Here is a 57,671-nt window from a genome sequence, read left to right as displayed (position 1 = left end):
ACGCGGCGCTGGCCGCGCTGCCGCCCACCCGCCGCGCCGGCAGCAAGCCCTTCGCCATCGAGGGCTTCAACGAAGCCGCGCAGCAGTGGGAAACGCCGGTCGCGGGCCAGCGCTACACCCACTTCCAGGCCGGCGTGCAGCTGGCCAACCGGCTGGGCGCGCTCAACGAGATCGAGTTCTCAGAATTCGTCGTCAAGGCCCAGGGCTTCGCGGACGCGATCAACGCGGCGCCGGACTTCCCCGACATGCTGCACGAGGTGGCCCGGGCCCGCGAGCTCGACCAGTTCGCCAGCGACCACGACGCGCAGCTCACCTTCGCCCTGCGGGCCCGCCAGGCGGCGTGGAGCCCCGGCTACGTGCAGCAGAACGCGCTGCGCCAGGGCTTCACGCCCGGCGTCATTCCGGGCCGGCTGGTGCTGCCCGCCAGCAGCGGACCGGGCCTGCCGCCCGCGCTGACGCTGGCCTACGACACCCAGGCCGCGCTGTCGGACGACCCCGAGCAGTCCGCCATCCGCGAGATCACCCTGAGCCTGGACGTGGCGCAGGTGCACCGCGCCGAGCAGCCCTTCCAGCGGCTGCGCGACGTGGCCGCGGCGCTGGGGCAGGCCATGGATGGCGTGCTCTGCGACCAGAACGGCACGCCGCTGCCCGCCATGACCATGGACCCCATCGCCGCCGACCTAGAGTTGCTCTACGACAAGCTCGACAGCCGCGAGCTCTCCGCCGGCTCGGTGCTGGCGCGGCGCCTCTTCAGCTGATCGCCGTCGATGGCCTGGTACGACGTGGTCCTGCCGCCGCTGGTGGAGCAGCCGGGTGGCCTCTACCGGCCGGGGCAGCGGCGGGTGAACGTGGCCAAGGCGGCGGTGCTGGCCTTGGCGGGCGTGGGCGTCATCGTCTTCGGGCAGCTCTACGGCATGGGCTGCGTGTATCTCGCGCTGGCCGGCTGGCTGGGCTGGCGCGAATGGTCGGATTGGCGCCAGTTCGGCGCCGCCGGCCGGCCGCTGGTGCGCATCGACGAAGCCACCGCGTTTTTCGCGCTGCCCTCGCGCCTGGTGCACAAGTGCGTCGAGGTCCCGTTGCGGGAGGCGAAGGCGCTCAAGGTGCTGGGCGACGGGCTGCGCCGCACGCTGGTCTTCGAGCGCCGCCATGGCGAGCCGGTGCGCTTCGAGGCCAGCTGGGGCCGGCACGATGCGCGGGTGATCGATTTCCTGCAGCGGAATCTGCCGGCGCGCGTGCCGGTCACCATCCAGACCGTGCCGGCGGACCGCTAGGCTGCCGGGCGAGCAGCCGGCCACCACGCCCCGTATCCGTTTTTCCTGCTGGCGCCCATCGACCCATGGGGCGCCGCGCAGCACTCAGGAGTGCCAGCCGATGGCCCAGAACCAAGACCTTTTTTCCGCTTCAGCGCCCGACGAATCGACGCAGTCTGCTATCAAAAAGATAGAAAAGCTGCGCCAGCAGCTGACCACCTGGGCGCACCAGTACTACGTGCTGGACGAACCTACGGTGCCCGACGCCGAATACGACCTCGCCTTCCAGGCCCTCGAGGCGCTGGAGGCAGCGCACCCTGACCTCGTCACGCCCGACTCGCCCACGCAGCGGGTGATCGGCGCGGTGATGGAGGGCCTGACGCCGGTGCGCCACCGCGTGCCCATGCTCAGCATCCGCACCGAGACCGATACCGAGGCGAGCGGCGCCGCCACCTTCGACGCGCGCGTGCGCCGCGAGCTGAAGCTGCCGGCCGATGCGCCGCCCATCGAATACGTGGCCGAACCCAAGTTCGACGGCCTGGCCATGAGCCTGCGCTACGAGAACGGCCGGCTGGTGCAGGCCGCCACGCGGGGCGACGGCGAGGTGGGCGAGGACGTCACCCACAACATCCGCACCATCCGGCAGATCCCGAAGACGCTGCCCAGCGATGCGGCCACGCCCGTGCCGCCGGTGCTGGAGGTGCGCGGCGAGGTCTACATGCGCCGGGCCGACTTCGACCAGCTCAACGAACGCCAGCGCGAGGCCGGCGGCAAGACCTTCGTCAACCCGCGCAACGCGGCCGCCGGGGCCGTGCGGCAGCTCGACTCGGGCATCACGCTGCAGCGGCCGCTGTCGTTCTTCGCCTATGGCCTGGGCGACGTCACGCCGGCCGCCGAGGGCGGGCCGGACTTCGCCACGCATTTCGACATGCTGCAGACGCTGAAATTATGGCGTTTTCCGGTCGCGGCGCAGGTGCGTACTGCGCAGGGCGCTACGGAATTGGTAGCATTCCACGAGGAGATAGGCGCCAGCCGCGACCAGCTGCCCTACGACATCGACGGCGTGGTCTACAAGGTCAACAGCCTGGCGCTGCAGCGGCAGCTGGGCTTCGTCACCCGCGAGCCGCGCTGGGCGGTGGCGCACAAGTATCCGGCGCAGGAGATGGTCACCCGCGTGGAGGGCATCGACGTGCAGGTGGGCCGCACCGGCAAGCTCACGCCGGTGGCGCGGCTGGCGCCGGTCTTCGTGGGCGGGGTCACCGTCACCAACGCCACGCTGCACAACCTGTTCGAGATCCGCAAGAAGGGCGTGCGCGTGGGCGACCAGGTCATCGTGCGGCGGGCGGGCGACGTGATTCCGGAGGTGGTCGGCACGGTGCCGGCCGCGCTGGCGCCGGTAGCCGGCGCGCTGCAGGGTTCCGACGCGCTGGCCGATGCCGCATCGAACGCGGATGGCACGGCGCCCGATGCGGCACGTGCTGCGCCGCGGAGCCCTTATGTTCCCAACTTCCGCATGCCGCGCCAGTGCCCGATTTGCGGCAGCGCCGTGGTGCGCGAAAAGGGCGAGGCGAATCACCGCTGCACCGGCGGCCTGTTCTGCCCGGCGCAGCGCAAGGAGGCCATCCTGCATTTCGCCGCGCGCCGCGCCATGGACATCGAGGGCCTGGGCGACAAGCTGGTCGACCAGTTGGTCGAGGGCAACGTCATCCGCACGCTGCCCGACCTGTACCGCCTGGGCCTTACGGCGCTGGCGGCGCTGGACCGCATGGCCGAGAAGTCGGCGCAGAACGTGGTCGCCGCGCTGGAGAAGTCCAAGCAGACCACGCTGCCGCGCTTTTTGTTCGGGCTGGGCATCCGCCATGTGGGCGAGGCCACGGCCAAGGACCTGGCGCGGCATTTCGGCAGCCTGGACGCCATCATGGCCGCGAGCGTGGAGCAGCTGCTCGAGGTGAACGACGTGGGCCCCGTCGTGGCCGAGGCGATCCACACCTTCTTCGCGCAGCCGCACAACCGCGAGGTGGTGGAGCAGCTGCGGGCCTGCGGCGTGACCTGGGAAGAGGGCGCGCCCGCCGAGCGCGCCACCCTGCCGCTGGCGGGCCTGACGGTCGTCATCACCGGCACGCTGCCCACCCTGAGCCGGGACGAGGCCAAGGACCTGCTGGAGGCCGCCGGCGCCAAGGTCGCCGGCTCGGTCAGCAAGAAGACGCACTACGTGGTGGCTGGCGCCGAGGCCGGCAGCAAGCTGGCGAAGGCGCAGGAGCTGGGCGTTCCGGTGCTGGACGAAGATGGGCTGCAGGCGCTGCTCACGCACGGCCCGGCGGGCGTGGGCGGCTGACACGCCCCGTCCACGCCACCGGCGTGGGCCGCCGCTGACAGCCGCCCCCGGCTTCGTCCGCCGTGATCGGGTGATCCGGGCAGGGCGGCGGTGCGTAGGATGGCGAGTCCAGCCAACGCCACTGCCACCTGCTTGCCTGCCGCCCGCATGCGTCCCACCGACTGCCCCGCCACCCCCTGCCGCACCGCGCCGTTCGGCGGCTGCCGCTGCCGCCGTGATCGCCCCCACCGCCGCATCCGGGGCGCCGCATGAGCGAGGCGGCGCACCGGCCCCGCGCCCACACGCTGCGCCTGCTGCTGGGCGACCAGCTCAACCCCGCGCATTCGTGGTTCGACGCGCAGGATGCGGGCATCGTCTACGTGCTGATGGAGGTGCGGCAGGAAACCGATTACGTGCTCCACCATGCGCAGAAGATCCTGGCCATTTTCGCCGCCATGCGCGATTTGGCCACGCAGCTCAAGGGCGCCGGCCACCGCGTGCGCTACATCGCCATCGACGACGCCAGCAACCGCCAGTCGCTGCCGGGCAACCTGGCCGCGCTCATGGCGCACTACGGCGCGGACCGGCTGGAATACCAACAGCCCGATGAGTGGCGGCTCGATGAGCAGCTGCGCACCTGGGGGGAGGCGCAGGCGTTCGACGTGCAGGTGGTGGACAGCGAGCACTTCTACACCTCCCGTACCGAGGTGGCGGGCACCTTCCAGGGCCGCAGGCAGTGGCTGATGGAGCATTTCTACCGCCGCATGCGCCAGCGCCACCAGGTGCTGCTGGACGAGGCGGGCGAGCCCGAGGGCGGGGCGTGGAACTACGACCACGACAACCGCAAGCCCTGGCACGGCACGCCCGAGGTGCCGCCCGACGGCCGGCCCACGCACGACCACCGCGCGCTCTGGGCCACCATCGAGGCGGCGGGCGTGAAGAGCTTCGGCAACCCCCAGGCGGGCGCGTTCCGCTGGCCCCTGAACCGGGCCGAGGCGCTGGCCTGCCTGAACCACTTCATCGCCACCACGCTGCCCGACTTCGGCGCGTATGAAGACGCCATGAGCACGCAGAGCACGCGGCTCTTCCATTCGCTGCTGTCGTTCGCGCTCAACACCAAGATGCTGCGCCCGCACGAGCTGGTGCTGCATGCCGAGGCCGCGTACCGGTCCGGCCGGGCGCCCCTGCCAGCGGTGGAAGGGTTCATCCGGCAGATCCTGGGCTGGCGCGAATATGTGCGCGGGGTGTACTGGGCGCACATGCCCGGCTACGAGGAGCGCAATGCGCTGGGGCATACCGCGCCGCTGCCCGAGTGGTTCTGGTCGGGCGAGACGCGCATGCGCTGCCTGCGGCATTCCATTGGCCAGTCGCTGGAGCATGCGCATGCCCACCACATCCAGCGGCTGATGGTGATCGGCAACTTCTCGCTGCTGGCGGGGCTGGACCCTGCCGCCCTGCACCAGTGGTATCTGGGCATCTACATCGACGCCTTCGAGTGGGTGGAGGTGCCCAACACGGTCGGCATGAGCCAGTTCGCCGACGGCGGACTGCTGGGCACCAAGCCCTATGTGAGCAGCGCGGCCTACATCGACCGCATGAGCGATTACTGCGGCGGCTGCCACTACGACAAGAACCTGAAGGTGGGCGAGCGCGCCTGCCCGTACAACGCGCTCTACTGGGACTTCTTCGCGCGCCACGAAGCCACGCTGGGATGCAACACGCGCCTGACCATGGTCTACCGCCAGCTGCAGAAGATGCCCGCGGCGCAACGCAAGGCGCTGCGCGAGCGCGCCGAGGCGGTGCGCTCGGATCTCGACGCGCTCTGAAAGGATCCGCCCATGGATGCGCCATCCCTGCAGTCACTCCCCGCCGGCTACCGCGCCATCGTCATCGGCGCGAGCGGTGCCATCGGCGCTGCCCTGCTGGCCCAACTGCGGGCCGATGCGCGCTGCGCCCTGGCCGTGGGCCTGGGCCGGCGCACCGAGCCGGCGCTGGACCTGCACGACGAAGCCTCCATCGCCCCCGCCGCCCGGCAACTGGCGGAGCAGGGGCCCTGGCATTGCATCGTGCACGCGGCCGGCGTGCTGCACGGCCCGGGCATGGCCCCGGAAAAGCGGCTCGGCCAGCTCAACTACGCCCAGCTCGAGGCCACCTTCCGCGTCAACACCTTCGGCCCGGCGCTGGTGCTGGCGCATTTCGCGCCGCTCCTGCCGCGCAAGGAGCGCGGCCTGCTGGCCGTGCTGTCCGCCAAGGTGGGCAGCATCGGCGACAACCGGCTGGGCGGCTGGTACGGCTACCGGGCGTCCAAGGCCGCGCTGAACATGCTGCTGAAGACCGCCGCCATCGAGATCGCCCGCACGCACCCGCACGCGGTGCTGGCCGCGCTGCACCCGGGCACGGTGGATTCCGCGCTGTCCCGGCCCTTCGGCGGCGAGGGCATCGGCCGCCCGCCGGCCGACGCGGCGGCCGACCTGCTGCGCGTGCTGGACTCGCTCGGGCCCGAGCAGTCGGGCGGCTTCCATTCGTACCGGGGCGAGCCGTTGCCGTGGTGAAGCAGGGCGGGGCCGCCTCATCTGGACTTAAGCCAATGGCGGTATAACTGCGCCCTTTGGCCTTGGGCCCGCGTTCCGGCGGCCCTCTGAGCCGCACGAGCCGACCGCGTGCCCATTTCGACGCATCTGATACAGATTGCTCCTGATTCGATAGCTACCGGCGCTGGTACAACGAGCGCTGCAACCCGATTTCCCTACTGATCCATGTCGATGACCGATGTTTTGCGTGCCCGCGCCGGCGCGCTGCGGACCGCGCTGGCGCGCCTGGCGCGCCGCCCCGAGCGCCTCTGGTCGCTGCACAGCCTGGTGTGGCTGCTGGCCGGGCTGGTGCTGGCGTTCTGGCTCTATGTGCTGGCCCTGGTGCCCTTCACCCCGGGCATTCGCGACATCCGCAAGGCCAAGGCCGACCAGCCGGCGCAGCTGGTGTCGGCCGATGGCCGGCTGCTGGCCGAATACAAGTGGGTCAACCGGGAATGGGTGCCGCTCGCGGGCATCGCCAAGCCGGTGACGGACGCGCTCATCGCCACCGAAGACCACCGCTTCTACGACCACTTCGGCATCGACTGGCGGCGGCTGCTGTCGGCCGTGGTGCTGACGCTGGGCGGAGACAAGCAGGGCGGCTCCACCATCACCCAGCAGCTGGCGCGCAATCTCTACCCGGAAGACATCGGCCGCGCGCCCACGCTCACCCGCAAGCTGAAGGAAGCCATCACGGCGCTGAAGATCGAGGCGCTCTACTCCAAGGAAGAGATCCTGGAGACGTATCTCAACACCGTGCCCTTCCTCTACAACGCCTATGGCATCGAGATGGCGGCGCGCACCTATTTCGACAAATCGGCCGACAAGCTCAGCGTGCTTGAAAGCGCCACCCTGATCGGCATGCTCAAGGGCACGGCCTACTACAACCCGGTGCTGAACCCGCAGCGTGCGCAGGCCCGCCGCAACACCGTGCTGGGGCAGATGCTCAAGCACGGCAAGCTCACCCAGGCCGAATTCGACACGCTCTCGCGCCGGCCGCTGCGCATCCGCTTCGAGCGCCAGCCCGAGGTCGATGGCCTGGCGCCGCACCTGGCCCAGCAGCTGCGCAAGCAGCTCATCGACTGGGCCGACCGCAACGGCTACAGCCTGTATGCCGACGGGCTGGTGGTGCGCACCACCATCGACGGGCGGCTGCAGACCCTGGCCAACGCCGCCGTGCAGCGGCAGGGCAAGGCCTTGCAGGGCGTGGCCGATTCCGCCTGGTCGCCCCGGGTATGGAATGCCAGGAACCCGCTCGTGCGCGACCTGGCGCGGGAGTCTGCCCAGTACCAGGCGGCCATCGCCAAGGGCACGGCGCCGGCCGATGCGGAAAAGGCGCTGCTGGACGATGCCGACTTCCTGCGCTCGCTGCGCCAGCAGAAGACCCGCGTGCAGGCCGGCTTCCTGGCGCTGGACCCGCGAACCGGTGAAGTGCGCGCCTGGGTGGGCAGCCGCGACTTCGCGCAGGACCCGTTCGACCACGTGCAGGCCGCGCGGCGCCAGCCCGGCTCCACCTTCAAGCCCTTCGTCTACGGCGCGGCGTTCGCGGCCGGCGTGTCACCCGAGACCACGCTGATGGACCAGGCGGTGGAAATCCCCCTGGGCGGCGGCAGGTTCTGGCGACCCACCGACGGCGGCCCGCCGAGCGATCTGCCCATGACGCTGGCCGACGGCCTGGCGTTCTCCAAGAACACCATCACCGCGCAGGTGATGCAGCAGGTCGGCCCGGCCCGCGTGGCGCAGCTGGCGCGCGACATGGGCGTGCGCGAATCGAAGCTCGACGAAGTGCCGGCCCTGGCGCTGGGAACCAGCCCGGTCACGCTCAAGGAAATGGTGGCCGCCTACGGCACCATCGCGGCCGGCGGGCGCTACCGCGCGCCCATCGTCATCACCCGCATCGAAGACAAGAACGGCAAGGTGCTGGAAGACTTCACGCCGGCAGCGCCCGAGAAGGTCATCGCCCTGGCCCCCGTCCAGGCGCTGCGCAACGCCATGCGCGGTGTGATCGACAAGGGCACGGGCGTCGCCATCCGCAGCCGCTGGGGCATCACCGCCGACGTGGCGGGCAAGACCGGCACCACGCAGGACAACACCGACGGCTGGTTCATCCTGATGCACCCGCAACTGGTGGCGGGCGCCTGGGCCGGCTTCAACGACGGGCGCATCACCCTTCGCAGCGACTACTGGGGCCAGGGGGCGCACAGCGCGCTGCCCATGGTGGGCGAGGTCTTCCAGCAGGCCCTGCGCGCCAAGGTGATCGATGCCCGCGAACGCTTCGTGGACGAGCAGGAGACCAGCTGGACACAAAGCGCGATGAGCGGCGTGCGCGACTGGGTGTACGACCTGTTCGGCCGCCGCACCGGCGAATCGGCCACGCCGCGCAACGAGGCCGGCGCGGTCGCCACGCCCATGCCGGGCGCGCCCGCGCTGCCCAACCCGCCGGCCCCGTCCGACGTCGAGGCGCCGGAAATCACCGAGGCGCCGCTGACGCCGCTGCAGAACGTCACGCCCTCGGCCGTGCCGCAGCCGGGCGTGGTCGTGCCGTCCGACCCGATGCCGGTGCAGCCCGGCGGCGTACCGCCGCAGGGTGCCGGCGCCGTGCAGCAGGGCGAGGTCGTGCCGTCCTGGGCCACCGCCCCGGCCCGCGACCCCGCCGGCGCGGCGCCGACGTTCGGCGGCAGCAGCGGCGCCAACGGCAACGGGACTTCGGGCCAGCCCGTGCCGGGCGTGGTGGTGACCACCCCGGTGCAGCGCGGCGTGGTCGTGCCCAGCGACAACCGCGGCGCGCCGACGTTCGGCGAGCCGACCGCCCGCTGAGCGGGCAAAGCGCCGCCGCCGCGGCCGGCTTCCTGGGTGCTGGCCCCCGCACCCGCCGCGGGCTATGCTGCCGCACCTGCCGGCATCGCCGCTCGAAGATGCGCAGGCTCGCACTCGACGCTTTTCCATCCACCCCTTTCCTCGCCGGACCGCTCCCATGATGTCTTCACGCCGCTTCCATCTCGCCTCCCTCTGCGCCGCCGCCGTGCTGGCCTGCGCCACGCTGGTGCCCGCCGCCGCCCATGCCGGCCCGCGCCTGGACCGCATCATGGACACCAAGGTGCTGCGCGTCGGCACCCCTGGCGACTACCGGCCCTTCGCCATCAAGACCGACACCGGCTATGCGGGCCACGACATCGACCTGATCGAGCAGATGGCCAAGGAACTCGGCGTGAAGGTCGAGTACGTGGCGACCAGCTGGCCGAACCTGATGAAGGACCTGCAGGGCGACAGGTTCGACGTGGCCGTGGGCGGCATCACCCGCAACGTCACGCGCATTCGCCAGGTCGAGATGCTCCCGGGCTATGCGCCCTTCGGCAAGGTGGCCCTGGTGCGCACGGCCGACAAGGCCCGCTACAACACCCTGGCCGACCTCAACCAGCCCGGCGTGCGCGTCATCAAGAACCCCGGCGGCACCAACGAAACCTTCGTGCTGCAGAACCTGACGACCGCGCAGGTCAGCACGCATGAAAAGAACGCCGAGATCCCCGCGCTGATCGCCGAAGGCAAGGGCGACGTGATGATCACCGAAACGTATGAAGCGCTGCACTACGCGAAGGCCGACCCGCGCCTGACGGCGGCCTTCATCGCCCAGCCCCTGACGCCCACCAACACCCTGGGCTTCATGCTGCCCAAGGACGACGCGGACTATTCCCGCGTGATGGAGTTCGTCTGGGGCCTGATGGACAGCCGTGGCGGCGTGAAGCAGGCGGCCGACAAGTGGCTCAAGTGAACTGAGCTGCGGCTCCCGTGCCGCCGCGCCGCGAACGCGCTCAGCCGGTGGCCAGAGCCGGCTCGGCCCAGGCCTGCGTGCGCGCCGCCAGGGCCTGGCCGTCGGGACGGTCCGTGATGCGGGCCTGCATGCAGGCCTGGGCGAGGGCGGTGGCCTGGTCGATGAACCGGCCGCCCGCGCCTTGCTCGCAGCGTTCGGCCAGCTCGCCCAGCAGAATGCCGTAGGCGCGAACGTCCATGCGCCGCAGCGCGTCGCCCAGCGCCCCTGCCGGCGCGAAGGCTGCCGCGCCGAAGTCGCCCAGCAGCGCGCTCGCCTCGCCGGGGGGCGCGTGCGGCCGCCACAGCACGTTGTGCGCATAGAGGTCGCCATGCACGATGCCCCGGCCGTGCAGATGGGCCAGCGCGCTCGCCACGTCGGCCGCGATGCGCAGGGCGGTGGCGGCGGGCAGGCGCAGGCCCGGGGCGTACACGTCCCGCGTGCAGGTCTCGAAGCTGGGCGGGCCGGCCAGCGGGCGCCAGTCCGGGCCGACGCGCTCCATCACCAGGCCCTGCTGGCCGTCCGGGTGACCGGCGAGCCGGCCGAGCACGGAGATGGTGCGGGCATGCCGCCCGGCCGCCAGGCTGGCGGCCATTTCGGTCATCGGCCAGCCGTCGCTGGTGACCGCTCCCTTGAAGAGTTTCACGGCGACGTCATGCGGTCCGCTGGACCCGTGCAGAACGGCTGCGTGGATGTGGCCCGAAGCGCCTTCGCCCAGCCGCTCGCCGCAGCGCAGGGCGTGCCAGTCGATGGCCTGCGCCTGCTCGCTGTCCCGCGCCCTGGCTTCCACGGTCTCGTTGAAGGCGTTGCCGCCCTGGGCGAGCCAGGCCAGGCGCGGCATGGCGGCCAGCCATTGGGGCAGGGCGTCCAGCCGGTTGGCCGCGATGCGCAGCAGCTCGAGCCGCTCGCACTGCCGCAGGCGGTCGGGCAGGGCGCGCAGGCGGTTGCCGGCCAGCATCAGCTTTTGCAGCCGGGGGCGGTCGCCCAGGGCCTCGGGCAGCTCGGCGATGGCGTTGTCCGTCAGGATCAGCCAGCGCAGCCGCGGCGGCAGCGCGGCCGCCGGCACGTGCGCGATGCGGTTGGCCTTGAAGCCCACCATCTCCAGCCGCGGGCAGGCGCCGAGGGCGGCCGGCAGTTCGGTGAAGTCGTTGTCCGAGGCGAAGAACACCTTCAGCCGGTGCAGCCGGTGCAGATCGGCGGGCAGGGCAGAGAGGCGGTTGCCGGAGAGGTCCAGCACCTCCAGGGTGTCCGCCAGGTCGAAGATCTCGGGCGGGAAGTCGGCCAGGCTCGCGGCGATGCGCAGCGTGCGCGCGCCGGCCAATGCGCCGGCACGCAGGCGTTGCAGTTCAGCGGTCATGCCGCCAGTGTACGAACCCGCCGCAAGGCGGCGCGGCACGCCCACCGGCGGCGCGGTCAGGCGGCGACCTGCATGGGCGGCTGCGGTTCCCGGCCGGCGCGCAGGCGGCGCACCAGTTGCGGCAGGTTCAGGCACTGGATCAGCGTGCGGCCTCCGTTGGCCTTGATGAGTTCGCTCACCACCGCGCCCGGCAGCCCGGGGGCGGGGAAGATGCTGGCCTCGGCGAAGTGCAGCACGCTGTGCAGCTCGCCCACCAGCAGGCCGACCACCGCCTGGCCGTCCTGCGCCACCACCACCTGGCCCTGGGCCGAGGGCGGCATGCGCCGGCCGGTCAGCACTTCGTGCAGGTCGAACACCCAGACGTATTCCAGCACCTTGCCGTGCGAGCGCAACGGCACCGTGCCCACGCAGCCCGCCAGCCCGGCGGCGGACACGGCGGCGATGCTGTGCGCGGGCAGCGCCTCGACCACCTGCGCCGTGGGCAGCGCGAAGAGGCCTTCGCCCACGAAGAAGGTGGCCATCTCGCGCCCGCCGCTGGCGCCCGCCTCGCTCAGCAGGGTGATGCGGCGCCGGCGGGCGGCCTCCTGCGCCCCGGCTACCTGGGCGCCGAACGAATGCACCGAGACCGCCAGCACGTCTTCGCTGTAGCCGTCGCACACCTTGAATTCACGGTAGCCGTGCGACGCCGCGCACGAGACGATGCAGTAGGCGTCGCCATACACCATGGCCCGCGACAGGCTCTGCCCGTTGGCGACGGCGAGCATCTCTTGCGGCACCTCCAGCGTCGAGCCCACCGGCACCGAAGGGTCGGCGCTGGAGAGCACCGTGCCGGCGCGACTGACGAAGAAGCCCTGGGTGCGGGACTTCTTTTCCAGCGCGCCCCGCAGCATGGCTTCGAATTCCTCGGCGGCGTTGAACACGATGCCGATGCCGCCCACCACCTCGCCCACCTCGCCCGGCGCCTGGATCGCCGCGTGGTAGACGTAGGTGGCGCGCCCGCCGTAGAAGCCGCTCGCCCGCCAGGGCGTGACGTGGTAGGACTGCGTGCCGCGCATCGCCAGCACCGCCGCCAGGGTGTCGGGCTCGATGGCCATGCCCACCGCCGACCGGCCGTCTTCCAGCAGGGGCCGGCTGGAGGCCAGCACCCGGCCCTCGCGGTCGTACACCAGGAGCCGGGCGTACACCGTGTAGAGGCTGTTGATGTGCTCGAGGATGCGCTGCGCCTCGGCCAGGCGGTCGGGCGCGCGGGCGCCGGGATCGCGCGGGTCCAGCAGGGCGCGCAGCTCGGGCGTCAGCGCCCACCAGCGGCAGTCGTTGGCGCGCTCGTAGAGGTTGCGGTCGAGCAGGTCCACCAGCAGCTGGGTCAGCAGTTCGCCGTCGCGCATGCTCGACATGAGCACCGTGCCGTAGAGGTCGCGGATGGACTGGCTGAACACCTCGTTGGTGAGCGCGCCGGTGTCGCCGATCTGCTCGAGCACCGCCTTCAGGCGGGCGACGTCCTGGTGCTGGCGGCCGGTCATGACCTGGCCGTTCCACACCACGCGGCGGATGGTGTCGGCCGCATCGACGATCGCGTGCAGCGGCGGGCAGAAGTCCTGCGCATGGCTCAGCAGGCCATGCGCCACGCCGGGTTCCAGCGCGTCCAGCACCTGGCTGGATTCACCGGAGAAGGCCAGGTCCACCGGCGCCATGACCTGCCCGCGCCAGCCCGAGGGGCCCGGGTAGCCCTGGTAGCCCGCCGTGGCCACGGTCTGCACCAGGTAGGCGCGACCGGCATGCACCTGCAGGGAGAGTTCGCCGGCTTCGTTGACCGGCACGTGCGCGCCCACCGGCACCCAGAGGGGATCGCCGCTGGCGATGACTTGGTGGCTGCTGTCCAGCAGCAGCGGGATGTGGCGCTGCTGGCCGTGCTGGTTGCGCGCCCGGAAGATGCCCTCCATCTCGTCCGCGAAGGCGAAGCTCAGGCAGAGCACGCCCACGGCCTCGCCCGTCTGCGGGTGCAGCATGCGCTGCGAATAGAGCAGCGCGTGGCGCTTGCCAGGCCGCAGGTCGGTGGGGCCGAAGGTTTCCACGTAGCCGGCGCTCTGGAGCGTGCGGGCCAGCAGCGGGTCCTGCGTGCCTTCGACCGGACTGGTTTCGTCGATCTGCGCCACCACCGCGCCCTGGCAGTCCAGCAGCAGGATCTCGTCGTACACGGTGTACTTGTTGCGGTATTCGCGCAGGCGCATCAGCACCGCGCCCTGGTCGCTCTCCAGGCCGGCGACGAAGCGGCACAGGTCCTGGTCGGTGGCGAGAAAGCCCACGTCCGCCGTGCGTTCGTAGAGATTGCGCACCACGATGTCGATCACCTGGCGGGCGCTGGTCGCCAGCTCGTCCATGACCTGGCCGATGGATTCGCCCACCAGCGAGCGCACCAGCTCCGTCTCCAGCTGCTGGAAGCCCTCGCGCGTGGCCCGCATCATGGGCAGCAGGCTGTGCGCTTCCTCCGGGCAATTCATCTTGGCCGACGACTCGATGAGCCGCCACATGAGGTTCAACTCGCGCAGCGCGCTCTCGCAGCGCGTGACCTCGCGCATGAACGGGATGAACTTTTCCGTCTGGAATGGCGCCTGGGTGGGCATGGAGTCCTCCGATTCGCCCCGCCGTGGGGCGCACGCGGACACCAAGCAACCGCCATGCCTGAATTACATCGGGTTACATACCGGCCGGGCTGGCGGGGTGGCGCGCAGGGCCGGGGCCGCTCAGACCACGTCGAGGCTGTGGACCCGGCCCGACCCTAGCGCCCCACTGCGCCGGTCGGCGAAGTAATGTTCCAGCGTGACTTTCACCGTGCGAAAGGCGATCTCGTCCCAGGGAATCTCGTCCTCGGCGAAGAGCCGCGCCTCGATGGTCTCGAAGCCTGGCGCGAAGACGTCGCTCTGCAGCGTGGCTAGATAGAAGAAGTGGACCTGCCCGACACGCGGCACGTTCACCACGGAAAAGAGCGGCCCCATCTCGATCTGCGCGCCGGCCTCCTCGTCGGTCTCGCGGGCGGCGCCTTGCGCACTGGTCTCGTTCAGCTCCATGAAGCCGGCGGGCAGCGTCCACTTGCCGCGGCGCGGCTCGATGTTGCGCAGGCACAGCAGCACCCGGTCGCCCAGTACCGGCACCGTGCCCACCACGTTGAGCGGGTTCTCGTAGTGCACCGTGCCGCAGGCCGGGCACACCGCCCGCAGCTTGGTGTCGCCGTCGTCGGGCACGCGGTAGACCACGGCGGTACCGCATTCACGGCAATGCTTGATGGGGCTGCGGAAAGTCATGCGGGGGCGAAATATGAATGAAATACGGCGCCGGCGCTTGATGCGTCGGCGCGTGCAGCTATTTTTTTTATAGCAATCGGTTCGGCCGGGCTTCAGGCCACCGTCAGGCGCAGCGTGCCCAGCCCGTCGATGCCGCCATCCAGCACATCGCCCCGCACCACCGCGGCCACGCCTTCGGGCGTGCCGGTGAAGATCAGGTCGCCGGGCTGCAACTCCCACGCGGCGGACAGGTGTTCAATGGTCTCGGCGATGTTCCAGATCAGCTGCGTGACGGTGCTGCGCTGGCGATCGGTGCCGTTCACCTGCAGCCAGATGGCGGCGTTGGCCACGTCGCCCGCCTGCGCGGCGGGGGTGATCGGGCCGATGGGGGCGCTGGCGTCGAAGCCCTTGCCGATCGACCAGGGACGGCCCTGCTTCTTCATCTCGCCCTGCAGGTCGCGGCGCGTCATGTCCAGGCCCACGGCATAGCCCCAGATGTGCTGGAGCGCGTCGGCGGCGCGGATATTCTTGCCACCCTGGCCGATGGCCACCACCAGCTCGATCTCGTGATGCAGGTTGGAGGTCAGGCTCGGGTAGGGCAGGGTGCCCGTCTCGCCGGCCGCCACGGGCAGCACGGCATCGGCCGGCTTCATGAAGAAAAAGGGCGGCTCGCGGCCGGTGAAGCCCATTTCCTTGGCGTGCTCTTCGTAGTTGCGGCCCACGCAGTAGATGCGGTGCACGGGAAAGCGGTCTGCGGTGCCCACGACGGGCACGCTGGCCTGGGGCGCTGGAGGGATCACATAGCTCATGTCTGCCTTTCTGGGGTCGGATGCGGTGGGCCGTGCGGCGCTCTGCGCGGCGGGGGGCCAGCCAGCGCCGCAGTGTGCCACGGGCCGGCACGTGGCGTGGGCAGGCCCCCGTTATGCTTGCCGCACCATGAAACTCTTCAACTATTTCCGGTCCTCGGCCTCGTACCGCGTGCGCATCGCGCTGGAGCTCAAGGGCCTGGCCTACGACTACGTGCCGGTGCACCTGGTGCGTGCCGAGCACCGCAGCCCCGAGCACGCGGCACGCAGCGGCGACGCCCTGGTGCCGGCGCTGGAGACGGAGGATGGGCAGGTGCTGGTGCAGTCGATGGCCATCATCGAATACCTGGACGAGACGCACCCCGAGCCCCCGCTGCTGCCCGCCGACGCGCTGGGCCGTGCGCGGGTGCGCGCGTTGGCGCAGATGATCGCCTGCGAGATCCACCCGGTGAACAACCTGCGCGTGCTGCGCCACCTCACCCAGACCCTGGGGCTGAGCGAAGACGCCAAGACCGGCTGGTACCACCACTGGACGCGCAGCGGCCTCGAAGCCTTCGAGCGCCAGCTCGCGCTGCTGGCGGCGAGCCGTGCCGACGCCGGCCTGCCGCCATCGCAGTTCTGCTGGGGCGACACGCCCACCCTGGCCGACTGCTGCCTGGTCCCGCAGATCTTCAATGCCCGGCGCTTCGCCGTGCCGCTGGACGGCCTGCCGCTGACGCTGGCCGCCTGCGAGGCGGCGAGCGCGCTGCCCGCCTTCCAGCGCGCCCATCCCGGCGCCTGCCCGGACCACGAGGCATGACCGCGGCGCCCCCCCACGACTGGCTGGTGCCCGACTGGCCGGCGCCGGCCCGGGTGCGCGCCGTGTGCACCACCCGCGCGGGCGGCGTCAGCGCCGCGCCGTTCGATACGCTGAACCTGGGCGACCACGTCGGCGACCGGCCGGCCGACGTGGCGCACAACCGCGCACGCCTGCAGGCGGCCCTCGGGGCGCGGCCGGTGTTCTTGAAGCAGGTGCACGGCGCCGACGTGGTGGGCCTGTCGCCCGGATCGCCGGACGGCACCGTGGCCGATGCCTGCAGCACCACCGCGCCCGGCGTGGCCTGCACCATCATGGTGGCGGACTGCCTGCCGGTGCTGTTCACCGAACACCAGGGCACCTGGGTGGCGGCCGCCCATGCCGGCTGGCGGGGGCTGGCGGGCGAGGGCGGGCGGGGCGTGCTCGAAGCGGTTGTCGAGTCTTTTCGGGCCCCTGCGCCCGATCATCAAGCGCCGGAAGCTATCAAAAAAATAGCAAATGATCGGAAGCCCCAGGACCTCGTTGCTTGGCTGGGCCCCTGCATCGGGCCGGCCGCTTTCGAGGTCGGCCCGGAGGTGCGCGAGGCGTTCTGCGACGCCGACCCGCAGGCCGCACGGCATTTCACGCCGCAGCCCGCGGCAGGCAAATACCTGGCCGACCTGGCGGGCCTGGCCCGCCAGCGGCTGCACCGCCTTGGCGTGGCGAGCGTCTTCGGCAACGACGGCACGGCAGCGTGGTGCACCGTGACCCAGGCGTCACGGTTCTTTTCGCACCGGCAGGGCACCGCCGTCCGGGGCGGCAGCGGGCGGTTCGCCGCCTGCGTGTGGATCGACGGCCGCGCCGGCGGGTGAGCCGGCCGGCGCGGGCCCTGCCGCCTGCGTTGCGCGGGCCTGCTCGGCGGCCTGCGCCTGGCGCGCGCGCAGCGCCCGCTTGCGCCCGGGCGTGCCCAGGATGTAGCCCAGGATGCCCATGGGCAGCAGGCCGTAGAACACGAAGGTGACGATGGCGCCGAGCACCGTGCCGTTGGGCGCCTGCGCTTCCGCGACGGCCATCAGCACCGTGACATACAGCCAGCCGATGATGACCAGATACATGGTGGGGTGGGCGCGGCATGCGCCACGCGGATGATTTGGTAAAAAAAGCTGACTTCGATTGCCGGGAGCCCCGGGCGTCGTCAACAATGGCCGGACAATACACGCAAGGCCGCAAGAGCCTGCGGCTATTCAAGGAGGCAAGACGATGGAGACCAACTCGCAATGGGTTGAGGGTGCCCGGCAATTCCAGCGCATGTTCGGCGAGGGTTGGGCCCAGATGCTGAATGGCTTGCAGCCCGGCGCTGCCGGCCCGTCGCCCGCCGCTGCCACTGCGGTGCCGCCCGCCCCCGTGCGCTTTGCCCCCGACAAGCTCGCGGCACTGCAACAGCAGTACCTGGAAGAAGCCAAGGCGCTCTGGAGCGAGGGCCTGCAGAACCCGCCCGCGGTGGCCGATCGGCGCTTCACCAGCGAGGCCTGGTCCAAGAGCCCGATGGCGCGCTTCGCCGCCGCCCAGTACCTGCTGAACGCCCGCACGCTGATGGGGCTGGCCGACGCCGTGGAAGGCGACGAGAAAGCCAGGGCGCGCATCCGCTTCGCCGTGGAGCAGTGGATGGCCGCCATGTCGCCCAGCAACTTCCTCGCCTTCAATGCCGAGGCGCAGCTAAAGGCCATCGAGACCCAGGGCGAGAGCATCGCCAAGGGCGTGGCCAACCTGCTGCACGACCTGCGCCAGGGCCACGTCTCCATGACCGACGAGAGCCTTTTCGAGGTGGGCCGCAACGTGGCGACCACCGAGGGCGCGGTCGTGTTCGAGAACGACTACTTCCAGCTCATCGAATACAAGCCGCTCACGGCCAAGGTGTACGAGCGCCCGTTCCTGATGGTGCCGCCCTGCATCAACAAGTACTACATCCTCGACCTGCAGCCCGAGAACTCGCTCATCCGCCATGCCGTCGCCGAGGGCCACCGCACCTTCGTCGTGAGCTGGCGCAACCCCGACGCTTCCCTCGCGCAGTCCACCTGGGACGACTACATCGAGCAGGCCGTCATCACGGCCATCCACACGGTGCAGGACATCAGCGGCGCCAAGCAGATCAACGCGCTGGGCTTCTGCGTCGGCGGCACCATGCTGTCGAACGCGCTGGCGGTGCTGGCGGCGCGGGGCGAGGACGCGGTGGCCAGCGCCACCTTCCTGACCACCCTCATCGACTTCACCGACACCGGCATCCTCGACGTGTTCATCGACGAGGCGTTCGTGGCCTTCCGCGAGCTGCAGATGGGGCAGGGCGGGCTGATGAAGGGGCAGGACCTCGCCTCCACCTTCAGCTTCCTGCGGCCGAACGACCTGGTCTGGAACTACGTGGTGGGCAACTACCTGAAGGGTGAGACCCCGCCGCCCTTCGACCTGCTCTACTGGAACAGCGACGCCACCAACCTGCCCGGCCCCTATTACGCCTGGTACCTGCGCAACTTCTACCTGGAAAACAACCTGGTGGAGCCGGGCAGGCTCACCGTGTGCGGCGAATCCATCGACCTGAACCGGGTCGATGTGCCCGTCTACATCTACGGCTCGCGCGAGGACCACATCGTGCCGATCAACGCCGCGTATGCCTCCACCCAGCTGCTGCCCGGCCCCAAGCGCTTCGTCATGGGGGCGTCGGGCCACATCGCGGGCGTCATCAACCCGCCCGCCAAGAAAAAGCGCAGCCACTGGACGCGGGATGACGGCGCGCTGCCGGCCACCCTCGACGCCTGGCTGGCCGGCGCCACCGAACACCCCGGCAGCTGGTGGACCGACTGGTCCCGCTGGCTGGCAGGCCACGCCGGCCGGCAGGTGGCGGCCCCCAAGGCCTACGGGCGGGGCACGCGTTTCAAGGCGATCGAACCCGCGCCGGGCCGCTACGTGCGGCAAAAGGCGTAAACCGTGCGGCCGGCGCACCACCCCCGCGCCCGGCCGCCCGCAGCGCACGGCGGCGACCCGCATCCGTGACACCCCTCCTTCATTTCTTGCACTTCAGACTCTCTCAGAAAGACTCGCCATGGAAGACATCGTCATCGTTTCCGCCGTCCGCACGCCCGTGGGCAAGTTCGGCGGCTCGCTCGCCAAAACCCCCGCCACCGAGCTGGGCGCCATCGTCATCAAGGAGGCGCTCGCCCGCGCCAAGGTGCCGCTGGACCAGGTCAGCGAAGTCATCATGGGCCAGGTGCTGACGGCCGGCGTGGGCCAGAACCCCGCCCGCCAGGCCATGATGAAGGCCGGAGTGGCCAAGGAAACGCCTGCGCTCACCATCAACGCCGTGTGCGGCTCCGGCCTGAAGGCCGTGATGCTGGGCGCGCAGGCCATCGCCACGGGCGATGCCGAGATCGTGGTGGCGGGCGGCCAGGAAAACATGAGCCTTTCGCCCCACGTGCTGAACGGCTCCCGCGACGGCCAGCGCATGGGCGACTGGAAGATGGTGGACACGATGATCGTGGACGGCCTGTGGGACGTCTACAACCAGTACCACATGGGCATCACGGCCGAGAACGTGGCCAAGGCCCACGGCATCACCCGCGAGCAGCAGGACGCCCTGGCCCTGGCCAGCCAGCAGAAGGCCGCCGCCGCGCAGGACGCCGGCCGCTTCCAGGACGAGATCGTGCCCGTCACGCTGCCGCAGAAGAAGGGCGACCCCACCGTCTTCGCGGCCGACGAGTACCTGAACCGCAAGACCAACGCCGACGCGCTCGCCGGCCTGCGCCCGGCCTTCGACAAGGCCGGTTCGGTCACGGCGGGCAACGCCTCGGGCCTGAACGACGGCGCCGCCGCCGTGGTGCTGATGAGCGCCAAGAAGGCGGCGGAGCTGGGCCTGAAGCCGCTGGCGCGCATCGCCGCCTTCGGCACCAGCGGCCTGGACCCGGCCACCATGGGCATGGGCCCGGTGCCCGCGTCGCGCAAGGCGCTGCAGCGCGCCGGCTGGGACGCCAAGGACGTGGACCTGTTCGAGCTGAACGAAGCCTTCGCCGCCCAGGCCTGCGCCGTCAACAAGGAACTGGGCGTGGACGCGGCCAAGGTGAACGTGAACGGCGGCGCCATCGCCATCGGCCACCCGATCGGTGCGTCCGGCTGCCGCGTGCTGGTCACCCTGCTGCACGAGCTGCAGCGCCGCGACGCCAAGAAGGGCGTGGCGGCCCTGTGCATCGGCGGCGGCATGGGCGTGTCGATGGCGGTGGAACGCTGAAAAAGCGCGCCGGGCGGACGCGATGGCCGCTGCGTGGCCTGCCTCAAAGCAGGTGGCGTGGGGGGCCGCCGAAATCGCGCCGCTCGGTGTTTTCCTGGGCGAAAGGCCGCTTTCTCCCGGGTTAGAGTGGGAGCGGAATCAATGAATCGAAGGGATATCGAATGAGCCAGAAAATCGCATACGTGACCGGGGGCATGGGGGGCATCGGCACCGCCATCTGCCAGCGGCTGCACAAGGAGGGCTTCAAGGTCATCGCCGGCTGCGGCCCCACGCGCGACCACGCCAAGTGGCTGGGCGAGCAGAAGGCGCTGGGCTACACGTTCTACGCGTCGGTGGGCAACGTGGGCGACTGGGATTCCACCGTGGAAGCCTTCACCCAGACCAAGTCCGAGCACGGCACGATCGACGTGCTGGTCAACAACGCCGGCATCACGCGGGACCGCATGTTCCTCAAGATGTCGCGCGAAGACTGGGATGCCGTGATCGAGACCAACCTCAACAGCATGTTCAACGTGACCAAGCAGGTCGTGGGCGACATGGTGGAAAAGGGCTGGGGCCGCATCATCAACATCAGCAGCGTGAACGGCGCCAAGGGCCAGGCCGGCCAGACCAACTATTCGGCCGCCAAGGCCGGCATGCATGGCTTTTCGATGGCGCTGGCGCAGGAGCTGGCCACCAAGGGCGTGACGGTGAACACCGTGAGCCCGGGCTACATCGGCACCGACATGGTGAAGGCCATCCGCCCCGACGTGCTGGAGAAGATCGTCGGCACCGTACCCGTGAAGCGCCTGGGCGAGCCGAGCGAGATCGCCTCGATCATTGCCTGGCTGGCATCGGAAGAAGGCGGCTACGCCACCGGCGCCGACTTCTCGGTCAACGGCGGCCTGCACATGGGCTGACGCGCTGGCGCCCATCGCCCCCTGCCGTGGGGAGGGCATCTACCCGCAAACCCCGCTTCGGCGGGGTTTTTTCTTGGCGGACCACGTCGGTGGGTGGAAGGCATTGCCCCTTGAGACTGAAGCAGGCAGCAAAAAGCCCCGCGGGGCGGGGCTCTTCGTCGGGGGGTGGGCGGGTGCCGCTGGGAAGGTAACGCGCAGGGACGGTGCGGGGCAGGAGGGGAAGGGTCGGGTCCGGACCGGGTCGCCGGGACGGGACGGTTCCGCTGCCGGGACCGCCGTTCAGAGGCGGGCCGGGGCGCGCTTGCGATCGCGTTCGTCTTCAGGCCAGGCGGACAGGATGGTGGTGTTCATGCTTGAAAAGCTCCTTGGATGGATGAACAACGCACCTCCCTGGGGCTGCGTTGACAGTTTCGTGCAAGAATTTGCACAGCGCTCCATCCAACTTGGTGCGGTCTTTTTTCACTATTATAACGATAGCATAAGACCCTTGATGCACCTGCGCCCAGGGCCTGAAACACCATCGAGCCCGATCAGGCCTGGGCGGCCTCGCTCTGCAGCGATTCCAGCTCGCTGGACACATCCAGCCACGTTTCTTCGAGTTCGGCCGTCTCGTCTGCACCAGCCTTGAGCTTGCGCCCGCACTCGGCGATGTCGGCCGGCGCGAGCGGTTCGGTGAGCCGGTCTTCGAGCGCCTGGCGCTCCCGGGCCAGCGCCGCCAGCCGTGCGTCGATGCGCTCCAGCTCCCGCTTCAGCGGCCGGGTCTTCTCGGCCAGTTGCTGGCGCGCCTGGGCGCCGAGCTTGCGCTGCTCGCGCCCGTCCGCCTGCGCCGTGGCGGCTGCGGCCGGCGGGGCCGCGGCGGGGGACGGGGCCGCTGCCACCACAGGCGGGGCCGAGGCGGCAGGGGTGGGGGCCGATACGGCGGCGCGGGCGGTCTCGGCCTCGGCGGTCTTGGCCACTTCGCGCAGGCGCTTGGCCTCGTCCAGCAGATAGCGCTGGTAGTCGTCCAGGTCGCCGTCGAACGGGCCGACCACGCCCCGGCCGACCAGCCAGAACTCGTCGCACACCGAGCGCAGCAGCGCCCGGTCGTGGCTCACCAGCATCAGCGTGCCTTCGAATTCGTTCAGCGCCATGGCCAGGGCCTCGCGGGTCGCCAGGTCCAGGTGGTTGGTGGGCTCGTCCAGCAGCAACAGGTTGGGGCGTTGCCAGACCATCATGGCCAGCACCAGCCGGGCCTTCTCGCCGCCGCTCATGGTGCCCACGGCCTGCTTGACCATGTCGCCGGTGAAGTTGAAGGTGCCCAGGTAGCTGCGCAGGTCCTGCTCGCGGGAGGGCTGCTTGGCGTCGGCGCCCATTTCCTTGGCCAGGCGGATCATGTGCTCCAGCGGCGTGTCCTGCGGGCGCAGCACGTCCAGCTCCTGCTGGGCGAAGTAGCCGATGCGCAGGCCCTTGCCTTCGATGATCTGGCCCGCCAGGGGCTTCATGTCGTGCGCGACCGTCTTCACGAAGGTGGACTTGCCCTGGCCGTTGGCGCCCAGGATGCCGATGCGCTGGCCAGCCATCACCGACTTGCTGACGCCGGCCAGGATGACCTTGGGCGGCGCGGCGTCGTCCTCTTCGGCCACGTAGCCGAAGGAGGCGTTGTCGATGGACATCATGGGGTTCGGGATGTGGCCGGGCTCCTTGAATTTGAAGGTGAATTCGGCCTCGGCCAGCAGCGGCGCCACCTTTTCCATGCGCTCCAGCGCCTTGACGCGGCTCTGCGCCTGCTTGGCCTTGCTGGCCTTGGCCTTGAAGCGGTCGATGAACTTCTGCAGGTGGGCGATCTTGTCCTGCTGCTTGGAGAAGGCGGCCTGCTGCTGCTCCATCTGCAGGGCGCGCATTTCCTCGAACTTGCTGTAGTTGGCGCCGTAGCGCACCAGCTTCGCGTGTTCGATGTGCAGCGTGACGTTGGTCACAGCGTCGAGGAATTCGCGGTCGTGGCTGATGACGATCATGGTGCCGGCATAGCCTTTGAGCCACGACTCCAGCCAGACCAGCGCGTCCAGATCCAAGTGGTTGGTGGGCTCGTCCAGCAGCAGCAGGTCGCTCGGGCACATCAGCGCCCGCGCCAGCTGCAGGCGCATGCGCCAGCCGCCGGAAAAGCTGTCCACCGGGCTGTCGAGCTCGCCCGACTTGAAGCCCAGGCCCAGGATCAGCGCCTGCGCGCGGGCCACGGCGTCATAGTCACCGGCGTCGGCCAAGTCGGTGTAGGCGTGGGCGATGGCCATGCCGTCGTCGGCCGCCTCGGCGGCGGCCAGTTGGGCGCGCAGCTCGGTCAGGCGCGTGTCGCCGGCCAGCACGAATTCGGTGGCCGATTCCGACGTCTCGGGCATGTTCTGCGCGACCTGGGCCATGCGCCACTGGGCGGGGATGAAGAAATCGCCGCCGTCTTCATGCAGCGTGCGGTTGAAGAGCGCGAACAGCGTGGACTTGCCCGCGCCGTTGCGGCCCACGAGGCCGACCTTCTCGCCCGGGTTGATGGTGGCGGTGACGTTGTCGAGCAGGACCTTGGCGCTGCGGCGCAAGGTGACGTTTTTGAGAGTGATCATGGCAGTACCGATAAGAAGCGTGGCGCCCTGGTTCCAGGGCGCCGAATGGGGAAGGCGCGTGCCGCGAGGCAGGCACGGGCGACAAAGACTGGGCCGTTGCCGGCCCGGCAAGGCGCGGCGGCGGGCAGCAGGCGTGGGGCGGCAGCCGGGCCGCTACGCCATGGCGAGCAGCCGGCACCACTCGTCGCGCGGCTGGGGCGTGCCACGCGGAGGGTGCCGTTGCTGCATCGACGGTTGCCCGCTCATGCCACCACGCTCACATTGGCGGCGCGACCAGCGCCTCGCGGGTGACCAGCAGCACCTGGTCATCGCCCGCGCTGGTGTCCAGCCAGAACACCGGCAGCTGCGGGAAGGCGGCCTCGAAGTGGGCGCGCTCGTTGCCGATTTCCAGCACCAGCACCGCCTGCTCGCTCATGCGGGCGGGCGCGTCGGCCAGCAGGCGGCGGATGAAATCCATGCCGTCGGCGCCGCCGGCCAGCGCCAGTTCGGGCTCGGCGCGGTACTCGGCCGGCAGGGCGGCCATGCTCCGGGCGTTGACGTAGGGCGGGTTGCAGAGGATCAGGTCCCATGGGCCGGACAGGGCCGCCAGGCCGTCGGACAGTTGCAGCGCGATGTGGTCCTGCAGGCCGTGCCTGTCCACATTGATGCGGGCGACTTCGAGCGCCTCGGGCGACAGGTCGGCGCCGGTGACCGCCACGTCCGGGTAGGCCATCGCGGCCAGCACGGCCAGGCTGCCGTTGCCGGTGCACAGGTCGAGCACCTGGCGGGTGTGTTCGCCCAGGAAGTCGTCGAAGCCGCCGTCGGCCAGCAACTCGGCGATGAAGCTGCGCGGCACGATGGCGCGCTCGTCCACGTAGAAGGGCACGCCCTGCAGCCAGGCTTCGCGCGTCAGGTAGGCGGCGGGCTTGCGGCTGGCGATGCGCTCTTCAAAAAGCATAGCAACCTGCGCTTGATCCGCGGGCGCTATCGGCCGATTCGCCTCGGAATCGTCGCCGCCGTCCAGCGAGGTGTCCAGCGGCAGGCCCAGGCGCCAGAGCACCAGCCAGGCCGCCTCGTCGCGGGCGTTGGTGGTGCCGTGGCCGAAGGCGACGCCGGCCGCCTGCAGCCGCTGCGTGCCCCAGTCCACCAGCTCGCCCAGGGTCGAACCCATGGCCATGCCGTTCATGCCGCCCCCTGCGCGTTGCCGGCCTGCAGCGCGTTCAGGTTCTCGAGCGTGCGGCGGTAGATGTTCTTGAGCGGCTCGATGTCGGCGACCACGATGTGCTCGTCGATCTTGTGGATGGTGGCGTTCGGCGGGCCGACCTCGATGACCTGCGGGCACAGTTGCGCGATGAAGCGGCCGTCGCTGGTGCCGCCGGTGGTGGAAAGCTCGGTCGCCAGGCCGGTCTCGTCCGAGATGGCCTGCTGCACGGCGTCCATCAGCGTGCCCGGCGTGGTCAGGAATGGCTGGCCGCCCAGTGTCCAGACCAGGTCGTATTCGAGGTCGTGCCGGTCGAGCAGCGAATGCACCCGCTGCTTCAGGCCGTCGGCGGTGCTTTCGGTGCTGAACCGGAAGTTGAAGTCGATGACCACGGCGCCCGGGATGACGTTGGTCGCGCCCGTGCCGCCATGGATGTTGCTCATCTGCCAGCTGGTGGGCGGAAAGAAGGCGTTGCCCTGGTCCCACACGGTGGCGGCGAGCTCTGCCAGCGCCGGCACGGCCTGATGGATCGGGTTGCGGGCCAGTTGCGGGTAGGCGATGTGGCCCTGGATGCCGCGCACGGTGAGCCGGCCGCTCAGCGTGCCGCGCCGGCCGTTCTTGACCATGTCGCCGGTGCGCTGCACCGAGGTGGGCTCGCCGACGATGCACCAGTCCACCGCCTCGCCCCGCGCCTTGAGCCGATCCACGACCACTTTGGTGCCGTCGACCGAGGGACCTTCTTCGTCGCTCGTCAGCAGCAGGGCGATGGCGATGCGCGGGTCGGGCTGGGCCGCGAGGAATTCCTCCACCGCGACGACGAAGGCGGCGATGGAGGTCTTCATGTCGCTGGCGCCGCGGCCGTAGAGCCGGCCGTTGCGGTGCGTGGGGGTGAAGGGCGCGCTGCTCCACTGCTCCAGCGGCCCGGTGGGCACCACGTCGGTATGGCCGGCGAATGCTATTGTTTTGATAGCTTCAGGCGCCGATGGATCAAGCGCTGCGGGCCGTTTTGCCCACAAATTGCTGACCCGGAAGCCGTCCGGTCCGCTGTCCAGCCGCTCGCAGTGGAACCCCAGGGGCTCGAGCCGGGCCACGAGCATGTCGAGGCAGCCGGCATCTTCTGGGGTGACGGAGGGGCGGGAGATGAGCTGTTCGGCCAGGGTCAGGGTACGGGACATCGGAGGGGCAACAAGGAGCGGGGCGCGTGGCGGGGTCGAAGGGAGGGCGCGGGCAGGCAGGCGGGAGGTCAGTGGCCCTTGACGTCGAGCACGATCTCGGTGAATGAGGGTTGGTCGTCTTCGGGCGGCGGCTCCTGCCGCGCCTGGGCGGCCTTGGCGGCCTGGGTGAAATCGTTTTGCAGCCGCCACATCAGGTTGGTGGGCGAATCGGCATGCGACATGCCTTCCTTGCGGTCGATGCGCTGCTTGAGGATGAGATCGGCCAGCGCCGCCTCGAAAGTCTGCGAGCCCTCGGCCATGGACTTCTCCATGGCGTCGCGCACACCGGAGAAGTCGCCTGCCTCGATCATCTCCGACACCAGCTTGGTGTTGAGCAGCACTTCGGTGGCGGGCACCCGGTCGCCCTGGAACGTGCGCACCAGCCGCTGCGAGATGATGGCCTTCAGCGCGGAGGCCAGGTCGCCGAGCATGGTGGGCCGCACCTCGACCGGGTAGAACGACAGGATGCGGTTGAGCGCGTGGTAGCTGTTGTTGCCGTGTAGCGTGGCCAGGCACAGGTGGCCGGACTGCGCGTAGGCGATCGCCGCGGACATGGTCTCGCGGTCGCGGATCTCGCCGATCAGGATCACGTCCGGCGCCTGGCGCAGCGCGTTCTTGAGCGCGGTCTGCAGCGATTGGGTGTCGCCGCCGATCTCGCGCTGGTTGACGATCGACTTCTTGTTCCTGAACTGGTATTCGACCGGGTCTTCCACGGTCAGGATGTGCCCGGACTGCTGGGCGTTGCGGCTGTCGATCATCGCGGCGAGCGTGGTGCTCTTGCCCGAGCCCGTCGCGCCCACCACCAGAATGAGCCCGCGCCGCTCCAGGATGAGGTCGCCCAGCACTGGCGGCAGGCCCAGCGACGAGAGCTCGGGAATCTGCTGCGCGATGAAGCGGATCACCACCGCGTAGCTGCCACGCTGGCGCATGGCGCTGACCCGGAAGCGCCCGACGCCGGTGAGCGGCACGCCCATGTTCAGCTCGCCGGTCTCTTCCAGTTCCTCGATGCGCTGCGGCGGAACGATCTCGGCCAGCAGGCTGCGCGGCGCGTCGGGCGGCAGCACCTGGCTGTTGATCGGCACGCATTCGCCGTTGATGCGGATCAGCACCGGCGCGTTGGCGGCCAAGTAGACGTCGGAGGCCCGCTTTTCGGCCATCAGCCGCAGAATCCGTTCCATCGTGCTCATGGTGATTGCCTTTGTGGCTGGTTGCTTCGGCACAGCGGGCCCGCTGCCGCCCGCGCTTGCTGCGCAGGATGGCAGGCGAGGCGGCAGGTCTCAGTCGCGCAGCAGGTCGTTCAGGCTGGTCTTGGAGCGCGTCTGCGCGTCCACCGTCTTGACGATCACGGCTGCGTAGGTGGAATAGTCCTGGCCGGACTTGGTCTTCTTGGGCAGGTTGCCGCTGATGACCACGCTGCCCGACGGCACGCGGCCGAAGCTGATCTCGCCGGTGTCGCGGTTGAAGATCGGCGTGCTCTGGCCGATGTATACGCCCATGCCCAGCACCGAGTTCTCTTCGACGATCACGCCTTCCACCACTTCGGAGCGTGCGCCGATGAAGCAGTTGTCCTCGATGATGGTGGGGTTGGCCTGCAGCGGCTCCAGCACGCCGCCCAGGCCCACGCCGCCGGAGAGGTGCACGTTCTTGCCGACCTGCGCGCAGGAGCCCACGGTGGCCCAGGTGTCGACCATGGTGCCTTCATCCACATAGGCGCCGATGTTCACGTAGCTGGGCATGAGGATCGCGCCGCGCGCGATGTAGCTGCCGCGGCGGGCCACGGCCGGGGGCACCACGCGCACTCCGGTGGCGGCCATCTCGTCGGCCGAGAGGTGGGCGAACTTGGTGGGCACCTTGTCGAAGAAGCCCAGGTCGCCGGACTTCATCAGCTCGTTGTCTTTCAGGCGGAAGGACAGCAGCACGGCCTTCTTGATCCACTGGTGCACGGTCCACTGGCCCACGCCTTCGCGGGTGGCCACGCGCAGCTTGCCGTTGTTGAGCTCGGCGATCACGTGCTCCACGGCATCGACGACTTCCTTGGGCGCCGAAGCGGGCGAAAGGCTGGTGCGGTTGTCCCAGGCGTTGTCGATGAGGGTCTGCAGTTGTTGGGTCATGGCTCGGTCGGGTCAGGTACGGGATTGGATGAATTGCACGATGCGCAGCGCGGCTTCCACGCATTCTTCGGTGTCGGCCACCAGGGCCATGCGCACGCGCTGGGCGCCGGGGTTGATGCCACCGGCCTCGCGGGCCAGGTAGCTGCCCGGCAGCACGGTGACATTGTATTGAGCCAGCAGGGCGCGGGCGAACTCGGCGTCGGTCATGCCCAGGGCCTCGGGCACCCGCGCCCAGAGGTAGAAGCCCGCATCGGGCAGCTTGACGTCCATCACGCCCGCCAGCAGGGGCGTGACCTGCGCGAACTTCTTGCGGTAGAGCGCCCGGTTCTCGGTCACGTGCTGCTCGTCGTTCCATGCGGCGATGCTGGCGCCCTGCACGGCCGGGCCCATCGCCCCGCCATGATAGGTGCGGTAGAGCAGGAAGGCCTTGATGAGCGCCGCGTCGCCGGCGACGAAGCCGCTGCGCAGGCCCGGCACGTTGCTGCGCTTGGACAGGCTGGTGAACGACACCAGGTTGCGAAAATCGGTACGGCCCAGTTGCGCCGCGGCTTCGAGCCCGCCCAGCGGCGGCTCGCCCTGGAAATAGATTTCGCTGTAGCACTCGTCGGACGCGATGACGAAGCCGTAGCGGTCGCTCAGCGCGAACAGCTTCTTCCACTCGGCCAGCGGCATGACGGCGCCGGTCGGATTGCCGGGCGAGCAGACGAAGAGCAGCTGCGTCTTGCGCCAGACGTCCTCGGGCACGCTGTCCCAGTCCACCGCGAAGTTGCGCGCCGGATCGCTGGGGGCGTAGTAGGGCGTGGCTCCGGCCAGCAGCGTGGCGCCCTCGTAGATTTGATAGAACGGGTTGGGGCACACCGCCACCGCGTCGCCGCCCGAGGGGTCGAGCACTGTCTGGGCGAAGGCGAACAGGGCCTCGCGCGAGCCGTTCACCGGCAGCACGTGCGCGGTCGGCTCCACGGTCACGCCATAGCGGCGCTGCAGCCAGGCCGCGCAGGCCTCGCGCAGGCGGGGTTCGCCGGCCGTGGCCGGGTAGCTCGCCAGCCCGCCCAGGCTGGCGACGAGCGCTTCCTTGATGAAGGCGGGCGTCGCGTGGCGCGGCTCGCCCATGCCTAGGCTGATCGGGCTGTAGTCGGCGGGCAAGGCGACGCCCGCGAACAGTTGGCGCAGGCGTTCGAACGGATAGGGCTGCAGACGGGAGAGCAGGGGATTCATGGGGCGCGATTATGGTGGATGGGCCCGGGCCCACGGTTCCGCGCAGCGGGCGGGCGCGGGAGCGCGTGAACCGTGCGGCCCGCGCCGGGCCGGTGCTTTCCCTCTGGCTTGCCATGCGGGTTGCTGTTACATAAGGATGCATATCAGCCGCCCATCCGGGCGGCCGCTTCAGGGAGGGCCGATCGCATGTCCGATTCCATTTTCCTGCGTCCGGGTGTGCGGCTGCTGCGCCGTTTCGGGCTGGGCGCGAAGATCGGCACGCTCGTGCTGGCGTCGGTGGTGGCGCTGGCGGCCGTGGCGGCCTGCCAGCCGCAGGGCCTGGCGGCCGCCGCAGCGATGGCGGTGCTGGGCGGCGCACTGGTCGGCTATTTCGCCTGGTGCCTGCAATCGCTGTGGTCGGCCGATCTGAAGCGGCTCCTGCAGGTGACGGAACGCGCCGCGGCCGGCGATCTGCGGGTGGCGGCGGGTCTTGCGGGCCATGACGAGCTGGCGCAGCTCAGCGTGCAGCTCGACCGCATGGTGCTGGCGCTTTCGTCGATGGTGGCGGACATCCGCAGCAACGCGGCGCTGGTGGCCCATGCGGGCGAGAGCCTGGCTGCGGACAACCGTGCGCTGGCCGAGCGCACCGAGCAGCAGGCGGCCAACCTGGAGGAAACCGCCGCCAGCGTCGAGCAGCTGGCCGCGGCCGTCAACAGCAATGCGCAGACGGCGGTGGTGGCGGACGGCCGGGCGAGCCAGGTGCGCGATGCGGCCGACGGGGGCGCCGCGGCGATGGCCCAGGCGGTCGAGTCGGTGCAGGCCATCCAGCAGGGGGCGCGGCGCATGAACGAGATCATCGGGGTGATCGACGGCATCGCCTTCCAGACAAACATCCTCGCGCTGAATGCGGCCGTCGAGGCCGCACGCGCGGGCGACCAGGGGCGCGGCTTCGCCGTGGTGGCGTCGGAAGTGCGCAGCTTGGCCGGGCGGTCGGCCGAGGCGGCCCGGGAGATCCGGGCACTCATCGGCGAGTCGGTGCGGCAGGTGGAGGCCAGCGCAGGGCTGATCCGGCATGCGGGGGAAAGCATCGCCGGGGTGACCGGCGGCATCCGCGACGTGGCTTCCAGCGTGACGGAAATCTCCCACTCCGGCGCGGAGCAGAGCGTGGGGCTCAAGGAAATCAGCGCGGCGGTGCAGCAGCTCGACCAGATCACCCAGCGCAACGCGCAGATGGTCGGCCTGTCGGTGCGCCAGGCCGAGGCGCTGGAGGCGCGGGCGGCCACGCTGTCCCGCGCGGTGCTGAGCTTCCAGCTGCAGCAGGGCACGGCGCAGGAGGCCATGGCGCTGGTCGCCCGTGCCTGCGCGCTGCGCCGGGGCACCTCGCTGGACGGGCTGCTGAGAGCCATTACCGACCCGTCCCAGCCGTTCCACGACCGGGACATGTATGTCTTCGCCCTGGACGCGCAGGGCACCTACCGTGCCTTCGGCGGCAACCCGGCCAAGGTGGGCACGCGGGTGCAGGACATCCCAGGCATCGCCGGCGGCCGGCTCGTGCGCGACATCGTCGAGCAGGCCGAGCGCGGGCCGGGTTGGGTGGAATACGACATCACTCACCCGGCGACGGGGCAGGTGCAGACCAAGATGTCGTTCGTGCAGCGGGTGGACGACCTGTACCTGGGCTGCGGCGTGTACAAGTCGCTGGCGGCGCGCTAGCAGGCACCCCGCCCAGCCGCAGCCACGGCGCTGTCAGTCCGGGCCGAGGGCTGCGCGTTTTTGCCGGGCCCGCGCCAGTGCGGCGGCGATGACCGCCTGGCGGGCTTGCTGCGGGTCGGGCGCGTCTTTTGCGGTTTGCGCTGGCAGCGCCACGTCGCCCACTGGTTGTGCCGGTCCGGGCGCGGACTCCTCCAAGCGGCGCTCGTCACGCCGGCGCCGGGCCTGCCTCGCGGCGTAGCGCAGGCGGGCGTGATGCGCCTGCGACGCGGACCATGCCGCCCAGCCGGTGCGGTGGCCGCTGTCATTGACCAGCTCGATGCAGTCCACCGGGCAGGCCGGAATGCACAGTTCGCACCCCGTGCAGTGGGCCGGGATCACGGTGTGCATGCGCTTGTTGGCGCCGATGATGGCGTCGGTCGGGCAGGCGTCCAGGCACAGGGTGCAGCCGATGCACCAGGCCTCGTCGATCACCGCCAGGGCCCTGGGGCCTTCGTGGCCATGCTCCGCGCTCAGAGGCTGTACGGGCTGGCCGGTGAGCGCGGCCAGTCGGGCCACGCCCTCGGCGCCGCCGGGAGGGCACTGATTGATGGCGGCGCGGCCCGAGGCGACCGCCAGCGCGTAGGCCGAGCAGTCCGGCTCGCCGCAACGGGTGCACTGGGTCTGGGGCAGGGCCGCATCGATCCGGGCCACCAGCCGCGCCACGGCGGCGCCGACGCCCGTTGCCGTGCGGTCCATCAGGCCTTGCGGGTGCTGCGCCGCCGCTGGCGTGGGGCGGGCGCGGCGGTGGCGGCCGGCTGCGCCGCGTCTTCGGACACCGCCATCACCGCCGATGCGGCGCCGCTGTGCGCCGGGGCCGGCTTGGCCGCCGGTGCCGGCTGGTGCGCGAGGAAGAACTTGCGCACCTGCGGGTAGACCAGGTCGCGCCAGCGGCGGCCGCTGAAGATGCCGTAATGCCCTGCGCCCTTGACCTCGTAGTGCATACGATCGGTGTCCGCGATGCCGGAGCACAGCTCGTGCGCCGCCTGGGTCTGGCCCGAGCCGGAGATATCGTCCAGCTCGCCCTCCACGGTCATGAGGGCCGTGCCGGTGATGTCCTGGGGGCGCACGCGCTCGGGCGTGCCTTCCGGGGAACGCACGTCCCAGGTGCCGTGCACCAGGCTGTAGTCCTGGAACACGGTCTTGATGGTTTCGAGGTAGTAGTCCGCGTCCATGTCGAGCACGGCGTTGTACTCGTCGTAGAACTTGCGGTGCACCTCGGCGCTGGCGTCGTCGCCCTTGACCAGGTCCTTGAAGTAATCCCAGTGGCTCTTGGCATGGCGGTCGGGGTTCATCGCCACGAAGCCGGTGTGCTGCAGGAACCCGGGGTACACCCGGCGGCCGGCGCCGGGGAAGTTGTCCGGCACGCGGTAGATCACGTTGTTCTCGAACCACTCGAAGCTGCGCTGGGTGGCGAGGTTGTTCACGGCGGTGGGCGACTTGCGGGCGTCGATCGGGCCGCCCATCATCACCATCGACAGCGGCGTCTGCTCGCCCCGGCTGGCCATCAGCGAAACCGCCGCCAGCACGGGCACGGTGGGCTGGCACACGCTCATCACGTGGCAGTTGCCATGCAACTCGTTCAGGTGCCGGATGAAGTCCTGCACATAGTTGACGTAGTCGTCCAGATGGAAGGCGCCGTCCGCCAGCGGCACGAGCCGGGCGTTCTTCCAGTCGGTGACGTAGACCTTGTGGCCCTGCAGCAGCGTGCGCACGGTGTCGCGCAGCAGCGTGGCGTAGTGCCCCGAGAGCGGTGCCACGACCAGCACCACAGGCTGGTCCTTGGTCTTGGTGAGCGTCGCCAGGTCGTCCGAGAAGCGCTTGAAGCGGCGCAACTCGCAAAATGGCTTATCCAGCACCACGCGTTCGTCGATGGCGACCGGCACGCCGTCCACGTCGACCGAGCGGATGTTGAATTCGGGCTTCTCGTAGTCCTTGCCCAGGCGGTAGAGCAGGTCATACCCGGCCGAAAGCCGCTGCGCGTAGACGGTCTGGCTGAAAGGGGACGCCGGATTGGTCAGGAATTTGGCCGCCGTCTGCGCCATCTCGGCGAAGGGCTCCATCAGGGAGCGCTGGGTTTCGTAAAGGTTGTACAGCATGGGGACGCCCGTTCACTTTTGTTGCAGTGCAATATAGCAGCAGAGCTCTCCAGGCGCATGACGTGGAACTACCGATGGAGAGTCGCGCGGGCGACATATTCGGCCGTCTCGGCACGCCGCAGGGCGGGTCGGAATTTGAACAATCGTGTCAGTTGGGCTGCACCGGGTCCGCGGCCGCGGGGGCTGCGGGCGGCAGCGCGACCGCTGCGGGGTTGGCCTGCAGCCAGGCTTCGAAGGCCTCTCGCGAACTGTTGCGCAGCGCCCGGCGGAAAGTGACGCGGTCACCCAGGTAGAGACAGTGCCGGATCACCGTGTAGGGGTTGAAACTGCCCTCCGGATGCAGGTCTTCGTAGTGCTGCTTGTAGCGTTTGACCGTGCCGATGGTGGCGCGTAGAAGTGTGTTCAGGCGCGAGCGATTGAGCTCCGGCGACCAGGCCCGCATGTCTTCGACGAACAGATCGACCTTGTGGGGCTCGAATTCCGTTCCCTTGAAGAAGTGGTTGGCGATCTTGAGAAAGGTGAACGCATTGAGCTCGCTGCCCTGGCCAGGAGCCTTTCCGGCGCGGGCCGGGCCGCCTTCGGACACGCTCTCGGCCTCTTCCGGCTCGTCGGGGGTGCGGCGCAGTTCGGCCTCGGTGGCGTCGCGGATCTGGCGGAACTCGCGGTCGGCCAGCTCGAACAGGGCCGACAGTACGTTGATGCGGCGCTTCAAGTCGCCAGGAATCGACTTCTTGTACTTGATCTGGTGGTCCAGCACGCTCCAGGAGTCCTGGATGATGGTGCGCACCTGCAATTCGAAGGTCTGGTGGGCATAGGCGGCCAGCTCGGGCAAGGCGGCCTGCGCGGCGTTCAGCCGCAGGTCCAGGTGCAGGCCCTTGTAGCCGAAGGAGGCCTCGGTGCTTTCCACGGCGGTGACCTTGTCGGTCACGTCGATCACGTCGAAGTGGGACCGCACGATGTGGGCCACCTTCTCCAGCTCGTCTTCGTAGAGGCACACCACCCGCACGCCGACGATGTCAGTCAGGTAGTGCTGGATCTCGAACGGCTCATTGGCCTCCTCGAGGGCCGCACGGTACTTGCGGGAAAACTTGCGAATGCACTCGTCGCGGTCCTTCACCCGGCCCTCGACCTTAGAGATGTCGATGCTCGGGTCCTTCGAGAGGATCGATTGCAGCAGCGCCACGTAGAACGCGCAGGCATGCTCCAGCACCGGGCGCTCACGGGCGTAGTACTGGTGAAAAGCGGCTTCTTCGCGGGTCAGGTGGGGCAACGGCATGGAACGCGGCGGAGGGTCGGTGATGGGTGGCGAGGCTAGGCGCCCGCACCGCCCGGGATGTTAGATCAAAGCCTTGGACCTCTGCCGTCGGCGGGCCGTAGGAGCCTGCTCGCGCTGCTGTAGGAACCTGCCTTCAGGGCCCCTGTCGCCACCCGTGCGAGGCTTGTCGGCACATGAATTCAGTTTCCAGTCCACCCGCCCGCTTTCTGCAGCGTGGGCGGTGGCATGCACGCCTGTTCATCGCCCCGGTGCTGGTGGTGGTGCTGCTCGGCTTCAACTACGTCTATTGGCGGCAGGAGCAGCGTGCCCTGGACATCCGCCGCACGCAGTCGTTCGAGCGCGTGGTGGACCGCACCCTGACGACCCTGTCGGACCGCATGGATGCCTACGAGATGGTGCTGCGGGGGGTGAAAGGGTTTTTCGACGCTTCGGACCGCATCAGCCATGCGGAGTTCCGGGCGTATGTCGAGGCGCTCCAGTTGCGCGACACCCGGCCCGGCCTGCAGGGCCTGGCGCTGTTGGAGCGACCCCACGCGCCCGGGGCCGACGCAGCGATGCCCCCGCACGAATCGCCGTGGGGACCGGAGCGTGACAGCGGCGTCGTGCCCGCCGACGCTGCAGATGGCTTGCCGGCGTCCTGGGTCGACACCCAGGTCCCGGTGACGCACCACCAGCCGCTGACGGCGGGCAACCTGGAGCTGCTGGGCCTGGACGCCGCGACCCGGCCGGCCACGCGCGAGGCGATGCTCCGCGCCCGCGACACTGGCCAGCTGGCGCTGACGGGCCCCATCCCCGACCCGGCGGACGGCTCGGCGAGCCTGGCGATGTACCTGCCGCTTTACCAGCCGGGCGCCGACGCCGACCCCGCCAGCGTGGCCGACCGGCGCTCGCAGATCCACGGCTGGGTGGCGGCGCCATTCCGGGCCGCCGACATCGTGGGCGGCTTGAGGGATCAGCTGGACCCGGACGTGGCCATCGTCATCATGGACGGCCCTTCGCTGGTCGGCGGCACGCTGGTGTACCGCAGCGATAGCGCCGACCCAGGGCGCGCCGCGGCGGGGCCTGCCGCGCTCTCCACCGCCATCCGTGCCCTGAACGTGGGCGGGCGCCGCTGGACGGTCGAGCTCGAGTCACTGCCTGCGTTCGACCGCCGGTTCGACCGTGGCAACCACCACAACATCGCACTGCTGGGGGCGTTGCTCAGCCTGCTGGCGGGGTGGTTCGTCAGCCGGCAGTCGAGTTCGCACGAGCAGGCCCTGGCGCTGGCGCGCAGCATGACCGGCGAGCTGCGCGCCACCCGGGACGCGCTGGAGAGCACGCTCAACGCCGTGCCCGACGTGCTGATCGAATTCGGACTGGACGGGCGGATCCACCATTACCGCTCGTCGCGCAACGACCTGCTCGCCGCGTCCGCACAGGCCTTCGCGGGGCGTGCCGTCGGCGACGTCCTGCCTCCAGCCGCAGCGGCGGCCTGCCTGGCCGCACTGCGCGAGGCGAACGCCCAGGGGTATTCCTCCGGGCGGCAGTACGCGCTGGAAACGCCCGAAGGCACCCGCTGGTTCGAGCTGTCGGTGGCACGCAAGCGGCAGGGCGGGCCGGCGACGGCCGGGCGCGGCGCGACAGGCGCCGAGGGCGCCCGGTTTATCGCCCTGTCGCGTGACGTGACCAGCCGCCATGAGACCGAGGCCGCCATGCACCGGCTCGCTTACTTCGATGCGCTCACCGGCCTACCCAACCGCCGCATGCTGCTGGAGGCGCTGCGGCAGGCGATGGCGGCTAGCACGCCCGCCGCCCCGGCGCCCTGCGTCGGCGGGCTGTTCTACATCGATCTGGACGACTTCAAGCAGATCAACGATGCCCGGGGGCACACGGTGGGCGACAGCCTGCTGGTGCAGGTGGGGGAACGGCTTACCGGCCTGGCGGGCGAGGGCCAGCTGGTGGCCCGCCTGGGCGGCGATGAATTCGTGCTGATGGCGCCGCGCCTCGGAGTGGACGAGGCGCGCGCCCGGGAGGCGGCGCACAGCCTCTCCCTGCGGCTGCGGGAGCGGCTGGACCAGCCCTACACCCTGGGCGGCACGCTCTACGGCAGCACCGGCAGCATCGGGGTGACGCTATTCCCCCGCGGCGGCGAGGGCGCCGAGGACCTGCTGCGCGAGGCCGACACCGCCATGTACCAGGCCAAGCGCCTGGGCCGCAATCGCGTGTGCTTCTTCGAGCCCGCGATGCATGCCGAGGCGCAGCAGCGGCTGGCGCTGGAGCAGGACCTGAAGCAGGCGGTGGCGGAGGAGGCGCTGGAGACCTACATCCAGCCGCAGGTCGACGCCAGCGGACAACCGGTCGGCGGCGAGCTGCTGCTGCGCTGGAACCACCCCCGGCACGGCATGGTGTCACCCGCCCGGTTCATTCCGCTGGCGGAGGACTCTGGCCTGATCCTGCGGATGGGCGAGCGGGTGATCCGGCAGGCCTGCGAGTCGCTGGCGGCGCTGCAGGCGCGCGGCCAGGCGCTGTCCATCTCGGTCAACGTCAGCCAGCGCCAGTTCCGGCAGGACGACTTCGTCGCGGGGGTACGCCGCGCGCTGGAGGCGACCGGCGCTCCGGGGTCGCTGCTGATCCTGGAAGTCACCGAAAGCCTGCTGGTGGAGAACTGGGAAGACGCCGTGCAGCGGATGACGGAGCTGGGCCGGCTGGGGGTGCGCTTCTCGATCGACGACTTCGGCACCGGATACTCCAGTCTCGCCTATCTGAAGAAACTGCCGCTCTACGAGCTGAAGATCGACAAAAGCTTCGTGCAGGATGCGCCCACCGACCCGAGCGACGCCGCGATCGTGCAGGCCATCCTGTCGATGGCGCGCCACCTGCGGCTGCACGTGGTGGCGGAAGGCGTGGAAACGCAGGAGCAGGCCGACTTCCTGCGCGCCCATGGCTGCTCCGGGCTGCAGGGCTACCTCTTCGGGCGGCCAGAGCCGCTGGGGGAGTGGCTGATCAGACAGTGTGCATGAACTCTGCGCGCCCGGGCAGGGCGGGGCTCTCATGCCGTCTCACGCCGCAGGCGTGAGCGCCATCGCCCTGTCCGCAGCGTCCGCCACGTCCGGGCGAAGGGGCGCGCGCATGGCCGCCGCGGCCAGTGCGGCCACTTCGCGTGCGGGCAAGGCCTTGAGGCGGTGATCGCTCCAGACCTGCCGCCAGCGGCGGGCTCCGGGCAACCCGTGGCGCAGCCCCAGCATGTGGCGGGCGATGGCATACCAATGCGTGCCGTGCTGCGCGGCCTCCCGTTCCATGTAGTCGACCATGCGGGCTTCCACCGCGTCGCGGGTGAGGTCGCCGCCGCCGGTATCGCCATGAAAGGCCGCGTCCCAGCCCGCCAGCCACCAGGGGTTGTGGTAGGCCTCGCGGCCCACCATCACCCCGTCGAGCACCGCCAGCTGCTCCAGCACGGCGGCATCGGTGGTGAAGCCGCCATTGATGGCGATGGTGAGCGTGGGAAAGTCCGCCTTCAGTTGCGCCACCACGCCGTAGCGCAGGGGCGGGATCTCCCGGTTCTCCTTGGGGCTCAGCCCTTTGAGCCAGGCGTTGCGCGCGTGCACGATGAACACGCGGCAACCTGCCTCGGCCACGGTGCCGATGAAATCACGCACGAAGCCGTAGTCCTCGCCCTTGTCGATGCCGATTCGGTGCTTCACCGTCACCGGCACATCGACCACGTCCACCATCGCCTTCACGCCGTCGGCCACCAGCTGCGGCTCGTTCATGAGGCACGCCCCGAAGGCGCCGCGCTGCACGCGTTCGCTGGGGCAGCCGCAGTTCAGGTTGATCTCGTCGTAGTCCCACCGCTCGCCCAGGCGCGCTGCCTGGGCCAGGTCGGCCGGCTCGCTGCCGCCCAGCTGCAGGGCGACGGGGTGCTCTTCGGCATTGAAGCGCAGATGCCGCTCCACGTCACCATGAATCAGCGCCCCGGTGGTCACCATCTCGGTGTAGAGCAGGGTGTGTCGCGTGAGCAGGCGGTGCAGGTAGCGGCAGTGCCGGTCGGTCCAGTCCATCATGGGCGCCACGGACATGCGCCAAGGGCTCAATTTGCCTGGATTTCCTTGTAGATCAGCAGGTTGCGCGCTGATTTCAGTCATTCTTAGATTCCCTAAAAAGCCCGATTCGGCCCCAAATTCAATGGTTTTCGGCGCCGCGCTGCTACAGTAGTTGCTACAAAAATCTCGTGTAGCAAATTGCCATGGGCACTATCTCTCAACGCCGGAAGCGCGACGGCTCGCTCTCGTACACGGCTCAGATCCGCATCGTGCGTGATGGTGCCGTGCTGCACAGTGAGGCTCAAACATATAGCCGGAAAGCGCTTGCCAGCGAATGGATGCGTCGGCGCGAGGTGGAGCTGGAGCAGGCGATGGCCAGCGGCCGACCCTTGGTCAAGGGTGTGTCGGTTGACGAATTGATCGGGGATTATGTCAGCGCGTCCGAGGGCATGCAGCCCTGGGGGCGTAGCAAGACAGCAGACATCGCCAAGCTGCGCACCACGGCTCTGGCTCAACTTGATGCGATGCGCTTGACTGTGCAGGACGTGGTCGACCACGTGGACAAGCGGCGCAAGAAGGACGGCGCTGGGCCCGCCACGATCCTCAATGACTTGGTCTGGCTGCGACAGGTTTTCATGAGGGCCGCTGCGGTACGCAATTTGCGCGAACCGCTTGAGGTGCTCGACCGGGCGCGAGGGGAGCTGCTTCGATCACGCGCCGTGTCCAAGGCGGGCCAGCGCACACGTCGACTGTCAGCGGAGGAGGAGGCGAAGCTGTGGTGCCCATCACGTACCAAGTCGCAGGGGGCGGGAAGGGCGTGGAGCGGAGCGAGCTGGTGATCTATAGCTGGGACCGCGAGGCCGAGCCGGCGGGCCTGTTCTGAGAGGTTGAGTCAAGCCGCGGGAGTGTCCGACGGCGCCGTCGGGCACTCCCGAGCCGCTTGGAGATGTGGCGCACCAGAGCGTCAATGAAGCCATGCCGAACGCAACACATACCCACCCTCAATACGACGCGAACGACCACGCGTACCTTGCCGCCAAGGGCTGGACCGATCAGCAAATCTTGGCCCGCTGGGACCAAGAGGCGAGCGCTTGCAACGGCCCCTGCCGCTGGACCGCACCTCAGGCCGCATCGAAATTTCGGGCAACCATCAGGAGCGCAACATGAGCAGCACAGCAGAAAAAATCGCGGACAATCTCTCGGGCTACGTTCGCAACAACCCCGCCGGCAAAGAGCTGATCGAAACCTACCCGGACTGGGCTCGCCTGGCCCAGAACGAGATGCACCGGCGGGCGGCCAAACTGCTGGAGGTGTTCGGCGCAGAAGAGTTGCAAGCGATTGCCTCCGGCCGGGCGAGCCTCCCGTACATCGTCATCAACCTTCCCGATGAGCAGCGGTGTTTGTGACAGCTGAGCGGCGCGGGCGCCGCGCTAGCGGTTGGGTTGACGGAGTTGCAACCCACTACGCCCTAACCAGCGGCAGCTCGTCCCACCTGGTCGTGTACCTCGGCGTCCGTCGCTCCTGCCGCATTACCCACTCGCGCCGACTATCTGCGATGCCGGTCGCGCCGACGTGCAGGGTGCCCTTCCCGTACCGACCGTTGATCGCGTTGAGCGCAGACATCAGCCGCGACTTGTCCTGTCCGAATTCTTCTTCCAGCGGTAACTCGCACTGATGCACAGTTTCAGGCTGCAGGTCGAGCAGCATCACGCCAGCCTTGATGAGGTCGTATCCGGGTTCATATATGCGCCGGATGCCAGCGATGGCAGCACCCACCAACTGACCCGTGTCTGCGGTCGGCCGGCGCAGTGGCACTATGAAGGAGCGGGCGTACCGCGGCCCAGCGCGATGGGGTGATGTGTGCGCAAAGACAAGCAACTGGCCGGCTAGGCTCTGATCCTCGCGCAGCTTTTCCGCCGCGCGCGTGGCGTATTTGCTTACGGCTTCAATCAGTGGTGACAGATCGGTAATGGGCCGGCCGAACGACTGAGTGCAGGCAATCTGCTGCTTGCGTGGGGGCACGTCTTCCAACTGCACACACGACATGCCTTGCAGCTCTCGCACCGTTCTCTCCAGCACCACATTCCAGCGGCGCCGCACCATCGCCGGGTCGAGCCGGGTGAGATCCAACACCGTCGTCACGCCGGCATCAATCAGCTGGGCGCCGATGCGCCGGCCTACGCCCCACACCTCCGTCACAGCTGTGGCTCGCAGCACGTCATCCAGATCCTGGGCGGGCAGGGCGGCCAAATTGCACACCTGAGCCAGCTCGACCGGGTAGCTGCTAGGCTTGCGCTCGGCAGTCTTGGCGACATGATTCGCTAACTTGGCGAGGGTCTTGGTCTGCCCAATTCCAATCCCGCACGGGATGCCAGTCCATTGCAGGATGCGGCTCCGCTAGGCCAGGGAAATTTTGCGATACGAACGAAACCACGAACTCGTTCGGGCATGCCGAATTTCCTAGCTGCTTCTCATGCTCAAAGTACACCTCCCAGAAAAACCGAATATTTTCGGAAACCGTCGGCATAAAGTCCATTTGTTCTTCCACGATCTGCCGCCAAGTGCCATTCGAATTAAAGATCTTTTGGAGTTTGGTCTCCATATTCTTCAGCATGTCTTGTTGTTCGATATCCAACTTAGAAATAGCGTCAAGCACATAGCAGTCCAATAGACGAAGAAATGGCCGACCCGCGTATCGTTCGGGACTGATGGGACCGTGGAAATCGAAAGTCATCACTTCCGCTTCATAACGTTTGACATGAGAGGCGCTGACCGGTTTGCCGGGCAGCGTCCTCTCGATGGAAGGGTTAGGCTGCACTTTCGCGCTCCGCTTGGCGAAAGAAATCAATGGTTGTGCCCTCCGTTCCGCCCACTTCCGCCAGAAGGATTCCAAGGCCCAGATATCGGTGAGAGTAGTACCGCAGGACTGGAGAGTTTTGTCCAACCAGATGGGCATAAAGAGGCACGAAGTGCGCCAAGTCGTCAGCTGCCATACGAAGTCGATTGTGTAGCGCTTCGATGATCGTTCCCCCGGTGCGAGCGTTTCTGACGTACTCGTCGTAGGGTCCGATACGGGTGGATGCGTGGCGAAGCCTCCATCCCTCATGAACGACATGCGTGAGTTGAAGCGTTGGGACCGATCCAGGGCCTGATACGACCTCGTCAAATATTGTGTCTAGTGCTTCGCACAGCGAACGAAGGATTGCAACGAGTTCCTCGCGATTTGCCTGCTCCTGCAGAGCTTTAATCTGAGACTGAGTTGCTGAGGCGGCGTTGCGGAATTCATCCTTGGCAACATCCAATTGCTGCGACTGGATGTGAAGATTGAATAAAACAGCCAAGAACGCGAGAAGCGCGAAGAGGGGATTCAGAAATCCGCCGAAGAAGTCTCCAAACTGCCCCCACACTTCTTGCGACCTAGACCACTGTGCGCCAAACGTGCCTATGTATACCACAACTGGAACCGCGAGTAGGCAGACCGCTACAAGCGCGAAGGTGAGAAGACGGGTACGGGATTGCATAAAGGTTTGTGCAGCCTAACGCCTGCGGTAATCCGCGCCGGAGCACGAAGTGAGAAGGGCACCTTCAAGCGGAGCTTGTAGGCGTCGGCTTGACCAACCAGTTAGGCCAGTTTGGCAGTTGCGCACGCTCAGGCACCCTCAATGTAGGTGCTCGGTTCATTTGAAGACCAACCAGAAAAGCCTGGGCGGCCAGACATTCCAGCGAGGCCGGGCCTACCCGGACGGCCTGCGAGCCCCGGCATCCCTGGAGCTCCTGGAAGTCCCGGACGGGCGGGTGTTGGGCCAGTCGCAGAACTAGTGAAAGCAAGTGCTGAGTTCCGCTCGTCATAAATGACTCCTGAATCATACCAACCGATATGGGAGCCGGATCGGGAAAACAATCCTCCTCCGCTGATCCACCCGATTGCGGCTCCTCGAACATTGCGGATGCAATCATCGTCAAGAATGAGGCATACCTTTGCTCTCTTGTCATACATCCACTCGGCCATATGAATCCCTTTCCTGTATTAAATTCTCTGTAGTGGGCGCAGCGTGCTTTGGGCCTAACGTTGAAGTTCAGCGGCCCCCCCGGAGGTGGTTCGCTGCAGTGAATGGTTAGGCCTACGCGTCAAGATTGTTGATAACAAGTTCTCGCGCAAAGCTGATTGTTGCCTCGACATCAGAGCTATCGAATTCATCCCATTGCGCATGACTTGCTTTCGTTCGGACATGTGCGGACGCGCGGGCACGTTTGGCTTTTGCCTGAGTGAGAACTCCTTTGGAAGTAAGTTCCGATATCAGAAGGTCAAGTTTTACGTCTTTTTCCCCGATCATTTGCTTCTTGCAAATGCGACGCACTGTGTCTTCGAAAACTATGCCGGCAATCGCTCCCGCTTCATTTTTTCTTCCTTCGGATAGATAAGCGGCTGCATGATCCAAAAAATCATCGAATGTCTCGGCTAGTGCTTGATCCGCTATGGATGCGAGCGCGCCCGCGTCCGCGTCCCTAAGAAGGTTAAGTAGGATCGCGGCGAGAGTTCCAACCGCTTCATGAATCAAGTAGCCCCAATCCTGATTTGCAACGGCGTCGGCCCTTTTTCTATACGCGGAGTCACTTGATGGACAGATAATGTGCACGATGTTAAGAGCAGATGTAATCCAGCCTTGACACTGGGCTCGCCTGTGTTCACTGGCTGGTAGACCATATTCATTCGCGGGTGCGAGTGAGTAACTCATCCTGAATGAGACTCCATGTACGGTCGCGAATTCTTTGTTCGACAGACAACTTAGTTTCTCCGTAGGCTAAAGTAATGTAGACCGCGCCAAGCCGCAGGCCATATTTGGTGCTTGCGATCTAAATTGGCGCGAAAATAACGTGGGGATGGGCTTGTAGCCTAGCTTGACGGCGTACATGCTGTATGAAGTTGCAGTGCTAAATTCGGCCATGAGACCTGCCTCCTCTCCTGGGTTGCGCGCCACACGGTTGCTGGACCAAGCCGTGAACGAATTCGTTACAAACACTATAGCCTGCGCACCGAGCAAGCCTAAGTGCAATGGGTGCGCATGTTCGTGAAATGGCACAGCTTGCGGCATCCACGAGACATGGGGCAGCTGGAAATCGAAGCTCTTCTAGCCATGCTGGCTAACGAACGGCGGCTGGCGGCTGCCACACACAATCAAGCGTTAGTGCACTGCTATTCATCTACCGCGATGTGTTAGGCATGAACCTGCCATGGCTCGATGGCCTGCAGCGCCCGCGCACACCCGATTGCATTCCCTCGGTTTTGACGATAGCCGAGGTAGCTGCTCTGCTATCGGCGTTGCCGGCCGATATGGCCTTGCTGGGTCGAATGCTGTATGGCACGGGTATGCGGCTGCTTGCGCTTGCGGGTCAAGGACTTAGATTTTGACCGTGGGGTTGTCGTGGTACGCCAAGCCAAGGGCGACATGGATCGGGTTGTGATGCTGCCGCGCAGCCTGGCATCCGAGCTGCGTCAACAGGAGGTGGCTGCACGCGCGCAGTGGGAGCATGACCGGCAAGCGCAGTGCGGTGGCATGGACGTTCCGTATGCATTGGAGACCAAATACCCCGGCGTGGTGCAGCGCTGGGGATGGTTCCGGATGTTTCCTGCTTCATCCCTATCGGTGGCCCCGCGCACAGGTGTCTGGCGACGGCATCACGTCTGTGAGGAGCGATTGCAGCGCGCACTGAAGAAGGCTGTGGTAAAGGCGGGGAGCGATCCAAGCTACGCCCAGCTTTATTGATAGGGTAGTCAACTTAGTCTGGAAACTCTGGATCGGAGCACAGTTGGAGGAAACAGAAATTTGTCACACGTTCCAACAAGACTCTGGAAACAACGTAGGATTGATTAATTCGAGAGTTTTCGCAAAGAATTCTTATTGAGATAGCGTCCTCGATGACTGCCGAGTAGAGCGGAAAAATGCTTGCAACGCGGGTGTATGACTCTCATCGACGGCGCTTACGCTCTCCACAAGGCGCTTAATTTGAACATCTAGGAATTGAGCCAAGAGTTGCGAGTCAGCGTCGGTGCATACGGCTGTCATTTTTCTGCTTAAGGCCTATCGCCCTAGTTAACCGGCGCCGAAGCGCGAAAGGCGGAGGGTTACCACTAAAGGCCATGGAAATGCCGAAAACGTTGCCCGTAGTGGCGTCCGTGACGAGCGACCAGTTAGGCGTCAACCGTCAGCGAGCAAAGGCTGAGCGTATTTTGGCAATACCATTCTTGAGCTCGGAGCAGAGTTTTGCGAAGTCACTAGAGTATGAGCGATTCGATACTTGTGGTTCTAGTATTTTGTGATCAGCTTCAATACGAAGCTTTGCGACCTCTTTCAACGGGCCGTTCAAGGCATCAGGAACCCCAAGATTGGACTCAAGCAAGCCAAGAAGCTGCAAGCTGCTTAGCGGTCGCTTCGACTCGGCATGGACAAAGCGCTCTTGCGTGAGCCCAAACCGATCTCGTAGCAAGGCCTTTAACGCTGGCTGTGACAGCGCATCAGGTCCTACAACTTTGTACAGTTCGCTTGCACAGTCGCAGTACGACTTATATGTTTGCTCCACAGGCATTCGAAGATGGACGTTTTCTGTTCGAGTGAAAAGCGGCAAAGGATTTAGGTCCGAATTTGCGCCAACCACCTCAGTTAGAAGGTTGCGAATTGGATCAGAATACTCAACCCATGCACCCTCATATGTGCGATCAAGAAACCGTTGGAAGTTGTCGTCCGTTCTGTCGAGCGACGGGGCGCTGATTTCATGAGCATGCCAGTAGCGCTGCTCTGAAGCTCCCATATGCGCAAGATCTTTGTGAACTGCGCTTACGGCAATGCGTCCTGTGTTGAGCCGACACTTGCCGTACCTAACGTACAGATGTCGATCCTCACCTGCTTCGGAAGTTGTCGCGATGGACCCACCTGAGAGAGAGTCTTCAATTTCGTAAAACTCTGGGTGTTCATAATATCTGGAAAGCACCTCTTCGCTGAAGAATACCAAGCCGTACTGATGCGCGCCAAGGTGAAGCCTGACGACGTACTCAGGTAAATTTTGTCTCGAGAGTTTCGACCCATAAAAGGCATCGGCTAGGACTTGCTCGGAAGGGAAGAAGACGTGAGTCGTAATTGGGTTGGAAATGAAGCCCGCTTGAGGATTTTTCACGTCGAAAGATAGTTCGGTGAAATCTGCGTCACGATTCATCTTTCCATAACCCGCTTCGCACAAAAGCTCAACTTCTTTGCGGGCCGCTTCATTGGAAATACCAAATTTCCTAGCTAAATCGGAGGCAGTTATTCCGGCAGGATTATTAAACCACCTGGCGGCACACTCCGAAAGGATCGATTTTTGAATTTCATTCATGGTGTCTTTCGGCTGTGGGTGGTTTTAACCTAACGTGATATAGACCGCAAAACCTGCGGGATAAACTGGACCGTGCAGGAATTCTGGACACTGATTTCTCCGAGACGGCTTGCAGCATACGTTCGCAAGAGATGCCTGTTCAAATGGCAGGTTCCGAGCGGCGCTTTTGAACGATGGCGATGTCTATCAGATGCATGGAAACCTTCAACTATGCTTTGTCCTGAGCGGACTGAAGCAGCAAGACCTACTCGGGGCTGACGTATCGTTTTCCACTTGACCGCGATGCCCAGATTGAACTCGCCGTAGGTAAAGGTTTGAGTCATAGGACTTTTGTTTCGATGTCCGATTGTGGCCGGTTGACGGCATGCCAGAGGTTAAATGATGCGGGGGAGTTCTGGGGATTGCTTCGGACGAATTTGTACAAGACAGGTAGTAATCAGATGGAACAGACGACCTAATTTTGCTTTTAAATCAATGACTTGCGGAAGCGAATCAAACTACGAACCATCAGGTCTGGGGTCGTCTAGGACCGCCATGGTGAATACAGGCGGAACTGCAGTCTGAGGCACGGAGGAGTGCTGCCATGACCCAATTTAAGCGAGACGCCCGCGAGCGGGCGCATGGCCTCAGAGTCCGCGAGGCCCGCAAGCGCCAGTAGCATCTCGAGCGACCGTGCGAACAGCACGCATGCCGCCACGGGGACCGGCTTAGACACCCACCCGTGTCAAGCCTACGCGCAGACTGCTGTCATTTACATGGATCGCTGCCTGGCGGCGGATACCCCCTTCCTGCGAAGATGCTACGCGTTGATCTTGCTACTGATCTAAGCTGTTGCTCAGAAAGGACTAGTGGGGTCCAGCGGGCCCGTCCATCACCGAGGCGTGTACGTCCCGACATCAATGCTGAGCGCACCGATTGATTCCCTTCCCGCTGCCGGAGCACTATGCTGCCACGCCAGAAACGTGATCCGCAGCGAGGCTTCCCTAGCTGAGTGCTGCCTCTGCCATGTTAGGGAAGTACGGACCACGGGATGCTTGAAAGAAAGCAGGGATCGCATCCGCTTCCAGCGGCCGAGCAATATAGTACCCCTGCGCCGCGTCGCAACCGTGATGCTTGAGAAGGTCAAGGACTTCGGCAGTCTCTACTCCTTCACCAAGCATGCGTAAGCCTAAGGCATGGCCCATATCGATAAGTGATTTCACCAAAGTAAAAGCTCTAGCGTCGGTGGCAATCGGGGCAATCAGCGATCGATCGAGCTTCAACATCTGCACCGGAAGCGAGTGCAGGCACGACAGGTTGCTGTATCCCACTCCAAAGTCGTCGAGCGAGACACCTACGCCCATCGCGCGAACTGCTGCTAGCGTCGCTTCTGCCAGGTCAGTGGTCATCACGGTGTACTCTGTGCATTCGACGCTCAAGCTGCTAGGGTCGATTCCGTGAAGTTCGATTGCGTTGCGTAAATTTTTTAGGAATAAGGGATGCTCTAAATTTTTTGATGAGATGTTCACCGCGACCGTCAGCAGGATACCCTGCGATTTCCAGATCGCGACTTGTTCACAAGCGGTATGTAGCACCCAATCTGTGAAATCGTGGATGAGCGTCGTAGTCTCCAAGAGTTTTACAAACTCGCCTGGAGGAATGTCCCCCAATCGTGGGTGACGCCACCGTGCTAGTGCTTCCAAGCCTGAAATTCTGGCAGTGCTCAGTTCAATTTTCGGTTGGAAAACTAACCTGAACTCGCCCTCAGCAAGGCTTTTAGGAATAGCACGAAGTAAGCCGTACGCGCGGCGATGAGGTAGATCGAAGTCTGAGGAGTACCACACAGCTGGCGTGTCCCTCATCTGTGCTTGATGCAAAGCTATCGTAGCTTTACGCAGCAAGTCTTCAACATCAGAGTGAGTGTTGCTAAATTCGACCAGCCCAGCAAACACCTCCAATTGGATCGGAACGCCATCTGAAATGACAAACGGCTGTCGCAGCCTTGTGAGCAGCTCCTCAGGAAGGCTTGGTTGCATATCGCGGGCAGCAGTGTTAATGAGCACGGCAAACCGCGTGTCAGCTACGTGGTAGAGAAAGGTGTCTGCAGGTATTTCGTGCAAGATTGAAGTCGCGATTGCTCTCAAAGCGGCTTCGAGTGGCGGTATCCCGACTGCACGCACTGCCGCCTGCAGGTGAGTTGAGCTCATCACATCTAGAAGCAGGCAGGTTTGAGTGCTTCCGCTGTCGTCTATGCACGCTTGCGCAAGATCTTCAGAAAGCTGCGCGCGATTTGGAAGACGAGTGACCTCGTTCACGCGACCAGCCAGTTGGTGGAGATCAATCTGCGCCATCACCATTTCTGCGAGATCTTGAAGCAGGATGATTTCTTTCGCGCTCAGGGACCGTGGCTTACTGTCGATGATGCAGAGGCTGCCGAGAGCGTGACCAGTTGGAAGCAACAGGGGCGCGCCCGCGTAGAACCTGATATGCGGCGAGCCAGTCACGAGTTTGCTCCGCGAGAAGCGAGGATCTTTGTGAGCGTCTTCCACTACGAGGACGTCTGACGCCTCTATGGTACGCGTGCAAAAAGAGTCGCTGCGCTTCGTCTCTGCGGTGTCGAGGCCGACACTGGATTTGAACCACTGGCGGTTCTCGTCCACGATCGACACGGCGGCGATTGGAACGTCAAAGAGCGCCGCAGCCAGTCTCGTTAGCCGATCAAACGCTTCGCTAGCCTTGGTGTCCAAGAGCCCAGACGATCGAACAAAAAATAGTCGCTCCTGCTCATCTGTCGGAGAGCGGGAGAGGCATGCATCAAGACCGAGATCAGAACACTGCATTTGCTGTTCTTGCCGTAAAAAAGTGTAGCAATTCCGCTAGGGTAGCAGGATGCCTTGCGGAGGGTGGTCGCCGGGCTTTGACTTCATCAAGACATGCTTACTCCAGCTCCTACACGGTTTCCGTGGGCGGCGGGAATAGGAACGGCATATCCACACCATAAAGCAACCCAATCGAGTGGTCAGCTCTGGCTCAGGTTCTTCGTGATTCAATCGAGACACTTATTCTTACAAATTAACGATGAACTTGCAGAACCTGCGGATCGGCTCAAAGCTCGCACTGGCCTTCTCCGCTACTACCTTGCTTACGCTAGTGCTGGGGCTTGCCGCCTGGAACCAGATGCGCACCATTCAATCGGGCGCAGAAGATCTTGCTACCAACCGACTGCCCTCAGTGCAGGCTATCGGAAGCATCCGAGTCGCGGCCAACAGACTTCGTCGCACCGAAAGCGAAGTCGTTCTCCCAGCAGCTGACGACTCCACACCCCAACGGAAAGCGGAGCTGTTGAGGCGACTAGACCAACTGATTGCAGCGGAGGAGGTGTACCGACCACTCGTTGATCCTGGTACCGAGGAGCAGCTCTTTGGGGGGTACCGGAAGGCCCGTACTGCGTACACGCAGGTGCAGGCGCGCATGCTCGCCTTGCCTGCAGACGCGCGTGGCGAGGCTACGCGGATGTTCTTCGCCGAATCCGAGAGGGCTTTCGAAGACTTAGCGGGGATGTTGGGCGGCCTGTCCGATTTCAACCGCAAGGCTGCGGATGCCGCGGTTCAAGATGCTCGTGCTGTATACGCGCGCGCAGAGTGGACCTTGGCTGCGCTCGTCGCTGCAACTGTACTGGTCGCCTCCGCTTTGGCTTGGTGGATCACGCGCTTGATCACACGGCCCGTCACCCGTGCAGTTGAAGTGGCTCAAGGCGTGGCAAAAGGTGACCTCACTATGTCGATCGTCGCAAGTGGGCGTGACGAAGCGGCTCAGCTGTTGGGGGCGTTGGCAGAGATGCGCGACAGCCTTTCCAATGTCGTAGGCGGCGTCCGCGCGAACGCAGAGAGCGTCGCTACCGCAAGTTCGGAGATTGAGCAGGGCAACATCGACTTGTCATCCCGGACTGAGCAGCAGGCTTCGGCGCTCGAAGAAACGGCAGCGTCCATGGAAGAGCTGGGATCGACCGTCCGTCAGAATTCAGACAACGCCGGGAAGGCGAGTGCACTGGCGCAGGAGGCCGCTAAAGCAGCATCGCGAAGCGGTGAGGTTGTTAACACGATGGTAGCGACGATGCGATCGATTGAAGACTCTTCAAAAAAGATTGCGGACATCATCGGTCTGATCGATGGCATTGCGTTTCAGACCAATATCCTGGCGTTGAATGCAGCTGTCGAAGCTGCGCGTGCGGGCGAGCAGGGTCGAGGCTTCGCGGTGGTGGCAAGTGAAGTCCGTAGCTTGGCAGGGCGCTCTGCTGAGGCTGCGAAAGCCATCAAAAACTTGATCGCCACTAGTGTCAGCCGTGTCCAGGACGGCTCCCACCAAGCTGATCAAGCCGGCGCCTCGGTTCAATCCGCTCGTGAACTAATCGAGAAAGTCGCTGCCATTGCCTCCGAAATCAGCATCGCGACACGAGAGCAAAGTGACGGGGTGTCGCAAGTAGGCGAGGCTGTCGTGCAAATGGACCAGGCCACCCAACAGAATGCGGCGCTTGTCGAGGAAAGTGCAGCGGCGGCTTCAAGTTTGAAATCTCAGGCCCAGCAACTTGTGGCAGCGGTGTCGGTTTTTCGGCTTCCGAACACTGCTCATTTCGATGCCACTCATGGCGCCCGGAAGCTCCGAAGTTAGGGGTGAGTCGTGCGACGTAGCTACAGCCACTTGAAAGGGATGGATCAAGTGGTTGATTTGCAAAGGTTATTTGCCTTTGTAAGTCCAGTCCATCATGGGAGCGACGGACATGCGCCAGGGCTGGGGGTTCAGAGGGGGTGCCTGCTGGGCAAGCGGGTGCGCGGTGGATGGCGCCATGTCGATTAGTCCTGTGGTTCCTGATTGCGCCACATCCCGTCGACCCGATCCGCCACCAACCCGGTGCAAGCGGCATGGGGCAACCCGGCGCCGCGGCGAAGTAAACGGCGGCCGGGGGCGGATCGAAGTGGGTGACTACAGCATGCGGCCGCCTAGGCGATTCGCCATGGGCCGGGGGGGGGCGCTGATGGTGGATTATCTCAGCGCGGACGGAACGAGGACGGCCAAGGGCGAGGAAGCGCCGCAGATCTGCGCAACGGCGAGGCTGTGCGGCCGCCAAGCAGGTTGGCCCCAGAGCGATTCCCGCCCAGGGGCGGGCCCGGATCAGCCCTTGGGGTCTTCGCCCAGCACGTCGAGCACCGGCTTGTCCGACCATTGCTGCGCCGTATCCAGCGCGGGCGCTGGCGCGGCATCGCCAGAGGGCGTGCGCTCCTGCCCGGGCTGTTCGTCGGTGCCTACCGGAACGGCGGAAGGCGGGCGGGGCAGCCCTTCGGGTACGGGTTGCACGACGGGGTGGTCTTGGGGATCGCTGGCCATAGTGGACTCCTTTGGGATCAAAGGCGTCCATCACACCGCACGCCCGTATCGGCGGAGGTGGGCAAGAGCGCGAGGCGGGCGTAGGCGGAGCGCTCGGGGCGCTTCTGGCGCGGGGCGCCGGCCCGCTCCCGCTCAGGCCGCCGCTTCCAGTCCCTGTTCGAAATGCGCCCGCGTGGCCTCGACCGCCGCCCGCGGGTCGCGCCGGTGCAAGGCCTGCAGGATGAGTGCGTGTTCCTCCAGCGAATCGGCGATGCGACCCTGCTTGAGCAGCGAGTTGTGGCGGTGGAGCTTCATCACCTTGCGCAGGTCGGCCACCATCTGGTTGCGCCAGCGGTTGTCGGCCAGCTCCAGCAGGCGCATGTGAAAGCGCTCGTTGGTGGCGAAGAACCGGTCGCGGTCGCCGACGGCCGCCGCCAGGTCGGCGTGCAGGGCCTGCAGTTCCTGCAACTGCGCATCGGTGGCCCGGGCGGCGACCACACCTGCCGCATCGCTTTCCAGGAGGGCCAGCAGGTGGTAGACGTCCCGCAGGTCCTTGTCGGACACTTCGGTCACATAGGCGCCCCGGCGCAGCTTCATCGTGACCAGCCCTTCGGCGGCCAGCACCTTCAGGGCTTCGCGCAGCGGCGTGCGGCTGATGCCGAATTCCTCGGCGATCTTCAGCTCGTCGATCCAGCTGCCGGGTTCCAGCTCGCGGCGGAAGATGCGCTGGCGCAGTTGCTCCGCCACCTCTTCGTAGAGGGCGCGGGGCGAGAGCGTGAGCACGGACATGCGCGGAATGTACTTGAAAAAAACTATAAATTAATAATTACGGCGGCGTAGAATGCGGCGATGATTGACGTGGACGTCAACACCGCTCGGCACTGAAACCAGACCTTCGCAGAGACATGAGCCAAAGCAAATCCGATCCTCTCTTCAAGCCCGCCGACCTGGCCGCATGGGCCCAGGCCGCCGCCAAGTCGGCCCCGGGTGGCGATCTCTCTGCCCTCGACTGGGTCACGCCGGACGGCATCACCGTCAAGCCGCTCTACACCGCAGAGGACACGGCCGACTTGCCCTACGCCAATACCTTGCCCGGGTTCGAGCCCTATCTGCGCGGCCCGCAGGCCACCATGTATGCCGTGCGGCCCTGGACCATTCGCCAATACGCGGGTTTTTCGACCGCCGAGGAATCCAATGCGTTCTATCGCAAGGCGCTCGCAGCTGGCGGGCAGGGCGTGAGCGTGGCGTTCGATCTGGCCACGCACCGGGGCTACGACAGCGACCACCCGCGCGTGACCGGCGACGTAGGCAAGGCGGGCGTGGCCATCGACTCGGTGGAGGACATGAAGATCCTCTTCGACCAGATCCCGCTGGACAAGGTGAGCGTGTCCATGACCATGAACGGTGCCGTGCTGCCGGTGCTGGCAGGCTACGTGGTGGCGGCGGAAGAGCAGGGCGTGCCGCAGGAGCAGCTGAGCGGGACCATCCAGAACGACATCCTCAAGGAGTTCATGGTCCGCAACACGTACATCTACCCGCCCAAGCCCTCGATGCGCATCATCGGCGACATCATCGGCTACACCGCGAGGCACATGCCGAAGTTCAATTCCATCTCCATCAGCGGCTACCACATGCAGGAAGCCGGGGCAAATCAGGCGCTGGAGCTGGCCTTCACGCTGGCGGACGGCAAGGAGTACGTGAAGACCGCCATCGCCTCCGGCCTGGACGTGGACGCCTTCGCAGGGCGCCTGTCGTTCTTCTGGGCCGTGGGCATGAACTTCTACCTGGAGATCGCCAAGATGCGGGCGGCGCGGCTGCTGTGGTGCCGCATCATGAAGGAGACGGGCGCCAAGAACCCCAAGAGCCTGATGCTGCGCACCCACAGCCAGACCAGCGGCTGGAGCCTGACCGAGCAGGACCCGTACAACAACGTGGTGCGCACCACCATCGAGGCCATGGCTGCGGTCTTCGGCGGCACCCAGAGCCTGCACACCAACGCACTGGACGAGGCCATCGCCCTGCCCACGGAGTTCTCCGCCCGCATAGCGCGCAACACCCAGCTCATCATCCAGGAAGAGACGCACATCACCAACGTGGTGGACCCCTGGGCCGGCAGCTACATGATGGAAAAACTCACGCAGGACATGGCCGATGCCGCGTGGAAGGTCATCGAAGAGGTCGAGGCCATGGGCGGCATGACCGCCGCCGTCGATTCCGGCTGGGCCAAGCTCAAGATCGAGGCGGCGGCCGCCGAGAAGCAGGCGCGCATCGACTCCGGCAAGGACGTGATCGTGGGCGTGAACAAGTACAAGCTCGCCAAGGAAGACCCGGTCGACATCCTGCAGATCGACAACGTGAAGGTGCGCGACAGCCAGATCGCGCGGCTGAAGGAAATCAGGCAAAAACGCGACCCAGCGCAGGTGCAGCAAGCGCTGGATGCTCTCACTTTTGCAGCGGAAAGCGGCGAAGGCAATCTGCTCGACCTAGCGATCAAGGCGGTACGCCTGCGCGCCACGGTGGGCGAGGTGAGCGATGCGCTCGAAAAAGTCTATGGACGCCACCGCGCCGACACGCAGAAGGTGACCGGCGTGTATGCCGCAGCCTATGACTCGGCCGAAGGCTGGGACAAGCTCAAGACCGAAATCAACGCCTTCGCCGAGGCCGAAGGCCGCCGCCCCCGCGTGATGATCGCCAAGCTGGGCCAGGACGGCCACGATCGGGGCGCCAAGGTGGTGGCCACGGCCTTTGCCGACCTGGGGTTCGACGTGGACATGGGCCCGCTCTTCCAGACCCCCGAGGAATGCGCCCGCCAGGCGATCGAGAACGACGTGCATGCGGTGGGCGTGAGCACGCTGGCGGCCGGCCACAAGACGCTGGTGCCGGCCATCATCCAGTCGCTCAAGGACCAGGGGGCCGACGACATCATCGTGTTCGTGGGCGGGGTCATTCCCGCGCAGGACTACGACTTTCTGTACGACGCGGGGGTCAAGGGCATCTATGGGCCGGGCACGCCGATACCGGCCAGCGCGAAGGACGTGCTGGAGCAGATCCGCAAGGCGATTGCGGCGTGATTTCCGTGCCAGCCTCACCCCAGGCCGTTCGGGCTGAGCCTGTCGAAGCCGTGGCGCAGCCGGTGAAAGGCCGTTGTTCCGACTTTGTTGGAACGGCTTGTGCCATGGGCTTTCGCGGCTAACGGCCGTCTACGCATGCGCCCCTTCCACGTCTACATCCTTCGCTGCGCAGATGGCTCCTACTACGTCGGCCATACCGACGACATGGCGCTGCGCATGCAGCAGCACGTGGATGGGGAGGCGGGCTATACGTCGCTGCGCAAGCCCGTGGAGCTGCTGTGGCAGGGTGAATTCGAAACCCGCGAAGGTGCGCTGGCTTTTGAGTTGCAGGTCAAGGGTTGGTCTCGGGCCAAGAAGGAAGCGCTGATGGTGGGTGATTGGGGACGGGTGAGGGAATTGGCAAAGGCGCGTCGGCACCCTGGGAGTGACACCGTGCCCCGGCTTCGACAAGCTCAGCCCGAACGGGTGGGAGGAAGGGAAGCGCAGTCGTCTAAACCGACAGGGCATGGAGATAGCCCGACTAGCCCGAATCGCCCTGCACCGAGCGGAGAATCACCCCCACCCCCACCCCCACCCCCACCCCCGCCCGTTCAGCCTGAGCCTGGTGAAGGCAGGGCTCAGTCCGCAAACTTTCTGCACGACGGCCTCGCCGGCCAACCTGGCGGAGAACCAACCCCACCCCGAACCGTTCAGCCTGAGCCTGTCGAAGGTAGGGCACAGTCCGCAAACTGCCTGCACGACCGCGTCACCGGCCAACCCGGCCCCATTCAGCGCCGCGCCATCGCCAAGGCCATCACCCTGCTCGAATCCACCCGCGCAGACCACCGCGCCCAGGGCGACGAGTTGCTGACCGCGCTGCTGCCGCACACGGGCCAGGCGTTCCGCCTAGGGCTCAGCGGCGTGCCGGGCGTGGGCAAGTCCACCTTCATCGAGGCGCTCGGCCTCTTCCTCATCCAGCAGGGCCACCGGGTAGCCGTGCTCACCATCGACCCTTCCAGCACCGTCTCGGGCGGCTCCATCCTGGGCGACAAGACGCGGATGGAGCAGCTCTCCGTGCATCCGCAGGCCTACATCCGCCCCAGCCCGTCGAGCGGCACGCTGGGCGGCGTGGCCGAGAAGACCCGCGAGGCCATGCTGGTCTGCGAGGCCGCCGGCTACGACGTGGTGATAGTCGAGACCGTGGGCGTGGGCCAGAGCGAAACGGCCGTGGCCGGCATGACCGACATGTTCGTGCTGATGCAACTGCCCAACGCGGGCGACGACCTGCAGGCCATCAAGAAGGGCGTGATGGAGATCGCCGACCTGGTGGTCATCAACAAGGCCGACATCGACAAGAACGCCGCCACCCGGGCCGAAGCGCAGATCACCTCCAGCCTGCGCCTGCTAGGCATGCACGGCAACCCCGACCACGCCACCCATGGCGCCTTGTGGCAGCCGCGCGTGCTGCAGATCAGCGCGCTGCTGGGGCAGGGCGTCGAGTCGTTCTGGGAAGCCGTCACCCTCTACCGCAGCATGCAGACCGCCAACGGCCGCCTGGCGCTGCGCCGGGAAAGGCAGTCGCTGGCGTGGATGTGGGAACGCATCGACGCCGGCCTGAAACAGGCCTTCCGCCAGCACCCGGAAGTGCGCGCGCGGCTGCCCGGCTTGCAGGCCGACGTGGCCGCAGGCCGCGTCGCGGCCTCCACCGCAGCACGCAATCTGCTCGCAGCGCAGGCCAGTCCTGCGCTGCCAGCTATCGATTAAATAGCATCACCACCGAAAGAGCGACCGACCATGCAGGACATCCTCGAGCAACTGGAGCACAAGCGCGCACTGGCCCGGCTGGGCGGCGGGCAAAAGCGCATCGACGCGCAGCACAAGAAGGGCAAGCTCACCGCGCGCGAGCGGATCGAGCTGCTGCTGGACGACGGCACTTTCGAAGAGTGGGACATGTTCGTCGAGCACCGCTGCACCGACTTCGGCATGGAGGGCAACCGCCCGCCGGGCGACGGCGTGGTGACGGGCTACGGCATGATCAATGGCCGCCTCGTCTTCGTCTTCAGCCAGGACTTCACCGTCTTCGGCGGCGCCTTGAGCGAAACGCACGCCGAGAAGATCTGCAAGGTGATGGATCAGGCCATGAAGGTGGGCGCACCGGTCATCGGCCTGAACGACTCGGGCGGCGCCCGCATCCAGGAAGGCGTGGCCTCGCTCGGCGGCTATGCCGACGTGTTCCAGAAGAACGTGCTGGCCAGCGGCGTGGTGCCGCAGATCAGCATGATCATGGGCCCGTGCGCCGGGGGCGCGGTGTATTCGCCCGCCATGACCGACTTCATCTTCATGGTGAAGGATTCGAGCTACATGTTCGTCACCGGCCCCGAGGTGGTGAAGACGGTCACGCACGAGGACGTGACGGCCGAGGAGCTGGGCGGCGCCATCACGCACACCACCCGCAGCGGCGTGGCCGACATGGCCTTCGAGAACGACGTGGAGGCGCTGATGATGCTGCGCCGCCTCTACAACTACCTGCCGCTCAACAACCGCGAGAAGCCGCCCGTGCGGCCCAGCAACGACCCGGCCGACCGCAAGGACCTGAGCCTGGACACACTGGTGCCCGACAACCCCAACAAGCCCTACGACATGAAGGAGCTGATCCTGAAGACGGTCGACGACGGCGACTTCTTCGAGCTGCAGCCTGACTACGCGAAGAACATCGTCATCGGCTTCGCCCGCATGGAGGGCCAGACCGTGGGCATCGTCGCCAACCAGCCGCTGGTGCTGGCCGGCTGCCTGGACATCAAGTCCAGCATCAAGGCCGCCCGCTTCGTGCGTTTCTGCGATGCGTTCAACATCCCGGTCATCACCTTCGTGGACGTTCCCGGCTTCATGCCCGGCACAAGCCAGGAGTACAGCGGCATCATCAAGCACGGCGCCAAGCTGCTCTATGCGTATGCCGAATGCACCGTGCCCAAGATCACCGTCATCACCCGCAAGGCCTACGGCGGTGCCTACGACGTCATGAGCTCCAAGCACCTGCGCGGCGACGTCAATCTGGCTTGGCCCAACGCCGAGATCGCGGTGATGGGCGCCAAGGGCGCGGTGGAAATCATCTTCCGCGAAGACAAGAACGACCCCGCCAAGCTCGCCGCCCGCGAG

The 57,671-nt window shown here is 66.7% G+C and carries 45 protein-coding genes and 2 pseudogenes (2 of these 47 running past the window's edge); 23 read left to right on the top strand and 24 right to left on the bottom strand.

Going from position 1 to position 57,671, the window contains the following annotated elements; translation table 11 throughout:
* The 7 genes from ABWV53_RS07440 to ABWV53_RS07410 form a co-directional block, all read left to right on the top strand.
* Nucleotides 1–758 carry the 3' portion of a cell division protein FtsZ gene (locus ABWV53_RS07440; protein WP_353364483.1) on the top strand. The gene continues 352 nt to the left of window position 1, outside the view, so only the last 758 of its 1,110 coding nucleotides appear in the window; its start codon lies beyond the left edge, outside the window; the stop codon is at nt 756–758.
* A 9-nt stretch (nt 759–767) separates the two neighbouring features.
* Nucleotides 768–1,271, top strand: coding sequence for a hypothetical protein (locus ABWV53_RS07435; RefSeq protein WP_353364481.1), 504 nt, complete (start codon nt 768–770; stop codon nt 1,269–1,271).
* Between the two features lie 100 nt (nt 1,272–1,371).
* On the top strand, nt 1,372–3,585 hold the full coding sequence (gene ligA, locus ABWV53_RS07430; protein ID WP_353364479.1) for an NAD-dependent DNA ligase LigA: 2,214 nt from the start codon (nt 1,372–1,374) through the stop codon (nt 3,583–3,585).
* A 248-nt stretch (nt 3,586–3,833) separates the two neighbouring features.
* The gene (locus tag ABWV53_RS07425; protein WP_353364477.1) at nt 3,834–5,390 is read left to right on the top strand and encodes a cryptochrome/photolyase family protein; all 1,557 of its coding nucleotides are present in this window, start codon (nt 3,834–3,836) and stop codon (nt 5,388–5,390) included.
* Nucleotides 5,391–5,402: 12 nt separating this feature from the next.
* On the top strand, nt 5,403–6,116 hold the full coding sequence (locus ABWV53_RS07420) for an SDR family NAD(P)-dependent oxidoreductase (RefSeq protein ID WP_353364475.1): 714 nt from the start codon (nt 5,403–5,405) through the stop codon (nt 6,114–6,116).
* Nucleotides 6,117–6,320: 204 nt separating this feature from the next.
* Nucleotides 6,321–8,951, top strand: a complete 2,631-nt coding sequence (locus tag ABWV53_RS07415) for a penicillin-binding protein 1A (protein ID WP_353364473.1) — start codon at nt 6,321–6,323, stop codon at nt 8,949–8,951.
* A 157-nt stretch (nt 8,952–9,108) separates the two neighbouring features.
* Nucleotides 9,109–9,903 (top strand): transporter substrate-binding domain-containing protein, encoded by a 795-nt coding sequence (locus ABWV53_RS07410; RefSeq protein WP_502903847.1) that lies wholly within the window; start codon nt 9,109–9,111, stop codon nt 9,901–9,903.
* A gap of 40 nt (nt 9,904–9,943) precedes the next feature.
* Here the strand turns inward: ABWV53_RS07410 and ABWV53_RS07405 are convergent, their stop codons facing one another.
* From ABWV53_RS07405 to ABWV53_RS07390, 4 genes are all read right to left on the bottom strand, one after another.
* Nucleotides 9,944–11,296, bottom strand: coding sequence for a leucine-rich repeat-containing protein kinase family protein (locus ABWV53_RS07405; protein ID WP_353364471.1), 1,353 nt, complete (start codon nt 11,294–11,296; stop codon nt 9,944–9,946).
* A gap of 56 nt (nt 11,297–11,352) precedes the next feature.
* Nucleotides 11,353–13,917 carry a chemotaxis protein CheW gene (locus ABWV53_RS07400; protein ID WP_353364469.1) on the bottom strand — a complete coding sequence of 855 codons (2,565 nt, stop codon included), beginning with the start codon at nt 13,915–13,917 and terminating at the stop codon, nt 11,353–11,355.
* A gap of 120 nt (nt 13,918–14,037) precedes the next feature.
* On the bottom strand, nt 14,038–14,595 hold the full coding sequence (locus ABWV53_RS07395; RefSeq protein ID WP_353364467.1) for an NUDIX hydrolase: 558 nt from the start codon (nt 14,593–14,595) through the stop codon (nt 14,038–14,040).
* Nucleotides 14,596–14,687: 92 nt separating this feature from the next.
* Nucleotides 14,688–15,383 carry a fumarylacetoacetate hydrolase family protein gene (locus tag ABWV53_RS07390; protein ID WP_353364465.1) on the bottom strand — a complete coding sequence of 232 codons (696 nt, stop codon included), beginning with the start codon at nt 15,381–15,383 and terminating at the stop codon, nt 14,688–14,690.
* A gap of 127 nt (nt 15,384–15,510) precedes the next feature.
* On the opposite strand from ABWV53_RS07390, the gene maiA reads away from it, so the two are divergent.
* Together maiA and pgeF are read left to right on the top strand one after the other, a co-directional pair.
* The gene (gene maiA / locus ABWV53_RS07385) at nt 15,511–16,179 is read left to right on the top strand and encodes a maleylacetoacetate isomerase (protein WP_353364463.1); all 669 of its coding nucleotides are present in this window, start codon (nt 15,511–15,513) and stop codon (nt 16,177–16,179) included.
* Nucleotides 16,176–17,027, top strand: a complete 852-nt coding sequence (pgeF, locus tag ABWV53_RS07380; RefSeq protein WP_353364461.1) for a peptidoglycan editing factor PgeF — start codon at nt 16,176–16,178, stop codon at nt 17,025–17,027. The genes maiA and pgeF overlap by 4 nt, the downstream gene beginning before the upstream one ends.
* Here pgeF and ABWV53_RS07375 read toward each other — a convergent pair.
* Nucleotides 16,932–17,270, bottom strand: a complete 339-nt coding sequence (locus ABWV53_RS07375; protein WP_353364459.1) for a hypothetical protein — start codon at nt 17,268–17,270, stop codon at nt 16,932–16,934. The genes pgeF and ABWV53_RS07375 overlap by 96 nt on opposite strands.
* 145 nt (nt 17,271–17,415) lie before the next feature.
* Between ABWV53_RS07375 and phaC the strand changes: the two genes are divergently transcribed.
* From phaC to phbB, 3 genes are all read left to right on the top strand, one after another.
* Entirely contained in the window at nt 17,416–19,131 is a 1,716-nt protein-coding gene (gene phaC, locus ABWV53_RS07370) for a class I poly(R)-hydroxyalkanoic acid synthase (RefSeq protein ID WP_353364457.1), read from the top strand.
* Nucleotides 19,132–19,249: 118 nt separating this feature from the next.
* Nucleotides 19,250–20,428: an acetyl-CoA C-acetyltransferase gene (locus tag ABWV53_RS07365; protein WP_353364455.1), complete on the top strand. Its 1,179-nt coding sequence runs from the start codon at nt 19,250–19,252 to the stop codon at nt 20,426–20,428.
* Between the two features lie 161 nt (nt 20,429–20,589).
* Nucleotides 20,590–21,327 carry an acetoacetyl-CoA reductase gene (phbB, locus tag ABWV53_RS07360; RefSeq protein WP_353364453.1) on the top strand — a complete coding sequence of 246 codons (738 nt, stop codon included), beginning with the start codon at nt 20,590–20,592 and terminating at the stop codon, nt 21,325–21,327.
* 530 nt (nt 21,328–21,857) lie between these two features.
* Here phbB and ABWV53_RS07355 read toward each other — a convergent pair.
* From ABWV53_RS07355 to dapC, 6 genes are all read right to left on the bottom strand, one after another.
* Complete coding sequence (locus ABWV53_RS07355; RefSeq protein ID WP_353364451.1) at nt 21,858–23,915, bottom strand: ABC-F family ATP-binding cassette domain-containing protein; 2,058 nt, start codon at nt 23,913–23,915, stop codon at nt 21,858–21,860.
* A 256-nt stretch (nt 23,916–24,171) separates the two neighbouring features.
* Entirely contained in the window at nt 24,172–25,065 is an 894-nt protein-coding gene (gene prmB, locus ABWV53_RS07350; RefSeq protein ID WP_353364449.1) for a 50S ribosomal protein L3 N(5)-glutamine methyltransferase, read from the bottom strand.
* 11 nt (nt 25,066–25,076) lie between these two features.
* Complete coding sequence (gene dapE / locus ABWV53_RS07345) at nt 25,077–26,270, bottom strand: succinyl-diaminopimelate desuccinylase (RefSeq protein WP_353364447.1); 1,194 nt, start codon at nt 26,268–26,270, stop codon at nt 25,077–25,079.
* Nucleotides 26,271–26,338: 68 nt separating this feature from the next.
* Nucleotides 26,339–27,496, bottom strand: coding sequence for a PilT/PilU family type 4a pilus ATPase (locus ABWV53_RS07340; RefSeq protein ID WP_353364445.1), 1,158 nt, complete (start codon nt 27,494–27,496; stop codon nt 26,339–26,341).
* Nucleotides 27,497–27,586: 90 nt separating this feature from the next.
* Nucleotides 27,587–28,420 carry a 2,3,4,5-tetrahydropyridine-2,6-dicarboxylate N-succinyltransferase gene (gene dapD, locus ABWV53_RS07335; protein ID WP_353364443.1) on the bottom strand — a complete coding sequence of 278 codons (834 nt, stop codon included), beginning with the start codon at nt 28,418–28,420 and terminating at the stop codon, nt 27,587–27,589.
* Between the two features lie 12 nt (nt 28,421–28,432).
* The gene (gene dapC, locus ABWV53_RS07330) at nt 28,433–29,635 is read right to left on the bottom strand and encodes a succinyldiaminopimelate transaminase (RefSeq protein WP_353364441.1); all 1,203 of its coding nucleotides are present in this window, start codon (nt 29,633–29,635) and stop codon (nt 28,433–28,435) included.
* Between the two features lie 186 nt (nt 29,636–29,821).
* On the opposite strand from dapC, the gene ABWV53_RS07325 reads away from it, so the two are divergent.
* Nucleotides 29,822–31,327 carry a methyl-accepting chemotaxis protein gene (locus tag ABWV53_RS07325; protein ID WP_353364439.1) on the top strand — a complete coding sequence of 502 codons (1,506 nt, stop codon included), beginning with the start codon at nt 29,822–29,824 and terminating at the stop codon, nt 31,325–31,327.
* Between the two features lie 33 nt (nt 31,328–31,360).
* Here the strand turns inward: ABWV53_RS07325 and rsxB are convergent, their stop codons facing one another.
* The 3 genes from rsxB to ABWV53_RS07310 form a co-directional block, all read right to left on the bottom strand.
* Entirely contained in the window at nt 31,361–32,062 is a 702-nt protein-coding gene (gene rsxB, locus ABWV53_RS07320; protein ID WP_353364437.1) for an electron transport complex subunit RsxB, read from the bottom strand.
* On the bottom strand, nt 32,062–33,462 hold the full coding sequence (locus tag ABWV53_RS07315) for a polyhydroxyalkanoate depolymerase (protein ID WP_353364435.1): 1,401 nt from the start codon (nt 33,460–33,462) through the stop codon (nt 32,062–32,064). The genes rsxB and ABWV53_RS07315 overlap by 1 nt, the downstream gene beginning before the upstream one ends.
* Nucleotides 33,463–33,610: 148 nt before the next feature.
* The gene (locus ABWV53_RS07310) at nt 33,611–34,738 is read right to left on the bottom strand and encodes a GTP pyrophosphokinase (RefSeq protein WP_353364433.1); all 1,128 of its coding nucleotides are present in this window, start codon (nt 34,736–34,738) and stop codon (nt 33,611–33,613) included.
* Nucleotides 34,739–34,911: 173 nt separating this feature from the next.
* On the opposite strand from ABWV53_RS07310, the gene ABWV53_RS07305 reads away from it, so the two are divergent.
* Nucleotides 34,912–37,737: a bifunctional diguanylate cyclase/phosphodiesterase gene (locus ABWV53_RS07305; RefSeq protein WP_353364431.1), complete on the top strand. Its 2,826-nt coding sequence runs from the start codon at nt 34,912–34,914 to the stop codon at nt 37,735–37,737.
* A 39-nt stretch (nt 37,738–37,776) separates the two neighbouring features.
* Here ABWV53_RS07305 and dusA read toward each other — a convergent pair whose 3' ends face one another.
* Nucleotides 37,777–38,859: a tRNA dihydrouridine(20/20a) synthase DusA gene (gene dusA, locus ABWV53_RS07300; protein WP_353364429.1), complete on the bottom strand. Its 1,083-nt coding sequence runs from the start codon at nt 38,857–38,859 to the stop codon at nt 37,777–37,779.
* Nucleotides 38,860–39,535: 676 nt separating this feature from the next.
* On the opposite strand from dusA, the pseudogene ABWV53_RS07295 reads away from it, so the two are divergent.
* Both ABWV53_RS07295 and ABWV53_RS07290 read left to right on the top strand, forming a co-directional pair.
* Nucleotides 39,536–39,640 (top strand): annotated as a pseudogene (locus ABWV53_RS07295) (DNA adenine methylase); the annotation flags it as partial.
* A gap of 208 nt (nt 39,641–39,848) precedes the next feature.
* On the top strand, nt 39,849–40,163 hold the full coding sequence (locus ABWV53_RS07290) for a hypothetical protein (RefSeq protein WP_353364427.1): 315 nt from the start codon (nt 39,849–39,851) through the stop codon (nt 40,161–40,163).
* A 55-nt stretch (nt 40,164–40,218) separates the two neighbouring features.
* Here ABWV53_RS07290 and ABWV53_RS07285 read toward each other — a convergent pair whose 3' ends face one another.
* The 5 genes from ABWV53_RS07285 to ABWV53_RS07270 form a co-directional block, all read right to left on the bottom strand.
* A complete protein-coding gene (locus tag ABWV53_RS07285) occupies nt 40,219–41,007 on the bottom strand; it encodes a DUF4113 domain-containing protein (protein WP_353364425.1) in 789 nt (262 codons plus the stop codon).
* A gap of 34 nt (nt 41,008–41,041) precedes the next feature.
* Nucleotides 41,042–41,575, bottom strand: a complete 534-nt coding sequence (locus tag ABWV53_RS07280) for a hypothetical protein (RefSeq protein ID WP_353364423.1) — start codon at nt 41,573–41,575, stop codon at nt 41,042–41,044.
* Nucleotides 41,565–42,278 carry a hypothetical protein gene (locus tag ABWV53_RS07275; RefSeq protein WP_353364421.1) on the bottom strand — a complete coding sequence of 238 codons (714 nt, stop codon included), beginning with the start codon at nt 42,276–42,278 and terminating at the stop codon, nt 41,565–41,567. Before ABWV53_RS07275 ends, ABWV53_RS07280 begins: the two co-directional genes overlap by 11 nt.
* 128 nt (nt 42,279–42,406) lie before the next feature.
* Complete coding sequence (locus ABWV53_RS20285) at nt 42,407–42,754, bottom strand: 4-fold beta flower protein (RefSeq protein ID WP_502903883.1); 348 nt, start codon at nt 42,752–42,754, stop codon at nt 42,407–42,409.
* 124 nt (nt 42,755–42,878) lie between these two features.
* A complete protein-coding gene (locus ABWV53_RS07270) occupies nt 42,879–43,493 on the bottom strand; it encodes a hypothetical protein (RefSeq protein ID WP_353364419.1) in 615 nt (204 codons plus the stop codon).
* A gap of 327 nt (nt 43,494–43,820) precedes the next feature.
* Between ABWV53_RS07270 and ABWV53_RS07265 the strand changes: the two genes are divergently transcribed.
* Complete coding sequence (locus ABWV53_RS07265) at nt 43,821–43,976, top strand: phage integrase N-terminal SAM-like domain-containing protein (protein WP_353364417.1); 156 nt, start codon at nt 43,821–43,823, stop codon at nt 43,974–43,976.
* A gap of 165 nt (nt 43,977–44,141) precedes the next feature.
* Nucleotides 44,142–44,522 carry a site-specific integrase gene (locus ABWV53_RS07260; RefSeq protein WP_353364415.1) on the top strand — a complete coding sequence of 127 codons (381 nt, stop codon included), beginning with the start codon at nt 44,142–44,144 and terminating at the stop codon, nt 44,520–44,522.
* Between the two features lie 439 nt (nt 44,523–44,961).
* On the opposite strand, the gene ABWV53_RS07255 is transcribed toward ABWV53_RS07260, so the two are convergent.
* Nucleotides 44,962–46,125 (bottom strand): hypothetical protein, encoded by a 1,164-nt coding sequence (locus tag ABWV53_RS07255; protein ID WP_353364413.1) that lies wholly within the window; start codon nt 46,123–46,125, stop codon nt 44,962–44,964.
* A 983-nt stretch (nt 46,126–47,108) separates the two neighbouring features.
* Complete coding sequence (locus ABWV53_RS07250; protein WP_353364411.1) at nt 47,109–48,944, bottom strand: putative bifunctional diguanylate cyclase/phosphodiesterase; 1,836 nt, start codon at nt 48,942–48,944, stop codon at nt 47,109–47,111.
* A 238-nt stretch (nt 48,945–49,182) separates the two neighbouring features.
* On the opposite strand from ABWV53_RS07250, the gene ABWV53_RS07245 reads away from it, so the two are divergent.
* The gene (locus ABWV53_RS07245) at nt 49,183–50,772 is read left to right on the top strand and encodes a methyl-accepting chemotaxis protein (RefSeq protein ID WP_353364409.1); all 1,590 of its coding nucleotides are present in this window, start codon (nt 49,183–49,185) and stop codon (nt 50,770–50,772) included.
* 501 nt (nt 50,773–51,273) lie between these two features.
* Here the strand turns inward: ABWV53_RS07245 and ABWV53_RS07240 are convergent.
* Both ABWV53_RS07240 and ABWV53_RS07235 read right to left on the bottom strand, forming a co-directional pair.
* Nucleotides 51,274–51,486, bottom strand: coding sequence for a hypothetical protein (locus ABWV53_RS07240; RefSeq protein ID WP_353364407.1), 213 nt, complete (start codon nt 51,484–51,486; stop codon nt 51,274–51,276).
* Nucleotides 51,487–51,618: 132 nt separating this feature from the next.
* Nucleotides 51,619–52,254, bottom strand: a complete 636-nt coding sequence (locus ABWV53_RS07235) for a GntR family transcriptional regulator (RefSeq protein WP_353364405.1) — start codon at nt 52,252–52,254, stop codon at nt 51,619–51,621.
* 116 nt (nt 52,255–52,370) lie between these two features.
* On the opposite strand from ABWV53_RS07235, the gene scpA reads away from it, so the two are divergent.
* From scpA to ABWV53_RS07215, 4 genes and pseudogenes are all read left to right on the top strand, one after another.
* The gene (gene scpA / locus ABWV53_RS07230) at nt 52,371–54,536 is read left to right on the top strand and encodes a methylmalonyl-CoA mutase (protein WP_353364403.1); all 2,166 of its coding nucleotides are present in this window, start codon (nt 52,371–52,373) and stop codon (nt 54,534–54,536) included.
* 135 nt (nt 54,537–54,671) lie between these two features.
* Nucleotides 54,672–54,881, top strand: a pseudogene (locus ABWV53_RS07225) (GIY-YIG nuclease family protein); the annotation flags it as partial.
* A gap of 387 nt (nt 54,882–55,268) precedes the next feature.
* Complete coding sequence (meaB, locus tag ABWV53_RS07220; RefSeq protein WP_353366660.1) at nt 55,269–56,279, top strand: methylmalonyl Co-A mutase-associated GTPase MeaB; 1,011 nt, start codon at nt 55,269–55,271, stop codon at nt 56,277–56,279.
* Nucleotides 56,280–56,309: 30 nt separating this feature from the next.
* On the top strand, nt 56,310–57,671 hold the 5' portion of the coding sequence (locus ABWV53_RS07215; protein ID WP_353364401.1) for an acyl-CoA carboxylase subunit beta. 171 nt of this gene lie beyond the right edge of the window; the window shows 1,362 of its 1,533 coding nt (coding positions 1–1,362); the start codon lies at nt 56,310–56,312; the stop codon falls past the right edge of the window.

The sequence above is a fragment of the Acidovorax sp. FG27 genome (assembly GCF_040365715.1).
In the GTDB taxonomy this organism is placed as follows: domain Bacteria; phylum Pseudomonadota; class Gammaproteobacteria; order Burkholderiales; family Burkholderiaceae_C; genus Paracidovorax.
This window is presented reverse-complemented; position numbering and strand designations above follow the sequence as displayed.

Excerpts from the sequence above, each read along its gene's own strand:
- ABWV53_RS07435 (WP_353364481.1), top strand. The coding sequence starts at position 768 with ATGGCCTGGTACGACGTGGTCCTGCCGCCGCTGGTGGAGCAGCCGGGT.
- ligA (WP_353364479.1), top strand. The coding sequence starts at position 1,372 with ATGGCCCAGAACCAAGACCTTTTTTCCGCTTCAGCGCCCGACGAATCG.
- ABWV53_RS07425 (WP_353364477.1), top strand. The coding sequence starts at position 3,834 with ATGAGCGAGGCGGCGCACCGGCCCCGCGCCCACACGCTGCGCCTGCTG.
- ABWV53_RS07420 (WP_353364475.1), top strand. The coding sequence starts at position 5,403 with ATGGATGCGCCATCCCTGCAGTCACTCCCCGCCGGCTACCGCGCCATC.
- ABWV53_RS07415 (WP_353364473.1), top strand. The coding sequence starts at position 6,321 with ATGTCGATGACCGATGTTTTGCGTGCCCGCGCCGGCGCGCTGCGGACC.
- ABWV53_RS07410 (WP_502903847.1), top strand. The coding sequence starts at position 9,109 with ATGATGTCTTCACGCCGCTTCCATCTCGCCTCCCTCTGCGCCGCCGCC.
- ABWV53_RS07405 (WP_353364471.1), bottom strand. The coding sequence starts at position 11,296 with ATGACCGCTGAACTGCAACGCCTGCGTGCCGGCGCATTGGCCGGCGCG.
- ABWV53_RS07400 (WP_353364469.1), bottom strand. The coding sequence starts at position 13,917 with ATGCCCACCCAGGCGCCATTCCAGACGGAAAAGTTCATCCCGTTCATG.
- ABWV53_RS07395 (WP_353364467.1), bottom strand. The coding sequence starts at position 14,595 with ATGACTTTCCGCAGCCCCATCAAGCATTGCCGTGAATGCGGTACCGCC.
- ABWV53_RS07390 (WP_353364465.1), bottom strand. The coding sequence starts at position 15,383 with ATGAGCTATGTGATCCCTCCAGCGCCCCAGGCCAGCGTGCCCGTCGTG.
- maiA (WP_353364463.1), top strand. The coding sequence starts at position 15,511 with ATGAAACTCTTCAACTATTTCCGGTCCTCGGCCTCGTACCGCGTGCGC.
- pgeF (WP_353364461.1), top strand. The coding sequence starts at position 16,176 with ATGACCGCGGCGCCCCCCCACGACTGGCTGGTGCCCGACTGGCCGGCG.
- ABWV53_RS07375 (WP_353364459.1), bottom strand. The coding sequence starts at position 17,270 with ATGTATCTGGTCATCATCGGCTGGCTGTATGTCACGGTGCTGATGGCC.
- phaC (WP_353364457.1), top strand. The coding sequence starts at position 17,416 with ATGGAGACCAACTCGCAATGGGTTGAGGGTGCCCGGCAATTCCAGCGC.
- ABWV53_RS07365 (WP_353364455.1), top strand. The coding sequence starts at position 19,250 with ATGGAAGACATCGTCATCGTTTCCGCCGTCCGCACGCCCGTGGGCAAG.
- phbB (WP_353364453.1), top strand. The coding sequence starts at position 20,590 with ATGAGCCAGAAAATCGCATACGTGACCGGGGGCATGGGGGGCATCGGC.
- ABWV53_RS07355 (WP_353364451.1), bottom strand. The coding sequence starts at position 23,915 with ATGATCACTCTCAAAAACGTCACCTTGCGCCGCAGCGCCAAGGTCCTG.
- prmB (WP_353364449.1), bottom strand. The coding sequence starts at position 25,065 with ATGGGTTCGACCCTGGGCGAGCTGGTGGACTGGGGCACGCAGCGGCTG.
- dapE (WP_353364447.1), bottom strand. The coding sequence starts at position 26,270 with ATGTCCCGTACCCTGACCCTGGCCGAACAGCTCATCTCCCGCCCCTCC.
- ABWV53_RS07340 (WP_353364445.1), bottom strand. The coding sequence starts at position 27,496 with ATGAGCACGATGGAACGGATTCTGCGGCTGATGGCCGAAAAGCGGGCC.
- dapD (WP_353364443.1), bottom strand. The coding sequence starts at position 28,420 with ATGACCCAACAACTGCAGACCCTCATCGACAACGCCTGGGACAACCGC.
- dapC (WP_353364441.1), bottom strand. The coding sequence starts at position 29,635 with ATGAATCCCCTGCTCTCCCGTCTGCAGCCCTATCCGTTCGAACGCCTG.
- ABWV53_RS07325 (WP_353364439.1), top strand. The coding sequence starts at position 29,822 with ATGTCCGATTCCATTTTCCTGCGTCCGGGTGTGCGGCTGCTGCGCCGT.
- rsxB (WP_353364437.1), bottom strand. The coding sequence starts at position 32,062 with ATGGACCGCACGGCAACGGGCGTCGGCGCCGCCGTGGCGCGGCTGGTG.
- ABWV53_RS07315 (WP_353364435.1), bottom strand. The coding sequence starts at position 33,462 with ATGCTGTACAACCTTTACGAAACCCAGCGCTCCCTGATGGAGCCCTTC.
- ABWV53_RS07310 (WP_353364433.1), bottom strand. The coding sequence starts at position 34,738 with ATGCCGTTGCCCCACCTGACCCGCGAAGAAGCCGCTTTTCACCAGTAC.
- ABWV53_RS07305 (WP_353364431.1), top strand. The coding sequence starts at position 34,912 with ATGAATTCAGTTTCCAGTCCACCCGCCCGCTTTCTGCAGCGTGGGCGG.
- dusA (WP_353364429.1), bottom strand. The coding sequence starts at position 38,859 with ATGACTGAAATCAGCGCGCAACCTGCTGATCTACAAGGAAATCCAGGC.
- ABWV53_RS07275 (WP_353364421.1), bottom strand. The coding sequence starts at position 42,278 with ATGCAATCCCGTACCCGTCTTCTCACCTTCGCGCTTGTAGCGGTCTGC.
- ABWV53_RS20285 (WP_502903883.1), bottom strand. The coding sequence starts at position 42,754 with ATGTATGACAAGAGAGCAAAGGTATGCCTCATTCTTGACGATGATTGC.
- ABWV53_RS07270 (WP_353364419.1), bottom strand. The coding sequence starts at position 43,493 with ATGAGTTACTCACTCGCACCCGCGAATGAATATGGTCTACCAGCCAGT.
- ABWV53_RS07265 (WP_353364417.1), top strand. The coding sequence starts at position 43,821 with ATGTTCGTGAAATGGCACAGCTTGCGGCATCCACGAGACATGGGGCAG.
- ABWV53_RS07255 (WP_353364413.1), bottom strand. The coding sequence starts at position 46,125 with ATGAATGAAATTCAAAAATCGATCCTTTCGGAGTGTGCCGCCAGGTGG.
- ABWV53_RS07250 (WP_353364411.1), bottom strand. The coding sequence starts at position 48,944 with ATGCAGTGTTCTGATCTCGGTCTTGATGCATGCCTCTCCCGCTCTCCG.
- ABWV53_RS07245 (WP_353364409.1), top strand. The coding sequence starts at position 49,183 with ATGAACTTGCAGAACCTGCGGATCGGCTCAAAGCTCGCACTGGCCTTC.
- ABWV53_RS07240 (WP_353364407.1), bottom strand. The coding sequence starts at position 51,486 with ATGGCCAGCGATCCCCAAGACCACCCCGTCGTGCAACCCGTACCCGAA.
- ABWV53_RS07235 (WP_353364405.1), bottom strand. The coding sequence starts at position 52,254 with ATGTCCGTGCTCACGCTCTCGCCCCGCGCCCTCTACGAAGAGGTGGCG.
- scpA (WP_353364403.1), top strand. The coding sequence starts at position 52,371 with ATGAGCCAAAGCAAATCCGATCCTCTCTTCAAGCCCGCCGACCTGGCC.